The sequence below is a fragment of the Paenibacillus sp. FSL K6-3182 genome (genome assembly GCF_037976325.1).
Classification (GTDB): domain Bacteria; phylum Bacillota; class Bacilli; order Paenibacillales; family Paenibacillaceae; genus Pristimantibacillus.
Window position 1 is genome coordinate 4,316,889 of the sequence record NZ_CP150265.1, and the last position, 57,671, is coordinate 4,374,559.

At 41.3% G+C, this 57,671-nt stretch carries 57 protein-coding genes and 3 pseudogenes (2 of these 60 cut by a window edge); 10 read left to right on the top strand and 50 right to left on the bottom strand.

The window, feature by feature from the left end; genetic code table 11:
- A protein-coding gene (locus tag MHH56_RS18960; protein ID WP_339203172.1) for a hypothetical protein crosses the window boundary here: on the top strand, window positions 1-72 show its final stretch. Its footprint begins 138 nt before the window's first position; only the last 72 of its 210 coding nucleotides appear in the window; its start codon lies beyond the left edge, outside the window; its stop codon occupies window positions 70-72.
- Between the two features lie 245 nt (window positions 73-317).
- Here the strand turns inward: MHH56_RS18960 and MHH56_RS18965 are convergent, their stop codons facing one another.
- From MHH56_RS18965 to MHH56_RS19020, 12 genes are all read right to left on the bottom strand, one after another.
- Window positions 318-923, bottom strand: a complete 606-nt coding sequence (locus MHH56_RS18965) for a DUF1349 domain-containing protein (RefSeq protein WP_339203174.1) — start codon at window positions 921-923, stop codon at window positions 318-320.
- A 503-nt stretch (window positions 924-1,426) separates the two neighbouring features.
- Window positions 1,427-1,783: an MFS transporter gene (locus MHH56_RS18970; protein ID WP_339203175.1), complete on the bottom strand. Its 357-nt coding sequence runs from the start codon at window positions 1,781-1,783 to the stop codon at window positions 1,427-1,429.
- 285 nt (window positions 1,784-2,068) lie between these two features.
- A complete protein-coding gene (locus MHH56_RS18975) occupies window positions 2,069-2,962 on the bottom strand; it encodes a LysR family transcriptional regulator (protein WP_339203176.1) in 894 nt (297 codons plus the stop codon).
- A gap of 171 nt (window positions 2,963-3,133) precedes the next feature.
- Window positions 3,134-3,772: an HD domain-containing protein gene (locus MHH56_RS18980; RefSeq protein ID WP_339203177.1), complete on the bottom strand. Its 639-nt coding sequence runs from the start codon at window positions 3,770-3,772 to the stop codon at window positions 3,134-3,136.
- A gap of 316 nt (window positions 3,773-4,088) precedes the next feature.
- On the bottom strand, window positions 4,089-4,235 hold the full coding sequence (locus MHH56_RS18985; RefSeq protein ID WP_339203179.1) for a hypothetical protein: 147 nt from the start codon (window positions 4,233-4,235) through the stop codon (window positions 4,089-4,091).
- 18 nt (window positions 4,236-4,253) lie between these two features.
- Window positions 4,254-5,252, bottom strand: coding sequence for a phytanoyl-CoA dioxygenase family protein (locus MHH56_RS18990; protein WP_339203181.1), 999 nt, complete (start codon window positions 5,250-5,252; stop codon window positions 4,254-4,256).
- Window positions 5,253-5,345: 93 nt separating this feature from the next.
- A complete protein-coding gene (locus tag MHH56_RS18995) occupies window positions 5,346-6,254 on the bottom strand; it encodes an AraC family transcriptional regulator (RefSeq protein WP_339203182.1) in 909 nt (302 codons plus the stop codon).
- A 606-nt stretch (window positions 6,255-6,860) separates the two neighbouring features.
- Window positions 6,861-7,694 carry a carbohydrate ABC transporter permease gene (locus MHH56_RS19000; protein WP_076265461.1) on the bottom strand — a complete coding sequence of 278 codons (834 nt, stop codon included), beginning with the start codon at window positions 7,692-7,694 and terminating at the stop codon, window positions 6,861-6,863.
- Between the two features lie 24 nt (window positions 7,695-7,718).
- Window positions 7,719-8,597 (bottom strand): sugar ABC transporter permease, encoded by an 879-nt coding sequence (locus MHH56_RS19005; protein WP_076266068.1) that lies wholly within the window; start codon window positions 8,595-8,597, stop codon window positions 7,719-7,721.
- Between the two features lie 166 nt (window positions 8,598-8,763).
- Complete coding sequence (locus MHH56_RS19010) at window positions 8,764-10,104, bottom strand: sugar ABC transporter substrate-binding protein (RefSeq protein ID WP_339203183.1); 1,341 nt, start codon at window positions 10,102-10,104, stop codon at window positions 8,764-8,766.
- 138 nt (window positions 10,105-10,242) lie between these two features.
- Window positions 10,243-11,799, bottom strand: a complete 1,557-nt coding sequence (locus tag MHH56_RS19015; RefSeq protein WP_339203184.1) for a response regulator — start codon at window positions 11,797-11,799, stop codon at window positions 10,243-10,245.
- A complete protein-coding gene (locus MHH56_RS19020; protein WP_339203185.1) occupies window positions 11,777-13,549 on the bottom strand; it encodes a sensor histidine kinase in 1,773 nt (590 codons plus the stop codon). The genes MHH56_RS19015 and MHH56_RS19020 overlap by 23 nt, the downstream gene beginning before the upstream one ends.
- A 252-nt stretch (window positions 13,550-13,801) precedes the next feature.
- Between MHH56_RS19020 and MHH56_RS19025 the strand changes: the two genes are divergently transcribed.
- Window positions 13,802-14,410, top strand: a complete 609-nt coding sequence (locus MHH56_RS19025; protein WP_339203187.1) for a transposase — start codon at window positions 13,802-13,804, stop codon at window positions 14,408-14,410.
- Window positions 14,411-14,774: 364 nt separating this feature from the next.
- Here MHH56_RS19025 and MHH56_RS19030 read toward each other — a convergent pair whose 3' ends face one another.
- The 5 genes from MHH56_RS19030 to MHH56_RS19050 form a co-directional block, all read right to left on the bottom strand.
- Window positions 14,775-16,040, bottom strand: coding sequence for a hypothetical protein (locus tag MHH56_RS19030; RefSeq protein WP_339203189.1), 1,266 nt, complete (start codon window positions 16,038-16,040; stop codon window positions 14,775-14,777).
- A gap of 944 nt (window positions 16,041-16,984) precedes the next feature.
- Window positions 16,985-17,320, bottom strand: a complete 336-nt coding sequence (locus tag MHH56_RS19035) for an SDR family NAD(P)-dependent oxidoreductase (RefSeq protein ID WP_339209670.1) — start codon at window positions 17,318-17,320, stop codon at window positions 16,985-16,987.
- Window positions 17,321-17,409: 89 nt separating this feature from the next.
- Window positions 17,410-18,570 (bottom strand): SMP-30/gluconolactonase/LRE family protein, encoded by a 1,161-nt coding sequence (locus tag MHH56_RS19040; RefSeq protein WP_339203191.1) that lies wholly within the window; start codon window positions 18,568-18,570, stop codon window positions 17,410-17,412.
- 31 nt (window positions 18,571-18,601) lie between these two features.
- Window positions 18,602-19,615 (bottom strand): NAD(P)-dependent alcohol dehydrogenase, encoded by a 1,014-nt coding sequence (locus tag MHH56_RS19045; protein ID WP_339203192.1) that lies wholly within the window; start codon window positions 19,613-19,615, stop codon window positions 18,602-18,604.
- Window positions 19,612-20,454 carry an SDR family oxidoreductase gene (locus MHH56_RS19050; RefSeq protein WP_339203194.1) on the bottom strand — a complete coding sequence of 281 codons (843 nt, stop codon included), beginning with the start codon at window positions 20,452-20,454 and terminating at the stop codon, window positions 19,612-19,614. Before MHH56_RS19050 ends, MHH56_RS19045 begins: the two co-directional genes overlap by 4 nt.
- Before the next feature lie 282 nt (window positions 20,455-20,736).
- On the opposite strand from MHH56_RS19050, the gene MHH56_RS19055 reads away from it, so the two are divergent.
- Window positions 20,737-21,396 (top strand): TetR/AcrR family transcriptional regulator, encoded by a 660-nt coding sequence (locus MHH56_RS19055; protein WP_339203196.1) that lies wholly within the window; start codon window positions 20,737-20,739, stop codon window positions 21,394-21,396.
- A 459-nt stretch (window positions 21,397-21,855) separates the two neighbouring features.
- On the opposite strand, the gene MHH56_RS19060 is transcribed toward MHH56_RS19055, so the two are convergent.
- From MHH56_RS19060 to MHH56_RS19070, 3 genes are all read right to left on the bottom strand, one after another.
- Entirely contained in the window at window positions 21,856-22,155 is a 300-nt protein-coding gene (locus tag MHH56_RS19060; RefSeq protein WP_339203197.1) for a hypothetical protein, read from the bottom strand.
- Between the two features lie 217 nt (window positions 22,156-22,372).
- On the bottom strand, window positions 22,373-22,777 hold the full coding sequence (locus tag MHH56_RS19065; protein ID WP_339203199.1) for a hypothetical protein: 405 nt from the start codon (window positions 22,775-22,777) through the stop codon (window positions 22,373-22,375).
- 196 nt (window positions 22,778-22,973) lie between these two features.
- Window positions 22,974-23,336: a hypothetical protein gene (locus MHH56_RS19070; protein ID WP_339203201.1), complete on the bottom strand. Its 363-nt coding sequence runs from the start codon at window positions 23,334-23,336 to the stop codon at window positions 22,974-22,976.
- Window positions 23,337-23,582: 246 nt separating this feature from the next.
- Here MHH56_RS19070 and MHH56_RS19075 point away from each other — a divergent pair.
- A pseudogene (locus MHH56_RS19075) lies at window positions 23,583-24,482 on the top strand (SpoVR family protein); the annotation flags it as partial.
- A 389-nt stretch (window positions 24,483-24,871) separates the two neighbouring features.
- Here the strand turns inward: MHH56_RS19075 and MHH56_RS19080 are convergent.
- The 9 genes from MHH56_RS19080 to MHH56_RS19120 all read right to left on the bottom strand — a co-directional run bounded on the left by MHH56_RS19080 (window position 24,872) and on the right by MHH56_RS19120 (window position 29,685).
- Entirely contained in the window at window positions 24,872-25,648 is a 777-nt protein-coding gene (locus MHH56_RS19080) for a sulfite exporter TauE/SafE family protein (RefSeq protein ID WP_339203203.1), read from the bottom strand.
- Between the two features lie 65 nt (window positions 25,649-25,713).
- Complete coding sequence (locus tag MHH56_RS19085; RefSeq protein WP_339203205.1) at window positions 25,714-25,941, bottom strand: sulfurtransferase TusA family protein; 228 nt, start codon at window positions 25,939-25,941, stop codon at window positions 25,714-25,716.
- Between the two features lie 42 nt (window positions 25,942-25,983).
- Window positions 25,984-27,117 (bottom strand): MBL fold metallo-hydrolase, encoded by a 1,134-nt coding sequence (locus MHH56_RS19090; RefSeq protein WP_339203207.1) that lies wholly within the window; start codon window positions 27,115-27,117, stop codon window positions 25,984-25,986.
- A 78-nt stretch (window positions 27,118-27,195) separates the two neighbouring features.
- A complete protein-coding gene (locus MHH56_RS19095) occupies window positions 27,196-27,591 on the bottom strand; it encodes a DsrE/DsrF/DrsH-like family protein (protein WP_339203208.1) in 396 nt (131 codons plus the stop codon).
- A 17-nt stretch (window positions 27,592-27,608) separates the two neighbouring features.
- The gene (locus MHH56_RS19100; protein ID WP_339203209.1) at window positions 27,609-28,172 is read right to left on the bottom strand and encodes a sulfurtransferase TusA family protein; all 564 of its coding nucleotides are present in this window, start codon (window positions 28,170-28,172) and stop codon (window positions 27,609-27,611) included.
- 50 nt (window positions 28,173-28,222) lie between these two features.
- A complete protein-coding gene (locus MHH56_RS19105) occupies window positions 28,223-28,519 on the bottom strand; it encodes a rhodanese-like domain-containing protein (RefSeq protein ID WP_339203211.1) in 297 nt (98 codons plus the stop codon).
- 5 nt (window positions 28,520-28,524) lie between these two features.
- The gene (locus MHH56_RS19110; RefSeq protein WP_339203212.1) at window positions 28,525-28,872 is read right to left on the bottom strand and encodes a rhodanese-like domain-containing protein; all 348 of its coding nucleotides are present in this window, start codon (window positions 28,870-28,872) and stop codon (window positions 28,525-28,527) included.
- A gap of 11 nt (window positions 28,873-28,883) precedes the next feature.
- Entirely contained in the window at window positions 28,884-29,363 is a 480-nt protein-coding gene (locus MHH56_RS19115; protein ID WP_339203213.1) for a DsrE/DsrF/DrsH-like family protein, read from the bottom strand.
- A 61-nt stretch (window positions 29,364-29,424) separates the two neighbouring features.
- The gene (locus MHH56_RS19120) at window positions 29,425-29,685 is read right to left on the bottom strand and encodes a metal-sensitive transcriptional regulator (RefSeq protein WP_339203215.1); all 261 of its coding nucleotides are present in this window, start codon (window positions 29,683-29,685) and stop codon (window positions 29,425-29,427) included.
- Window positions 29,686-30,075: 390 nt separating this feature from the next.
- Between MHH56_RS19120 and MHH56_RS19125 the strand changes: the two genes are divergently transcribed.
- On the top strand, window positions 30,076-30,558 hold the full coding sequence (locus MHH56_RS19125) for a ferritin-like domain-containing protein (RefSeq protein ID WP_339203218.1): 483 nt from the start codon (window positions 30,076-30,078) through the stop codon (window positions 30,556-30,558).
- Window positions 30,559-30,586: 28 nt separating this feature from the next.
- On the opposite strand, the gene MHH56_RS19130 is transcribed toward MHH56_RS19125, so the two are convergent.
- Window positions 30,587-31,294 carry a DUF421 domain-containing protein gene (locus tag MHH56_RS19130; RefSeq protein ID WP_339203219.1) on the bottom strand — a complete coding sequence of 236 codons (708 nt, stop codon included), beginning with the start codon at window positions 31,292-31,294 and terminating at the stop codon, window positions 30,587-30,589.
- Window positions 31,295-32,786: 1,492 nt separating this feature from the next.
- On the opposite strand from MHH56_RS19130, the gene MHH56_RS19135 reads away from it, so the two are divergent.
- Entirely contained in the window at window positions 32,787-33,053 is a 267-nt protein-coding gene (locus MHH56_RS19135; protein ID WP_339203220.1) for a hypothetical protein, read from the top strand.
- 277 nt (window positions 33,054-33,330) lie between these two features.
- On the opposite strand, the gene MHH56_RS19140 is transcribed toward MHH56_RS19135, so the two are convergent.
- From MHH56_RS19140 to MHH56_RS19155, 4 genes are all read right to left on the bottom strand, one after another.
- Window positions 33,331-34,875, bottom strand: coding sequence for a right-handed parallel beta-helix repeat-containing protein (locus tag MHH56_RS19140; RefSeq protein WP_339203221.1), 1,545 nt, complete (start codon window positions 34,873-34,875; stop codon window positions 33,331-33,333).
- 1,049 nt (window positions 34,876-35,924) lie between these two features.
- On the bottom strand, window positions 35,925-36,191 hold the full coding sequence (locus tag MHH56_RS19145) for a hypothetical protein (protein WP_339203222.1): 267 nt from the start codon (window positions 36,189-36,191) through the stop codon (window positions 35,925-35,927).
- 143 nt (window positions 36,192-36,334) lie between these two features.
- Complete coding sequence (locus MHH56_RS19150) at window positions 36,335-36,802, bottom strand: hypothetical protein (RefSeq protein WP_339203223.1); 468 nt, start codon at window positions 36,800-36,802, stop codon at window positions 36,335-36,337.
- Between the two features lie 137 nt (window positions 36,803-36,939).
- Window positions 36,940-37,491, bottom strand: coding sequence for a hypothetical protein (locus MHH56_RS19155; protein WP_339203225.1), 552 nt, complete (start codon window positions 37,489-37,491; stop codon window positions 36,940-36,942).
- Between the two features lie 67 nt (window positions 37,492-37,558).
- On the opposite strand from MHH56_RS19155, the pseudogene MHH56_RS19160 reads away from it, so the two are divergent.
- Window positions 37,559-38,469 (top strand): annotated as a pseudogene (locus MHH56_RS19160) (IS110 family transposase); the annotation flags it as partial.
- A 265-nt stretch (window positions 38,470-38,734) separates the two neighbouring features.
- Here MHH56_RS19160 and MHH56_RS19165 read toward each other — a convergent pair.
- Window positions 38,735-39,181: a hypothetical protein gene (locus MHH56_RS19165; RefSeq protein ID WP_339203227.1), complete on the bottom strand. Its 447-nt coding sequence runs from the start codon at window positions 39,179-39,181 to the stop codon at window positions 38,735-38,737.
- Between the two features lie 967 nt (window positions 39,182-40,148).
- Between MHH56_RS19165 and MHH56_RS19170 the strand changes: the two genes are divergently transcribed.
- Window positions 40,149-40,370 (top strand): hypothetical protein, encoded by a 222-nt coding sequence (locus MHH56_RS19170; RefSeq protein WP_339203228.1) that lies wholly within the window; start codon window positions 40,149-40,151, stop codon window positions 40,368-40,370.
- A 263-nt stretch (window positions 40,371-40,633) separates the two neighbouring features.
- Here the strand turns inward: MHH56_RS19170 and MHH56_RS19175 are convergent, their stop codons facing one another.
- The 7 genes from MHH56_RS19175 to MHH56_RS19205 all read right to left on the bottom strand — a co-directional run bounded on the left by MHH56_RS19175 (window position 40,634) and on the right by MHH56_RS19205 (window position 46,997).
- Window positions 40,634-40,837 carry a hypothetical protein gene (locus MHH56_RS19175; protein WP_339203229.1) on the bottom strand — a complete coding sequence of 68 codons (204 nt, stop codon included), beginning with the start codon at window positions 40,835-40,837 and terminating at the stop codon, window positions 40,634-40,636.
- Window positions 40,834-41,940, bottom strand: a complete 1,107-nt coding sequence (locus MHH56_RS19180) for an endospore germination permease (protein WP_339203231.1) — start codon at window positions 41,938-41,940, stop codon at window positions 40,834-40,836. The genes MHH56_RS19175 and MHH56_RS19180 overlap by 4 nt, the downstream gene beginning before the upstream one ends.
- Window positions 41,937-43,094, bottom strand: a complete 1,158-nt coding sequence (locus tag MHH56_RS19185) for a Ger(x)C family spore germination protein (RefSeq protein WP_339203233.1) — start codon at window positions 43,092-43,094, stop codon at window positions 41,937-41,939. Before MHH56_RS19185 ends, MHH56_RS19180 begins: the two co-directional genes overlap by 4 nt.
- Window positions 43,095-43,117: 23 nt before the next feature.
- Window positions 43,118-44,617 carry a spore germination protein gene (locus tag MHH56_RS19190; protein WP_339203235.1) on the bottom strand — a complete coding sequence of 500 codons (1,500 nt, stop codon included), beginning with the start codon at window positions 44,615-44,617 and terminating at the stop codon, window positions 43,118-43,120.
- A 234-nt stretch (window positions 44,618-44,851) separates the two neighbouring features.
- Window positions 44,852-45,124, bottom strand: coding sequence for a site-specific integrase (locus MHH56_RS19195; protein WP_339209672.1), 273 nt, complete (start codon window positions 45,122-45,124; stop codon window positions 44,852-44,854).
- A gap of 393 nt (window positions 45,125-45,517) precedes the next feature.
- Complete coding sequence (locus tag MHH56_RS19200; protein WP_339203237.1) at window positions 45,518-46,186, bottom strand: DNA alkylation repair protein; 669 nt, start codon at window positions 46,184-46,186, stop codon at window positions 45,518-45,520.
- A 262-nt stretch (window positions 46,187-46,448) separates the two neighbouring features.
- Window positions 46,449-46,997, bottom strand: coding sequence for a DUF3221 domain-containing protein (locus tag MHH56_RS19205; protein ID WP_339203238.1), 549 nt, complete (start codon window positions 46,995-46,997; stop codon window positions 46,449-46,451).
- A gap of 101 nt (window positions 46,998-47,098) precedes the next feature.
- Between MHH56_RS19205 and MHH56_RS19210 the strand changes: the two are divergent.
- Window positions 47,099-47,254: pseudogene (locus MHH56_RS19210) on the top strand (transposase); the annotation flags it as partial.
- Window positions 47,255-47,579: 325 nt separating this feature from the next.
- On the opposite strand, the gene MHH56_RS19215 reads toward MHH56_RS19210, so the two are convergent.
- From MHH56_RS19215 to MHH56_RS19240, 6 genes are all read right to left on the bottom strand, one after another.
- Window positions 47,580-47,927, bottom strand: a complete 348-nt coding sequence (locus MHH56_RS19215; RefSeq protein ID WP_339203240.1) for a hypothetical protein — start codon at window positions 47,925-47,927, stop codon at window positions 47,580-47,582.
- 66 nt (window positions 47,928-47,993) lie between these two features.
- The gene (locus MHH56_RS19220; RefSeq protein WP_339203242.1) at window positions 47,994-49,205 is read right to left on the bottom strand and encodes an MFS transporter; all 1,212 of its coding nucleotides are present in this window, start codon (window positions 49,203-49,205) and stop codon (window positions 47,994-47,996) included.
- A gap of 22 nt (window positions 49,206-49,227) precedes the next feature.
- Window positions 49,228-49,671 (bottom strand): MarR family transcriptional regulator, encoded by a 444-nt coding sequence (locus tag MHH56_RS19225; RefSeq protein WP_339203244.1) that lies wholly within the window; start codon window positions 49,669-49,671, stop codon window positions 49,228-49,230.
- A gap of 732 nt (window positions 49,672-50,403) precedes the next feature.
- On the bottom strand, window positions 50,404-50,805 hold the full coding sequence (locus tag MHH56_RS19230; protein WP_339203246.1) for a hypothetical protein: 402 nt from the start codon (window positions 50,803-50,805) through the stop codon (window positions 50,404-50,406).
- Between the two features lie 347 nt (window positions 50,806-51,152).
- Entirely contained in the window at window positions 51,153-51,365 is a 213-nt protein-coding gene (locus MHH56_RS19235) for a DUF3006 domain-containing protein (RefSeq protein ID WP_339203248.1), read from the bottom strand.
- A 21-nt stretch (window positions 51,366-51,386) separates the two neighbouring features.
- Entirely contained in the window at window positions 51,387-51,950 is a 564-nt protein-coding gene (locus MHH56_RS19240) for an excalibur calcium-binding domain-containing protein (protein WP_339203250.1), read from the bottom strand.
- A 178-nt stretch (window positions 51,951-52,128) separates the two neighbouring features.
- Between MHH56_RS19240 and MHH56_RS19245 the strand changes: the two genes are divergently transcribed.
- Window positions 52,129-54,861, top strand: coding sequence for an S-layer homology domain-containing protein (locus MHH56_RS19245; RefSeq protein WP_339203252.1), 2,733 nt, complete (start codon window positions 52,129-52,131; stop codon window positions 54,859-54,861).
- A 1,492-nt stretch (window positions 54,862-56,353) separates the two neighbouring features.
- Here the strand turns inward: MHH56_RS19245 and MHH56_RS19250 are convergent.
- Complete coding sequence (locus tag MHH56_RS19250) at window positions 56,354-57,445, bottom strand: prephenate dehydrogenase (protein ID WP_339203253.1); 1,092 nt, start codon at window positions 57,443-57,445, stop codon at window positions 56,354-56,356.
- A 4-nt stretch (window positions 57,446-57,449) separates the two neighbouring features.
- On the bottom strand, window positions 57,450-57,671 hold the 3' end of the coding sequence (hisC, locus tag MHH56_RS19255; RefSeq protein ID WP_339203255.1) for a histidinol-phosphate transaminase. It continues 876 nt past the right edge of the window; only the last 222 of its 1,098 coding nucleotides appear in the window; its start codon lies beyond the right edge, outside the window — the gene reads right to left on this strand; the stop codon is at window positions 57,450-57,452.

The following is a 57,671-nucleotide window of genomic DNA, read 5'->3' on the forward strand; positions in this document are numbered from 1 at the left end:
GTTCCCGTACTGCTATGTTTCTTTATTGCTGATCGGCTTCAGCCTGTCGAGAAATCGGTAGATTCGCAATAAATTGATTTTATGCGTTCTTCGTTATCAAGTGAGTTTATATTGCACCTCTCTCTTAATACAAATAATGCCAATGAAGATATTAAGAAGTATTCGGGTTCGGGCAGTTCGCTACAGGAATACGGATGTATTATAAATAAAAAAACTGCGATAATCCCACACTTATTTGGGGTTATCGCAGCTTAATCAGTTTCTTATACCTTGGAAAAAACCTCTTTATATTTGTTAACGAACATATTCGAATCCAGTTATACCCCATACCGAATATTGTTAACCTTTGTATTTGTCAATGAAAAGTTTTGAAAGACTCGTTCTCCACCTTTTCCTATTGGCGCTTGCGCTACAAGTCCCACCTTGATTGTCTTATCGACTGGTAAGCTAAAGAATCGCATCATATCAAACTTAACCCCATCCAACGAATAATGGAATGAAAATGAGTTATCAACTCTTGCAACCTGTAACCATACATGATTTCCCTTAATGTTACACCCGTTAGCGTCATCCGAATGATGATTCGTGACAACACTTACTACAGCATGTGTACCAAAATCTGTCTGTTCGAAGCATGCTTTAGCCCACACCTGAAGATCTTGCATAACCATAATGGTCGCCGCATCGTAAGTATCCCTGAAATCATGAGAAACCTGAACACGCATCACAAAATCTCCAGTAACTTCTTTGTAATAAAATGGTGCATTGCAAAGATTTTCCGGTGTAATTCCTGTTTCGGAAACGGGGCCATTATTACAGAAGAAATCACTTTCTGCAGGGGCTTCAATAATCAATTTGTCATTTTCAAAGGTTGCCTTGCTTTCATTAATCCACTTAAAATTGTCAAATATTGAATTTCCCATTTGAGATTCTCCTTTGTTTAGATAAAATATGATGCAAAGTACTAGTTTAAAGTAGCTGATTGCTTAAATACATAGTACCATTTTAAGCTGAGACAACGATATATTAACCTAATCAATCTCATTCAAATTAGAAAACCGACATGTTTGACAGTTAAATTAAACAGTTTTTAATTAACCCAATAATTCACTAGTAAGAGTTAATGATTACATTTGAACATTTTGGAGATGGAAGCAAACGATTCATCGAGGTAGGAAGTCCCAACTGATTTCTGTGTTGATTGTAATAATGAAAATAGCGGCTTATCTCACTTTTTAATTATTTCAAACTCTTACATTTTTATCAATAAAATAATCGTTTATATGCCCGATGATAGACTCCTGAGGAGCTTATATCATTTGAATAGACTGTAGGTGTTTATTTGTATCTGTATACATCAAAGATAAGAGATACTGCTCTTTTGGATCATTCTCTGCACTACCGCTATAAACCAAAACTATACCAGTTACATTAAATTCAATCTTGAGCACCGTTTCCTTATTTTTCGTTTACTTATCTCGTTTAACCACTTTCCGGTTAAAGGTCTTGAAATAACCGCAGTAATAACAAAAAACGCGATAACAAGTCCGATGCCTACCCTACTCCCATGCAGCTCATCGAGGACAAATTGCGGTAAGGTAACGGCTAACATATAAAAGGTCAAGAAGATAAAAAAATGACTTAAACAAATCGTTACAAAATCCCGACTCCATAATCTGCCCACGTTGCCCACTTCTTTCTTTAAAACAAAACAATTCACCTCCCACACTTTGCAGTTTTTCTTAATATAATGATAATCGAGCAACTGCCAAGGCAAAACCACGGTCCAGTTTGCGTTTAATTAGTTCTATTCTAATTGAAAAATAAAACAACAGTTTTATATGCATTGAGCGATCCCCTTCGATTGTTAATTGTTTCAAACTTCTACAAAGGTTGTGTACTGCCATGTGCGGACTTCGCCTCCCTCTGTGATATCCACAATGTCCAACACTCAATGCATTTCTTTGGATACTCAAAATGTGATAGTACTGTTTGCACATTTCAAGAATGGCTAACGGTTGATTCAGCACGCTATCTTTTCATGCCAGGTCAAAATTTTTGGACAGATTTAATTAGATAGTCCAAGTTTTCTTATTTGTTCTTGAAGAAGCTCGGTAAATTTTAGAACTGTTTGCCCCCTATATTTCTCCTTGTGATAAATTAGTCCAACTTGCCGACTAAATGGGGCTTCCTCAATACTCAATGTTCTTATTCCAGGCCTATTCCACTGCTTAATCAAGGTTTCAGAAAGGATGGAGCCCCCTACTCCTGCTTCAATAAGGTTGATAATTGATTCAATAGAATCGGTTTCGATGGCAGGTCGTAAATGAATATTCCTGAGGCTGCAGATGGCATCAATCTGCTGCCGACACTGATAATTCTCCGGAAACAAAACAAGAGAGATGTCCTTAAGATCCTCTAAGCTTACTTGGGTTCTCTCCGCTAGGGGATGTTCAGCATTGACTACTAAATAAAGCATATCGTTGTATAGGGGCTGAGAATCGATTCGTTCATCATGAACAGGAGTAATAGTAAGAGCAAGGTCGATCTCGTTATGAAGCAAGCGTTCCGCAACATTGTCCGCGGTAATGATTCTAACCTGCACTTCTGAATAGGCATCATGAAAATCCGGCAGCAGCCGGCAAACAAGCGAATTTAATTCGCCTGGCAAAACTCCCACGGATAGACGCCCTCGTTTGATTTCTTGCAGTTCCTGAATTTCTTCCCTTACGCTTTCAAGGCTGTGAAATACGGTTTGGCAATGTTTTAGCAAAATAAATCCTGCCCCAGTAATTGCTATCTTCTTTCCTATCCGATCGAATAAAGGTAAACCCAATTCGTCTTCAAGTGCTTTTATCTGGTGGCTAAGTGTAGGCTGCGTGACACCTAACTTCTCGGATGCTCTTGTAAAATGCAGCTCGTGACAAATTTCCATGAAATATTCCAATTGTCGGATTTCCATCCTGTACCCCCAGTTTCCTGAATTCTTTATAAAATCATATTTTAATCAACGATTTAGAGTCATAGTCAGCTTGCATTATAGATAATTTTAGATAAACAAAACAATCCCCGACTGCTGTCCGACGGGGATTGTTAAGAGCAGCCTTTAAAGATTCGCTTTCGCTAAAAAAACTTACTCATGCCATGGCGAATGAAGTACACAATCGCAAAAGTCGATTCGTTTGAATCCCGGAAGCAACCGGGCACATACATCTGCCTTGATATTGCCAAAGGTCGTTTCCGGTTTATGAGCAAACCCCTCAAGAAATGCCGGTAAAATTTTGTTCTTAAATCCATCGCGCGGATAAGCCGATGTTACTTGGTTTCGCATCTCTTCGGTAAGCGCATCAAAGTTTTCTCCCATCACATCATAGCCAACGCCAGAGTAAATCAAAGCGACTTCCGATTCTTTATACTGGGCCACTCCAATGGTTGTATGCAAGGCGATGGCATCCCATACGAGCCGTGCAGATTCTTCCGGTACTCCATAACTTCGTAAAAAGTTACGTGCTGCATTAGCTCCATCGACCTCAAAACGTTTATCTGGACTGCTGTAGTGCTTGGTAAGTCCTAGGTCGTGGAACAAAGCGCTGATATACAGCAGCTCTGAATCATACTTAACTTTATCTCTTTTTCCCATCAGTGCACCAAATAGATACACCCGGTGGGAATGATTCCACAGTAAGTCGTTTCCATACTCTCGAAGTATCTCTGCGGCTGCTTTAGCCAGCGAGCTGTCTGGTATTTGAATATCTGCAACAAAGTTTGACATGAACAGATCCTCCTTATAAGTGAGTTTAATTAGGGTTGTTTACGAAGTTAATTGTATGTTTTCAATAATCATAGATCAATATTATTGTTTCTATCATTATCATAGATATTACGCATGATTTTATCCATAAATACTTGGGGATCGTCATACTCTCAACCCAGATGTGACAACAGGAAAATGGCAGCTATCAGCAGAAAATAAAGTTTTCTTTGAAATAAAAAAAAACATATCCACTTGAAGTGCACTTGATATGTTAGATGTTTACACAAAGCAGTCGCCCCAAGCTATGAACCCGCTTGAGGCGACTGGATTTTATTTATTTGATTAGGGTTGGAACCGCCAAGCTAACAAAATCGGTCAATTCACGGTCAAGCTGATCCAGAACAAACACTTTCACTGGATAGGATATTTGTGCAGAATCTTTGAAATCAAAGAAAGCAGCGAACTCTTTACTAGTATACAATTCATATATCAAAACTGCTTATTCGTCTTTTTCCGTTCCAATTGGCATCATCATACCATTATCCATCCCCATCATTGTAATGCTGCTCGATTCTTCTTCTCCGTCTGCCAAATAAACCTCAGTTCCAAATGCTGGCTCAGCATAAGGGAGGTTTGTGTTTCCGCGGACGAGAATTTGACGGTAATTCCCTGAATGACCTTCGAATCCATCATGGTCCCATGGAACCCAAGAACGTGCATTGCAATAATGGCAAACGAATGAGCGACGGTAGCGATCCTGGGTACGATTCGGATAAGAGCGATGAAGTAGATGCGAATGGAAAAATAAAACATCTCCAGGACTTAGCCGAACGGGTATGGCAGGAGGATAGTATGCGACAACCTTAGATAGCGTATTCACACTATCGTCTAGATGGCTCACATTCTGCACACCATTCAAATCCTCGAATGCATCCACCGCGTGCACATTTCCTCCTCCAACACCATCAGGAGGATATATGGGCTCGTGGTTCGAACCGGGGACAACCCATAAGCAGCCATTTTCTTCATCTGCTTCCTCTAAGGCGATCCACGCTCCGATTAACGTATCCGGATGCGTCTTAATATAGCATGCATCCTGATGCCAGCCTTGACCGCCTTTTCCAGGAGGATTTAAGAAAAGCATGGACTGAAGGGCGTATACATCCGGCCCGACCAATGCCTCTGTAACATCGACTATTCGAGGGTTAAGCATGCCCCTCTCCGCTGCTCCGCTGAAACGAGACATCATGTGAATTCGTGTCGCCTTTGCAAATTCCTCCTTGAGAGGGTCCTTACTATCACGATCTGCCTGATTATCCAGCTGAAGGCTATTAAGCCTTGATTGCTCTGCTAATTCATATAACTCGTCGATGTCTTCTTTTGACAATAAGTTTCTGACAATTAAATAGCCTTCTCTGTGATAGTGGGAATAATCCTTCACGCTTACTAAATAGCGGTTATCCCTCGCACGTGATTTAGGTATATAAAACTTCCCCATAACCAGTTCACTCCCTCGATTTATATGCCTACCCCCTAATTTTAGCGTGATAAGGCAGCACTCTCCATAGTCTAAAACAGGCAAATGATGTGTTTATTTGACCAAGGAATTCACCAAAATATTTCGATTTAAAGGATAAGGCGTGTATGGGTCCAATACGGATACCGTGTGGCGAAATAAGGGATCCTGGCACCTTTTTATGTAATCCGATGCCGTTATTCCACGAACTTTTTTATACATTTTTGAGAAATGGTGTTCATCACCGAAGCCTACCGAATAGGCAATCTGTTTCACTGTGCCGGTGCCCCTCATCATCAATATCTCAGCACGGCGAAACCGTAATTCGAGCAGCATCCGTTTGGGGGACATGCCCGTGGTAGCGACAAACATTCGTGTGAAGTATTCATGTGACCAGCCCGATATCGCTGCGATTTCTTCAATTTTTACGGGATCGCTCAAATGCTCTTCCATATAGGTAATCGCGTGTTGAACAGGAACAGGCAAGGGAATCGCTTCCCCTTCCGCAACTTGTGAGGAAAAGGACGATAGTTCTTCTAGAGAGGCGGAAATCAAAACGGAAAGCCTTCTCCGCCAATATGCAGGCTGCTGATTCGCAATCCAAAGTATTTTCTCCATTAAGCCAGTTACGAGCATATGGCGCCCTGCCAGGAACATATGCCCTTCTCGGAGCAAGGCCACGAATCGTTCGTCCGCATTCCGCAGTGAGGCATAATCAAAATGCACAAACAAATGCCGTACGTTTTTTTCCGGCGCGAACCGGTAGGTATGCCAGTCACCTGGGCGTGTGAATATGAAGCATGGCTCATTAAGAACAAATAAGCTTCCGCCTATCTCATATTCCGTTTGGGTACCATCGGGAAAGTAGACTAATTCAAAATCGTCAATTTGCCTGGGCCCGAGCACAAACCCAGCTTGGATGACAAAGTCTCCTGCGTTATGGACTAACGGCAATTGAAAGGCCTCTTGCTCTTGTTCACTCATATTCATCAACTCCCTCTCTATCTAATATGTACAGTCAAAGGAATTATTTTATTAGTCCCTTCGCTTGAAGATATCATATAAATAGTCTAATGCTAAAAAAGAAAAATACCTACTAGTATACATTCAGTCGATACTCGCTGCTGATCCCCTCCGGACAGTATGTATGGAAAAACGAAGCCATATCTTTCCCTCCACTCAACTTTATCTTCACAAAAAAAATGGACATCTTCGTTCCTAAGAAACGGATGCCCACATATGTTGTGTAACAATATATAAAAATACTAAGAATTATAGGTTCGTCAACGTAATAGATAACGGAGAGAAGAAACTGCATACGGAATACCACAACCTGTATGGCCACGATGAAGCTGAAGCAACTTATAATGCTTATGTGAAGCATAAAAAGCGGACAAGAGGTTTGGCAATTTGTAAAAGAAGTTGAAGATATCAGCCGAAAGTACATTACGATGCGTTATGACGAAGAGCTGAAAAAAGTAAAAGCTGCTAATAACAAATAATTCTATAATACAGGGTTCGCGGACATCGCTGTATGATAAGGAAACGGATGGAGGTCTCTTAGGTCTCAACCCGTTTTTTATGATCGTTTTATCCTTTTATGCCGGACAGTGTTACCCCTTCAATAATATAACGTTGTCCGATCATGTAAACGACCAATACCGGGAGCAGAGCGATTGAAGCACCAGCCATCATCAGCGTCCAGTCCGTCGCATACATGCCGCGGTATAGATTCAGCATCATAGGTACCGTAAATTGCTCCGGGCTGTTGAGAAAGATAAGCGGATAAAAGAAATTGTTCCACATGCCCAGAAAAGTGAATATGCCGAGTGCTGAAAGCGCAGGCTTGACTAGCGGAAGCATGATGCGCGTATAGATCGTAAAGCGATTGGCACCATCCACAATGGCTGCCTCTTCCATTTCCTTCGGGATGCCTCTAAAAAATTGGCGGAGCAGAAAAACGCCAAAGGCATTTAATAAAGCAGCAGGCACGATGATCGACTGATGCGTATCGAGCCAGCCGAAATTTTTCATCATCAAGTACAGCGGGATGATTGTCACTTGTCCGGGCACCATCATCGTTGCCAGAAACAATATGAACAGCGGTTCCCGGAATGGGAACCGGATTTTGGCGAAAGCGTATGCAGCCATTGAGCATGTTATCAGCTGCGCGAATACGACGATGACATTAATATAGAAGCTGTTAAAGTAAGCTCGCCCGAAAGGCAAGGCCGTCAACGAAGTTTTGAAATTGGACCATACGAACGGTTCAGGAATCCATTTAGGCGGAACGACGAATACTTGGGACAAATCTTTTAGCGCACTGAGTATCATCCATAGGAAAGGCAGCCCCATGACGCAGGCCCCAATGATCAGCACGACATGAAGCACCATCGTAGAGGGTTGAAGCTTTTTCGAATTCATGAGTTTTCTCCTTCCCGGTCATCCTTATTCTTCGTAATGAACCCAACGTTTGGATATTTTCATCTGCAGCAAGGTCAGCGTCAAAATCATCGCAAACAGCGTGACAGCGGCCGATGTGCTTGTACCGAAGGTAAAATCAACAAATGCCGAGTCATAAATGTGGTATACAAGTGTATAACTGGCTTTTGCCGGTCCACCCGAGGTCATGACAAAGGATTGATCAAACACCTGGAAAGATCCGATCACGGACATGATGGTGACAAAAAATGTAGTCGATGACAACAAAGGAACCGTAATATGGCGCAGCTGCTGCCATTTGCTGGCGCCGTCAATTTGTGCAGCCTCGTAATATGTCGCGGATATTCCTTGTAATCCGGCAAGGAAAAGCACCATACTGCCTCCAAGTCCCATCCATATGCTAAGCAGCGCAATGGAAGGCATTACGAACCGCGTGTCTGTCAGCCAACGGGGACCTTCAATGCCGAACCAATCTTTTAAGTATAAATTAATCAGCCCGAAATCCGCGTTAAAGAGCCACATGAAAACGACTGCTACCGCTACGGACATCGTAATGTTAGGCATGAAATAAATAAGCCGGTAAAGGATCTTTCCTTTTACTTTATTTAAGCCAATAGCAACAAGCATAGCCAGAATGATGCCGGTCGGTACGGTGAGAACGGTATAATATAGTGTGTTAACAAGCGCGATTCTGAAATCGGGATCTTTAAACTGCCCCACGAAATTGTCTAGTCCGACAAAGGTCCGTTCACCGAAGCCGTCCCAGCTCATTAGACTGATGGCGAAAGCTAATATAAGCGGAATCAACGAAAAGATAACCAAACCGACCATTTGCGGAAAGATGAAAAAATATCCCCAAAGACTGTCCACCGTCTTCGTCCTCATGAAGTGACGTTTCGAATCTGTTTGGTCTATTGACGGAGAGGGCCCATTATTAACGGCCGTTTTCATATCGATGTAAGCCACCTTTCTTCTATTATAGTAAGAAGGAAGGGATTTCCGAATGTTCGAAAGGCCCCTTCCATTTCCTTGTGAAAGGACTGCTGGCTGCTTATTTTTTTCCTTTGTATTCCTCAATCTTCTTGTTCGCCAATTCCTCAATTTCCTTCATTGCTGTATCCAAATCCTCATTTTTCAGCCATAGCGCCTCAAAACGGGAATTAATATCATTACTTAGACCGGGAATACCCGCTTCAAACGGAGTTAATGCATAACCGATTTCCCGAGCATCTAGGAAAAACTGCGCATGCTCGGGAAGGTTCCCTTCAAGCACCACTTCGTCTGCTCCCGATACCGAAGGAACGGCATTGCCGCCTCCTTGAAGACGATAGGTTTGACCTTCCTTATTGACGAATTCCGACAAGAAGGTGTACGCCGCCTCTTTATGCTTGGTAGTCTTGTTCAGTACCATATAGGCTGTAGGAATACCTGCGGGCTCGATTTTATTGCCAGTATTTGTCGGCCAGGTGACGATATCGTACTCGAGGCTATCGTTTTTCTTGAACAGTGGAAGGTACCAGCGCCCTGCGCCGACAAAGCCAACCTGATTGGACATAAACATCGCATCGCCGCCTTGTCCTTTTGGAAGCGTACCGGCAAATGTAATGTTTTTACTCTTGACGTTATCATATAAGAATCGGAAAGCTTCGACCGCTTTCGGATCCGTGTAGCCGATATATTTGCCATTGTCGTCATAAACCTTTCCGCCGTTAGAGGTTACCCAACTGTGTGTGCTGTTCCATGCATTATCAAGTACGTAACCATATTTGCCGCTTTCGCGGATTTTGTCGGTCATTTCCTTAAAAGCGTCCCAGTTCCACTGACCATTTATCTGCAAATCGGCGGGCATTTCAGTAATGCCTGCGTCCTTTAAAACCTTCTTGTTATACCAAAGCACCATCGGGTTATTGTCTACCGTGGCCCCGTATATTTTGCCGTCGCGCTCAGCGGCTCCCCATAGGCCCGGGAAGAAATCCTCTTTCTTAACCGCGCTTCTTGCATCATCCATTAACGGTGTGAGTTCCTCAATGCTGCCGTTTTCAATCAGTTTAACAATAAATGCGTCACCGGCATAAAAAATGTCAGGGGCCGTTCCGCCACTCAATTGCGTTAAGATTTTTTGATCGTACTCCCCCGGGATCGGGATTAACTCCGCTTCAATTTCAGGATGCTTCTTATTAAAATCATTTGTGAAATCTTGAAACCTTGTTAATTCTCCCGGATTTCCCCATGTAGCCCATTTGATTTTTACTTTCCCCTCTTTTGGACTGTTTGTTCCGGCTTCTTCTCCATTAGACACCCCGTTGTTGCCACCACCGCCCGTTCCACAGGCTTGAATCAAAGCAGATACAGCAATAATCATGATGAGTAGAGACCATTTGAGCTTTTTCATTCTCTTTTTCCTCCCTCAAGATATCTAATTTTTATTCAACAATATTTTGTAAGCGCTTTAATTATAGTTTATTGTCAAAGTAGGTTTGAACGGTTTATATTCCGAAAGAGTGTCTTGTTTTCCGCAAATAGCATTATTTTATTTTCGCAACAAACCTTGAAATTCGGCTGGAGATACACCTACGATCTTTTTAAATTGCTTGCTAAAATATTTTACGTCGTTAAAACCAGACTGCTCGGCTACCTCATACACCTTGAGCGATGATCCCTGCAGCAACTCCTTCGCTTTCTTTACACGCAAGGCGATCAGGTGGTCGATGAAGTTCTCTCCTGTCACACGTTTGAACATTTCGCTGAAATAATTCCTGCTTACATTTACCGCATCAGCCACTTCCTGCAAGGAGATCGATTCCCTATAATGACACTTGATATAGTCAGCGGCCTCCATTACGATCCTTTGGTGCAATGTTTTATCCGGCCGCGGAGAGTCTTCACCGCCCACGATTGTTTGGTAGCCATCTTTTACATGTTGAATGACCTCAGTGACATAACACAGCCTGCCGAGCTCCCGGATTTTCCGTATGATGGAAGAATCTGCGTCTTTGAATACGGCAAACAGGCTAAGCAATTCCTCTGCCTCCTGCAGCACTTCCTCTTTCGATCGATATTGCGGTAACCAATGCTTCATGATTTCATTTATCATTTGTTCTGATCTGGAATGAAATCCCATCGTTAACGACACTTTGAGATCGTGTAAGGCTTCCGCAAAAGGATAGGGCCATGCCGAAATGGAATCCGTTTGCTCCTCAGCAGCAAGCAAGCGACACGGTCCGAGGAAGAAACCGACCGCGAGCATTTTCTTCGCCTCCATGGAGGCATTCTGAAGGTCAAGATAATTCTCATAAACGACGCTGAGTCCTATGGATACTTGCAATAGGTGCGACTCGGTATGCTGCGAAAACTGCTCGATAAGCTCATAACACCTGACATGCAGGTTTGGGTGTACAGGAAGAGCAGCCACAAGCAAGTCCGGACGAAGCATGACCGACACAAAGGAACCAAATGTTTGATAGAGTACCTGTTTGAGCACTTCTCCCAGCTCCGTTAGGAGATCATTCCTTTCAGCATCCGTTTTGCCAAATACGTTGATCTCCAAAGCGGCAATACGGTAGCTTTCTTCCGGGCATTCTGTCTTTATTCGTTCGATAGCAGCCAGGTCACCGCACAGCGCCTTGCAGAATGTCTTCTCCAGTTTTTTCAGTTTATTAGCGAGCTGTTGGTCTTCAAACTGCTGAACGATTTGTCTGTTCTCGCTTTCTTCCTGAAGCTTTTTTTTCATTTGATTCAGAACCGTTATGAGTGAATCCGAATTAAGTGTCGGCTTCAAGATGTAATCGCTGGCCCCTAACCGGATTCCTTCCCGTACATATTCGAAATCATTATGACAGCTGAGCAGCAACACCTTGACCCAAGGACATAATTCTTTAGTCTTGCGCGTGAGCTCGAGTCCATCCATCACAGGCATAGCAATGTCGGTGATCAATATATCAATTTCTTGATTCTGAATCCATTTCATTGCGTTTTGCCCGTTTGACGCTTCACCTACCAATGTAAATCCGTGTCTCTCCCAATCAAAAGTGGTACGAAGCCCGATTCGCGCTATCTTCTCGTCATCAACCAATAGCACTCTGTACATAAGTTTCCTCCTTTGAATCAGCAATCGTAATAAGCACCCGGGTCCCTTCGTTTTTGATGCTTGAGATGCTGAGACCGTATGTACTTCCGTAATATAACTGGATGGTCTGATGAACATGATTCAGCCCGATATTGGTCATCCCTTTATTGCTGCGCTCTTTATCGTTCATCTGCAGTTGATGAAGCCTTCCCTCATCTATTCCGATACCGTCGTCGGTTATTTTGACCACGATATTTTTTCCGTTTTGTTCGACTTCGATATCAATTGATCCATCTGCATCCTTTGGAGCGATCCCATGGAAAATGGCGTTCTCGACGATGGGCTGAAGCAGCATTCGGGGAATTTGTATTTTTTTGAGCTCCTCTCGGCAATGGATATTTAAGCTGATTTTGTTATCATAGCGGTATTCCTGAATGATCATATATTTCTGGAGCAGTTCAAGCTCCTCCCCGAGCGGAATAAAAACGCCATTCCGTTCAAGACTGCCTTCTAATATTTGAACCAGCGTAGTGACGGCGTTATCTACATCATTTGTTCGGTTCAATTTAGCCATCCACCTAATTGAGTTCAGCGTATTATAAAGAAAGTGAGGGTTAATTTGATAGCGGAGCGCTCGTACCTCCGCCTTTTTTTTCTCCGATTCCTCCTTGGCGATTCGGGCGATTAACAAATCGATCTGTTTGATCATTTTATTAAAACTGCGGCCCAGCTGCCCAATTTCGTTCCGGCCGACGCTCTTGCTCCGGACGCTCAGGTCGCCGTTCTCCCCTTTACGCATCAATCGGCTCAGATTAACTAACGGATTACCGATTTTACGAGTTACGAAATACCCCATGCCCATTGCAGAAAGGATGCAGCAAAGTGCAATCCACATCGTGAATTTCCGAATACTGGCCGAATCGGCTGTCAGTTCCTCGAGAGGTACGACCCCAACCACATCCCAGCCGTTATATAGGCGTTCAGGAATCACCAGCGTGCTTTTGTTGTCTTTGTTATATTCTGTCGCTTGCGAAGGAAGGATGAGCTTGGACTCTTTTCCATACTGATTGGAATCCGGATGATAGAAATAACGGTTCTCGCTATTGGTGACATAGATGTAACCCGTATCCCCAAATTGAACGCGGTCAAGCTCATCGATCAGAACCTCGCCCATAATTTCAAAGAACATCACGCCGATAATATCGCCGGTTTCCCAGCTTCGTATGGCGCGGCCAAGGCCGAATACAGGAAACCCCATTTCCGTTTTCTTTAAATAAGAGTTTTGAGAGAGTCCGAACCAAACGCTATTACCGTTTGCTTCCAATATCGCTTTATACCAGTCGGAATCCCATTGATCCAGAGACACCAAGGAGTCCGAACTTAATACCGAATTGTTGCGGTTCACATCAAATATATAGATATCGAGGATTTCTGACGAATTGATCATGATGGATGTTAGAATGTCTTGTCCATCTTGAATCTTGAGCGTGGTTTCATACAACTTCTCTTTCGATTGTTCCTTCAAAATATTGTGGATGACCTTACTGTTTAACAGCATCATAGACGAATCATCAAGCTTTTTGAAATAAAGGTTCAGCTTGTCACTCACCTGTGTAATAGTAAGCGAGGCTACCTTACTGACTTGTTCCTCTACGATAGAGGACGATTTATGGTAAGACAAAAAACCCATGACCAGAACGGGAAGCGTCATGCCAATAAAGCAGAACCAAAAGAGTTGGGCTACAATGGAATGAAAATGACGGAAACGCATGGTCGTTCCTCCTTTATATTCAACATTAGTTTGCTGAACTCTATATTACTCAAACTATAACAGCGCTTACAATAGTTCATATTAAAAAAATAGATTATCTTCTACTCTTTCTTTTTTTTTATGAAGGTGCATTTTGCAATAATCAAAGCCCCCGAACCATAAGGTTTTCTGAGCATAATAAAGAGACTTCACCCTGACTTGGAGAAGTTTTCAAGTAACCAACCCGAAAACGAGCCAAGCAAGTGAAGTCACTTGTATATTCTCCAAGAAATCCTATTATTCTTTAACAAACTGCAAGCACCGCTTGAGAACATCGATACATTTACCGGTCTGCATCGCCGTTTGGACGTGGATCTTGGCTCCCGTTACCATTGCAGGCTTCGGCTTGATCGGGAAGCTCCTTCGGTAGCGACGTTAATCCGCATCTTCGCCGAGAAGACAAATCAAGAACTTGCTAAGCGCCTATTTAATGATCTTGTCACACGCTGTATGCAAGAAGCAGTCATCGATGGGAGTCACATGGCTGTCGATAGTACAGCGATTCATAGCTATGAGAAGAAGCAACCGAAACGCAAATTAGAACTGACTGGAAATGCCAACTGGGGTGCGAAGTTCGACTCCTTCCGCAACAAAGCCGAGTGGTTCGGCTACAAGCTTCATCTTGCCGTTGGTACCACAAGAGCGCTACCTATGACGCTATCGATTACACCGGATCATGTTAATGACGGCGATATGGCCCCCGGCTCTGATAAAAGATACCGATACCGAAAACCAATAATAAATATGGCAGTTTTGACGATCTTCTTAACGAACGGGCAATCGCATTTGAAATTGGATTATAACCTCTGGACAAAAGAATAATGACAGAACTCATAATCGAAAAAACTAATTCTCAAAAAAGTTACAGAAATAGATCTCGAATGGGGGGAAATAGCGGTGATTTATTTTATTACGTCCTTGTATAGGAATAATGAGGTTTTTTTCAAAAAAAACGCCCCGAAGGGCGAAGCATGTTCCTCCACTATCGTACCCGTTAGCTTAATAAAATGAGCATGCCAATGTAGTGACTGCTCATACATGTGTGTTTTTCAACTATCGTTACCCGATAATTGAATAGAAACGTGGGTTCAGGCTTAATATCATACGTAATCTGACCCCAGCCATACCAGGTAGATAATGCGAATGTTGCTCTTTCAGAGTCGTTTCAGAGTGTGTACTCCACCACCTACGTCATGGCCTCAAGATGCTGGAAAGCTGAAGGCAGCGACTCTTCTTCGAGGCGCTGGCGGATCAAGGCGGCACACTCTTCGGAACTAAGCACCGAGGTGTCAACCTCCAGATCATAGATTCCAAGCATATGGACAGCCTGCTGCCACAATCTCACCGGCTTTGGCACAGATCCGTCCTCTTCGTAGCCGGAATTCCAAGTAACGATCCTCCGCTGCATAACAACCTCTAATGGGCATCGCACAGCAACAAACAAAACCGGCAGTCCACTTAGAGTCCGGGCACAGCTGGGAAGAATCCCCCGCGGGATCGAATAAGCATCGTGGTGACCGACATCAACTACAACATTCAGTCCCAAGCGGCTGTGCGCAGCAATAGACTCATACATGGCTTGATAAAGGGTCACTATGAGTGGCTCAAGGTCGGGGCGTTCCCCACCTGGCCTAAGCCCAATCCCTGGCCGGTAGCGTTCTGGGGTCATCTGCATGAACCGGTCGACTCCCATGTTCATCCACACACCCTCGAACGTATTCTGAATCACAGTGGCAATACTGGACTTCCCTGACCGCGGAGTCCCGTTTAAAATAATAATCTGTCCGGGCACATCTACCTGTAACATTTGCTTCCCCCTTGATTGTAATGAATAAAAGTTCCTGCTCTCAACCTCAAGACGTTGGAACTCCGGCCACTCTTGGAGGCGCTGGCGGATCAGAGCGGCACACTCTTCAGAACTGAGCACCGAGGTGTCAACCTCCAGGTCATAGTTACCAGGCATATGGACAGCCTGCTGCCATAATCTCACTGGCTTTGGCACAGATCCGTCCTCTTCGTAACCGGAATTCCAGGTAGCGATCCGCCGCTGCATGACAACCTCTAATGGGCATCGTACACCCACAAACAAAACAGGCAATCCACTCAGGATCCGGGCACAGCTCGGAAGAATCCCCCGCGGAATCGAATAAGCATCATGATGCCAGACATCCACCACGACATTCAGTCCCAGACGGCTGTGTGCAGCAATGGCTTCATACATGGCTTGATACAGGATCACAATTAGAGGCTCAAGTTCAGGACGTTCCCCACCTGGCCGAAGCGAGATCCCAGGCTGGTAGCGTTCGGGGGTCATTTTCTTGAACTGACTGCCCCCAACGTTCATCCATACACCCTCAAACATATTCTGGATCGCGGTGGCAATGCTTGACTTCCCAGCCCGCGGATTGCCGTTCAGAATGACTATTTGTCCGAGTTTATCTTCTTGTGACATGCGTTTCCCTCCATACAAAGATTTCGTTCATACTGTGAATGTTTTTTTCATCTTTGGAAGTTACAATATAGATTGTAGCAACTATACGGCTAATGGAATAGTCTGTAATTTTAATATAATAAGGCGTAAAATTGAATTAGAACATAATCTTATCTTGTTGTGCTATTCTGCCCGTTCATATTATGATTCAACTAGATAGATCCTTATGCCGCAGCCATTGTCAGATAGGTCACTTAATAAGCAAAAAAAACCACCCCGAAGGGTGGTCCGTACTCATGATGAGCACTATCGGATTTGGATTGGAGTGGAGAGTCCTGTCCTGAACCTTTAGCTTTTTAGTGTTAAACACATTCATGTCTTTCAACTTCAATAACCGATTAATGAAGGATGTATTCGACACTAGGTTACCCTCCAAAAAAAACGAAACCTGTAAAGACGATGAGTCCAATCAAGGTTTGTTGGTCGCAACTTTGGATCTCCACGACCCCCTATGCCTTTACTCCGAGCACCTCTGATTTTCGTTGAAGCAAATCGTATTGTGTAAGCAGATGCTCTTTTTTGGCTAACTTCGTACCGTGCCTGATGCCAACCGAACAGCTTACAGCGGCTTTCCTTTACGGTTGCGATGTTTTATTATCGTGGAATTTAGGGGGGGATGAATGAATCTTGATTTTTGTAGCTGACGACGCGTATCCGGATGAAGCTTTCAGCGGTAGATTCAAACGCTGTGCTCCTCCACCTTCGGCTACGTCTACGCTTCACTGAACCCCTGACCAATTTTGGTCCAGCGAAGAGCTCTCCATCAGAGCTATGATAAATCCTGATACTGAACTTCAATTCTTTGGGTTAGCGTAACAAATCCCTCCATGCTCCCGTGGTGGTTCGTTGCCATGACCAGAATTGTCAAACTTAAGGCATGTACCTTGACACGGTACATACCACGCTCAGTGGACGCCGCTTTTTTTGAACCGCTGGGATTGCCTTGAAGGCATAATAGTCAGTACCGGAATGTTGACATGCTCAGGCTGCTCCAGTGCATAGAGTGCTGCTTCTGCAACATCATCGGGGTGTAACGGCAAAACTTTCGAAGTAAACGCACGAACTTCAGCCAGTTGTATATCGGCAGGTACCGCCAAAACCTCGTACAATTCCTCTTTATGCAAGTCTTGAACCAGCTCATCCAATCGTTCCCGACGGCGTGCCACTAAGGCTACATATGCGCCACGCTTTGCCAGTTTCCTGGAAATCGATACCCCGATGCCACTGCTGGCGCCAGTCACCAAGGCTACTTTTCCTGCTAGACTCTCCTTAGCATTCTAAGATAGCTCCAAATCATCCAGTTTCATTTCGCATCCTCCCGGATCCAACATTATTTTGTTAAAAGCACGCGATGTAAACCCTGGCTGCCTCCAGGTGCCGTTCCTATATATAAATATCCGTTATGACTTACAGCCGTAGTTACACCATATAGTGAGCCTTCTGGATCATGCCAGCTTTCGATAAGCTCTCCCTGCGGACTGAACACAGCAGCAAGCCCATGCTTCGCCGGTGCGCTTGCACCGCTAAGCAGCGATTCTGGCAATTTGGCCATGGTACCGGCCAACCAAGGGCTGCGATGCATCTGATCTACAAAAGAGATGCGATTCGTGAAGATGCCCACCCAGAATTGACCATGCTCATCACGTGTAATATTGTCTGGGAAGCCTGCGAGATTTTCCGCAAAAATATCAGATGTCCCCTTCTTTGTTCCCTTGAGCCAGTATCTAGTCAACTGGTAATGATATGATTCCGCAACAAGCACAAAATCTTCATCCGCAGACAAGGCAACCCCGTTTGCAAAATAGAGGCCTTCCAACAGGACGGTCGTCTGTTTGGTCATTGGATCGTACTTCAGCAAACGTCCATGCGGCTTATTCTCGGCAATTTCTTTAAATGTCACCTTGCCATAGTTCGAGGTATCGGAAAAATAAATTGAGCCGTCCTGGGCAATATCAAGCTCGTTAGCTAAATAGATCGGCTGGCCGTCCACTTGATCAGCCAATACCTCTATGCTCCCGGAAGGGTTTATAGACAGCAGTCCCTTCTGGATATCAGTAACGATCAAATCGCCATTGGCATCGAATTTAAGCCCATTAGGCGTTCCTTTAGTGTCTGCAAATACTTGGGCTTCTTGCGGATTGCCATCTGCATCGAAACCAACCTTGTAAATTTTCCCGTCAGAATCTCCTGTATATAGCGTACCCTCTTTATCAAACGTAATGAATTCCGGAGATTTAGGGGCATCCGTAACAAGCTCAGCTGAGCTGAGTTTATTGTTCTGTTGCCACGGACCAGGTTCCTTAAAAGAGGGACCTGTCGGCGCGATCCATTTTGCTGGTGTGATAGGTGAAGGTACAAGTGAAAAAATGATTATTCCAAGAAGCATCACCGCAAGCAATGATAATACCACTCTTCGAGCTTTACGACTCGGGCGTTTAGGACTATTCAAGCCTTCATTAGATTTAACGGAACGAACTGGTTTATTGGGCATTATAGCGCCTCCTATGTCATGTCAGTGAGATTTAAATTTGGACTACGATTTTACCGAAATATTGCTTTCCTTCAGCCAAGAGCGCGAATGCTTCTCCAATTCGATCCAGAGGGAATACGTGGTCGATGACAGGATGTAAATGATGATGGGCAATCGCTCGATTCATCTTTTCAAAGTGATCACGGTTGCCGACTTGACTGCCGCGAATAGTTGCGGCTTTCTGCAAGATGCCAGTGACATCGTATTCCGGAATGGTCAAGCCCGTTAAGAACCCGACCATACTCAAGGTCCCTCCAACACGTAGCGCATTGATGGATTTTACCATTGTTGCCGCTCCGCCAATATCCAGAACATGATCGACGCCGCAGCCAGTCACCTCTAACACCGCCTTATCCCAATCGGGAACTTCCGAATAATTGATCGTTTCCCATGCGCCAAGAGCTTTTGCTCGTTCCAGCTTGGCGTTGCTGCTCGATGTGATGATGGCCCGCGCTCCAGCCATAAGAGAGAACTGAAGCCCGAAGATGGAAACACCCCCTGTTCCTTGCAGCAGCACGGTATCACCCGCTTTCAAACCACCGTATTCCATTAGCATGCTCCATGCGGTTAAAGCTGCGATCGGCAAGGTGGAAGCCTCCTCCCACGTGAGGTGATCGGGAATAGGAACGACTCCGTTTTCATTCAGAACGACATACTCGGCCGCCACTCCGTTCAACGGACCTCCCAGACTGTCTCTTAACACCTTTGCTCTTGGGCTGCCGGCAATGAATTGCTGTTGAAAATTACCAGCTACTCGGTCTCCAACCTGAAACTTTGTTACTCCTTGGCCAACGGCTATAACTTCTCCCGCTCCGTCTGATATTGGAATGAAGGGAAATTTGATGTCGATCGGCATTAATCCGCTCAGAATCACTAGATCCCGGTAATTAAGAGAAGCTGCCCTCATGCGGATCAGCACCTCCTGAGGACCCGGCGTTGGTATTTCAAGTTCCACCAGGGTTAATTCCTCAAATCCAAATCCGTTTTTCAGTTGTATAGCTTTCATCGTATTGTCCTCCCTGAAAGATCAGATTGATTACCCGAATTCCTATTATTACTGGATCCATTGCGCGGACGAAGCATGCTTCCAACAAGCCGAAGACCTTGCTTTCGTGTAATGAAACGCCCTAACTGCGCCCCGATATAGTTCTGCATACCAGGAACGACATACATTTTCCCTTCCTTTAATGCACGAAGTGCAACCTCTACGACTCTTTCCGGAGTGTCTTTCTTTCCGACGGAGGCTTCTTCCGCTCCTACGACATTAAAGAAACTGGTATCCGTCGAACCGGGACAAAGTGCGAAGAATTTTATGCCGCGATCGCGGTTTTCCCAATATAACGCTTGAGTAAACGACAAGACAAAAGCTTTCGTCGCCCCATATACGGCCATATAGGGAAGCGGCTGAAATCCGGCGGTTGAAGCAACATTGATAACTGTACCTGAGCTTCTGCGCAACATGTCCGGCAAGAACAAGTGGGTCATATCTACAACAGCGGCGACATTGAGCATAACTTCTTCATGTTGACGCTCACCTGACACTTCTTCAAACAAACCATGTGTAGCAAAGCCAGCATTGTTGATCAGCAGTTCAATATCCACTTTCAAAAATCGACATTGCTGAAATATTTCGCTAGGTGCACCCTCCTTCGCAAGATCCATTGTGATAACCTCTGCTTTGATGCCATACTTCTTTCTGAGCTCTGATGCCAGGCTATCAAGCTTGCTCTTCGACCTTGCCACGAGAACCAAATTACTGCCTTGTTTTGCCAGTTGTCTCGCGAATTGCTCTCCAATACCGGAAGAAGCTCCCGTAATAAGTGACCATTTTCCTTGAATTGTCAAGTGTCAACTCTCCTTTTAAATACAATGTTTTATTATAGAAACAATGTTACCAAAACCCCAAAAGTTATCCCCACTTCCCGAGGGAGTAAGGAATCGTTGTGTTATGTTTGGTAACAGTGTTTCTTATTGGTTTCATTGTAACTGCCCTTTTTTAGAAAGTCAATATGAGATTTGGATATCCAACGTCGCATTGACAATCGTCCAACAACTAAATAAAGTTACTGGTAAGAGAGTCAGACACTTTGTTTCCTGATGAAAACACGATAACTGAAGGTGATGATTATGAGCGACCAAGAGATATCTTCCATTGCGAATACACAAAAGTTAAAAACCTACCAAGAAGCTCGCTTGCAAAATATTGATAATCTCCGTAAACTCGTTGTTGATGCTGCGGCTACGCTCTTGCAAGAAGAAGGGCCGGAAGCCGTTACGGTGCGTAAGATAGCACAGAAAATGGATTGCTCGACAAAAATCATCTATAACTTGTTTGTTAATAAAGAGGGTTTAGTTCAGCAATTGTATCTGGACGGCTGTAAGCTTCTTGCTAACGAATTCGAGGGGACGCCACAGTCTACTAAACCGGCGCAGCAGTTGCTGAATTTAGGCGAAACCTTTTGGCAATTTGGGCAGCGCTACTCCAGCTATTATAAGCTGATGTTTGGAGGAGCCTTCGCAGATTTCAAACCGGACGAGGAAAGCATGCATGGCACCATAACAGCCATGAGGCAATTATTGACAGTGATCAGCAATGCACAAGAGCAAGGTCTGATTCACAGTCAGTATGACACGGAAACCTTTATACTTATATTCTGGGCTTCACTCCACGGCGTTATTCATCTTTACATTGGAGGACACTTGGGAGATGTACAATCGGCCCATTCAGTATACAGGCAAACGTTATCTTTAATTGTCAGCTCGTTGTTTCCAAATCATAACGCCTAAACGGGGATCCTAATTCGGTAAAGGTGGGCATCACAACTGAGCCAAGTGCCATTTCGTGAAGAAAAACTATTTCAAAAAGCCTTCCCATATATGTTTCTTCAACGTTCTAGTATTAATATAGCCTCCAACTTTTAAAAAGATGGGGGCTAATAGACGTTTGCCCATTTGAATAGACTCCCAGTAAATAAAATTTATCCTTTTGGAGTTAACACAATTTATAAACAAAAAAAACACCCCGAAGGGTGGTCCATACTCATGATGAGCACTATAGGATTTGTATAGGAGTGGAGAGTCCTGTCCTGAATCTGTAGCTTTGGACTGATATTTACTCTCATAAAGGATTTCATTTTGTCCACCTATTCGGGACAGGAACATACTCATAATAACAATTAGGGTTTTGGAGAAAAAAAACCACATGCAAGTATTTTTCACTTGCATGTGGTTAGTAATGTTACTGTCTTATTGTTTAGTATATGAAGCCCATATGATCTCAAAATCTTCTCTGCTTAACTGAGTAGCTATTATCTCATTGTCATTATCAATCTCTTCTAAGGTAGGTATCACCTGATCTGCCAACAATGTTTTACCAACTTCATTTTCGCTAGAAGCATAGCCCACACTACCATCAAAATATATTTCAACTTTCCTAACTTCATATTCTACGTCATCTATCTCCGAGTAAATAATCTGAGGTACTCTTTCCTCAGCTGTTGTTAATTCAATGTGCATATACCGCATGACAACTCTCCATTCAAACAATTAAATTATCTGACCATTACCATTGTTAACCCCTGAACTGACAACACGCTTACTAATGTCTAAATACGTTTCCGTTAAACAAAAATATCTTGATAATCTATTTAATTCTGATCTCCTATTTAAATAATTGCTGCCTTATTACCACCTCGCAACTTGTGATACACCTCCAAAAAACCTTGATAGACATAAAATCAATCAAGGTTTTTTACTATATTACTTACTTCATCCCAAAGTATGGATCTTCAACATGCCCATCTAGATCAGCAATTGCTTCTTCTATAACACTTCTTATTTCGTTTCTCAGATTTTCATTTAATAAACTTTTCATGTACTTATATGCTTTTGTTAACCCTAATCGACCGATAATTGATGATATAAATTCAACATCATTTATTGACTCCTTATTCCAATTACTTAAGATCCAATTTTCAATTTCATTTTTCAAGTTATTGTCCAGTAACTCATATGCATGCCACTGTCTGTCTGATAATTCTAACAAAGCCTCTAGAGCCTCTTCTACGCTAAAAGCTTGTAATTTTATTTTGGTGACTAATTCTTCAAATAGCTCCTTCAACCGAGATGTAGAGATATAATCGGGTAAAGATTTATAATATTCCAACAAATTTTATTACCCCCCAAAATCAACAGAAATATGAGTAATATTACTTGGATTTTTATAGAATTTACTATCTTGTCCAAGAAGTTTATTTCCAACTTTGATTTGTGCAGTCCAACCGTTTCCCTAATTACTATCTGGAAATTTTAAAGCTGCATTCGAATCTGGAGCATTCCACGTTCATAGGTAGCATAAGAAGAAATCACTTTCTCTCCATGCCTTTTAGGTCACCATAATAGTAAACAATACCCTTTAACTGATGTAATGTTGTTGCCAAATAACTTTGTTCACTGTCAAACTCAAATTGCAATATATTCTCTTCACTCGCTGATTCTTGAAAATACCCTCGAATATTAATCTGACCTAACCCATTAAAACTAAGGTCAAATTTAAAGTTATTTTCTGATTCTAAAAAGGTTACCCCCCCTTTTAAATCAAAATAACATTTATGTAACTGAACGAAAAACTCATAAACCTGACCCGTTGAAAACCATAGCTCAGCATCTTTGACATAATAATTTCTACTATTAATTTCAACTTTTCCCTTAACTTCAAAGCCTCCCAAATAACATAATTGACTATATCACAGGATATATTATATATTCCTGACTCACCATAAGCATCTCGCGTGACAGTTAACTTATACATATATTACTAAGAGTACTATAAAAATAAAGGTGACCCAAGTGTAGTAATTTTACTAGCATCGCTTTAACTAGATATAAACAATGTTTTTCTTCGTCTACAATTTCAAGATAGACAGCTCGTTCTTGACAAACACCAATAAATATGAAAACTTGGAGGTATCCAGATGATCCCCGAAGAAATTCGATCATTAGAGCGTTCAATTGATGAGATAACAGAAATTGCAAAAGGATTTGGATTAGATTTCTATCAAATGCGCTATGAGATTTGTCCTGCATAGATCATTTATACATTCGGTTCTTATGGTATGCCTACAAGATTTAATCATTGAAGATTTGTAAAAACTTTCCACAAAATGGAGCTCCAACACGACTTCGGCTTGAGTAAGATTTACGTGCTTGTAATTAACTCCAACCCCTGCTACGCATTTCTTCTTGAAGGAAATTCTTTAATTCAGAATAAACTCATCGTCGCTCATGTGCTCGCTCACTGTGATTTTTTCAAAAACAACGCTCGCTTTGGTGTAACCAATCGCAATATGGTCAAGAGCATGTCTGCTACAACTGATCGCATTCATCAATATGAAATGGATCATGGCACGGAGGCGGTCGAAAAGTTTATCAATGCGATCCTTGCTATTCAAGAGCATGTCGATCCGACGCTTATTAAGCCTTATCAATTAGATAAGAAACGTTATATCGAAATGGTGCAAAAGGACAGTGAGCGCTCGGAGTGGAATATCCCTTCCTCCTCTTACGATGACTTGTGGAATCTGGACCCGGATCGGACGGCTGCCGCCGCATCAGCCGCTCAATCGCAGGCTACTGACGCCAAGCGATTTTCGCCACGGCCAGAAAAAGATCTCATCTGGTTCATTGAGGAGTACTCCCCTACTCTTGAGGATTGGCAGCGCTACATTCTATCTATGCTTCGCGATGAGATGCTCTACTTCTGGCCTCAAATCGAGACCAAGATTATGAACGAAGGCTGGGCCTCCTACTGGCATCAGCGGATCATACGCGAGCTTGATCTGACTAGCGATGAAACGATTGAGTTCGATAAGCTGATTTTATATTTCTTGACTACTTTCACCTCCCTCTAAGGTAGGATTCAATAGTTTCCATGCTTTCGCTACAACAATTCAATTTAGTTTTATAATTAGAATATCCCCCCTCTCGTGGTCAACTTACCACGAGAGGGGGGATTTTGAAATTTATCAGATTTATGATTATCATATCGTTGAATTTAATATCCGTAGCATAGACTTTCATAAACCAATTTATTTGAGCAATACTGTCATATCTAATGAATTCTTTCAGTACCATCAATATTAAGCACACCACATGTCTTGTACGCTATAACAGCAAAAAACGGCATCTCTGCCGTTTGTGTTTAATGTGTTTGTGAAAAATAGGGGGATAGAACCCCTGACAAGTACTAAATATTAGACTCACTTTACAATAAATCAATCCATATTTTAACAGCAGTTGCTAAAATTAATACAGCTAAAATGGCTTGTAATGCCTTCGTATTCAATGTTTTGCCCACTTTTGCTCCAAGTGGTGCCGCAATAAGACTAGCAACAATCATGATAATTGCTGGCAAGTAATCGACTTGCCCTGTCATTAATTTACCAATACTTCCTCCTATAGAGGAGATAAATGTAATGGCTAAACTCGTAGCAATCGTCATTCGCGTTGGAATTTTAAGCACGACTAACATAATGGGGACAAGTAAAAATCCACCGGCGGCTCCAACAATGCCAGACCCTACACCAACAATTAACGCTAGAACTACTGCTATTGTTTTATTAAATGTTACTTTATCTAATGGAATATCATCGATATGTTTTTTCGGTACAAACATCATGATTGCCGCTAATGTAGCGAGTATCCCATACACAACATTTACAGACTGCTCAGATAGATGCGACGAGCCAAAGCTACCAATAAAACTTCCGAGTAATATTGAGCCACCCATGTAGATAATTAGTGATTTATTGAGAAAACCACCTTTACGATAAGCCCAAACTCCCGCGATCGATGCAAAAAATACTTGTACCGCGCTAATACCTGAAACCTGATGTGCTGTAAAAGATACTATCCCAAATATTGGCGGTATATATAAAAGCATTGGGTACTTAATAATAGAGCCACCAACACCAAGCATTCCTGATACAAAAGAACCGATAAAACCTATTAAAAATATGACAACAATAAATGTGATATCCATACTTTTCCCTTCTTTCTAATAACATGGCGGGCTTCGATGATCGAAACCCGCCTAAAAGAACTACATTACGCTTTTTTTATATAAAATTTAAATACGTCAGCGTCTTCTGATTGTTCTAAAATGGTATGTCCGCCTGCATTTGCCCAAGCTGGAAAATCTGCAAGCGCACCTTTGTCCGTCACATGAATCTCTACTACTTCACCTGAAGCAACGGAATCCATTGCTTTTTTTGTTCGAACGATTGGCATAGGACATGCTAGTCCTTTTGCGTCTATTATTTTGACTACTTTCATAATTAAATAACCCCATTTCGTTTTTTAATCTATTTGGACCAATTAACGTACTGAACAACGGTTTGGACCAATTTCCATTTCGGTTTGTTCCTCATAATTAGGATTGATTTTCCCCATATTAACCTGGCGAATTTGCTGATATGCATTCGGTTGTGGTGGTAAATGATCGGTTACAATACTGCGGAATTCACCTTCATCCTCAATATTCAAACCGTGATTTTCAACGAGTAAATCACCTAATCGTTTCGCAACAGTACCGTTTTCATTCAATTCATCGATGATCATAAAATGTGCGGGTAGTACAATTAAGTCCTCTGCAAGTTCTCTATAACGACGATATAATGTCTCACGAAGATCTCCTACCCAATTATCCGCAAGACCTGCTAAGTCAGGACGACCAATTGAATCGATGAATAGAATATCACCTGTTAATAGATACTTATCGTCTACTACAAATGAAGTTGATCCAATCGTATGACCCGGTGAGTAAAGTGCACCTACTTCAATGTTAGAAGCACCGATTTGAACCATCAATCCGTCCTCAAGAGGTTTATAATCAAACACAACTTCTTCTGCATCCTTCGAAGGCAAGTAGTACGTTGCACCAGTAGCCTCTGCAATAGAACGCCCTCCTGAAATATGATCAGCATGTAGATGAGTATCAAATACGTGTTTTATTTTCACATTTTTCTCTTCTGCGAAGCTGGTGAATACTTCTGTAAATCTTACAGCATCGATAAGTGCTGCCTCCCCCTCTGAGATTACCATATAAGAAAGACAACCTTTCCCTAAACGAACGAATTGATATAATTCACCGTTGCCAGAAAGATCAGCTACTTTTATTGGCTCTAAATAACTACTCCAAGATTTCATGCCACCTTCTAAATAACTAACAGATAGAGTAGCATCGGCTTCACTCAACATGTCAGCCACCATGATCGAGGATCCTTCTTTAGCACAGACAACTAATATATCTTTGTCCGTTGGAATTTGAGGAATTATGCTCTCAACACCATCTAATAATTCGAAATACGGAATATTTAAATAGTCGAATTGATGTCCTTCAATTTTCCAATCTTCATATGCATCTGCATTACGTACATCCAAAATAAATAATGATTGATTTTCAATGACTTTACGAGCAACATCTGATGCTGTCCATTTTATTACTGACATTTCAAATTACCCCCATAGGTATATTTTTGTTATTTTTTTAGTGAGAGAAGAATCCCCTCACTAATTTATCCTATTACTCTAAAAAGTTAATGATGGAGCGGCATCTTTGGCAAATTCAAGGAATGTAACGGCTCCACCTACTTCAATACCATCTACAAAGTTTTCCTTAGTTAGATTCATAACATCCATCGTCATCTGGCAAGCGATGAATGTCACACCTAACTCTTGTGCCATTTCAACCAATTGAGGAATCGCTGGAACATTTGCTTTAGTAAATCCTTCCGCCATAAATTCTTTACCAGCTGGCAAGGAAAGCCCATGCATACCTTGCTTATGAATTAAATTCAACCCTTCAAATGTGAAAAAAATAGCGACTTCTTTTTCAGAAGCTGCTGCTGCTGTTGCGATGTTAAATACTTTATAAGCGTCGAATAGACCACCATTACTCGCGATAATTGCTACTTTGTTTGACATAGTGAACCCTCCATAAGTTATATTGATGTTGTTAAGTTGCCACTCCAACCTGTCATACCTGGTAAGACGTTATACACTTTTTCAAATCCATGGTTTGCAAGCTTTTGTGCTGCGAGATCACTGCGTTTGCCAGTACGGCAAATCACATAAATTTCTTGATTCTTATCTAGCTCATTCATACGTGAATCAAGTTCACCCATAGGAATTGATTTTGCCCCTTCAATATGACCAAATGCATATTCCGCCTCTTCACGTACATCTAGAATAGATCCACCAGTTGCTACACGGGAAACGATCTCTTCATTAGCAATGGTATGTTCATGTGTGTTTTCTACCATGGCATCATTTGAACATTTACGAATGTAATGATATAACACATCCCCATCTTCTGTTGTGCCAATATATTGGTGACCAACTGTTTCTGACCAGGCTGCAAGATCAGCTTTAGATCCTTTATCTGTTGCTTGCACCTCTAAGATCTGACCTTCTTCTAGATCGTTCATTGCCTTTTTCGTTTTGACAATAGGCATTGGACAAGCTAGCCCTTTTGCATCTAACATAAAATCTGCTTTAACTGCCATTCTTAACCCTCCTAATACCCTGTGGCGTATTTTTTAATCCAAAAAAAATTTTATTTTGATTTATCTTCCCAAGCCAACATTCCACCGACCATATTTGTAGCGTCATAGCCGTGATAAGACAGAAATTCTGTAGCTTGCCCACTACGTCCACCCGAACGACATATCATAATATAGGGTGTATTTTTGTTAAGCTCATGTAAACGAAACTCAAGTAAACCTAAAGGAATATTGATAATTCCAGAAATGTGACCTTCTTGTATTTCAGCCACCTCACGAACATCAATTAGATTCAGCTTTTTACTGTTTTCTAAGCTTTTTTTTACTTCTTGAACGGTAATCTCTTTCATTTTCCTCATCCTTTCCACGCATTCATGCCACCACGAACGTTTGTAACGTTACCATACCCTAATCTCTTTAATTGTTTGCAAGCTCGATTGCTACGCATTCCACTTTGGCAAATGACGACGATTTCCTTCCCTGTAGGTAACTTTGACAAGTCAGAACCTAATGGAAAGTTTTTGAACTGAACAATATGACGACCACTGTATTCACCTGGAGTTCGAACATCGATGAATACTTTATCTTTGTCCGTTAACATCATCTTCAACTGCTCCGTTGTAATCCCAATTACACCTTTGGTTGGTAACTTACGCCATATAATAAACAAGATGAGTAAACCAATAACAATGGCTGCCTCCATAGTTCTCCTCCTTAGCCGATAAATAGATTGACATTACCATTTTCTGCATCAGCAAGATAAGCTGCTACCCCCGCATAATGCACACTATCTAGTAGTTCTTCTTTTTGTAAGCCTAATAAATCCATCGTCATCGTACAAGTTATTAGCTTGATATCTTGCTCCTGAGCCATTTCAATAAGTTGTGTTAATGACAACGCATTATGCTTTTTCATAACATGCTTGATCATCTTCGGACCTATACCAAGCATTTGCATTTTGGAAAGGCCTAGCTTTTCAGCACCACGTGGCATCATCTTACCAAACATTTTTTCTAAGAATCCTTTTTTCACTTCAATGGGTGCTTGTTTACGCAATGCATTAATTCCCCAAAAAGTATGGAAAATTGTTACCTCATGATCATAAGCCGCAGCACCATTTGCAATAATATAGGCAGCCATCGCTTTATCATAGTCCCCACTGAATAACACAATTGTCGTTCTTTTCTTTTCCATTTCGCTCTCCTTTACCCATACTAGTATGGGTATTAATATGTTAAAAATATAAAGCCGAGAATTATCGGCTTTTTACGAGTAAATTGACTGCTTCTTGGATAGACTCATTCAATTTGGATTGAACGCCTTTTGCATTTTGCACGCATTCTACTAGATTCTCACTTACAATGACACCAATTGTATGATCTAATCCAGATCTTACTGCTGAAAGTTGTGTAATGACTTCTTTGCAATTTTTTCCTTCATCCATCATACGTAAAATGCCTCTTAATTGACCTTCCATACGTTTGACACGATTTATGACTTTGCTATTGTATGTCATACACACACACTCCCTTCTTTTTTTATATTCGCTATCCTTCTTACATACTCACAATATACCCATACGGGTATAATGTCAACATCATTTTTTAACAAATACATTCATACTGAATGCCTTACTCGCAATACTCGAGATGTTAACACATAGAACTGGTCCATAAGCATCGCCTATCGTAACGACATTATTTGTATATCCAATACGGAGTTGTGTATCGCGCATACTGGTAAAGCAGAGAGTTGAGTGAGCCGTTACGTGACATAAATTTTGAAAGGAGACTGGAAGCGTGCAGTAGGCAGTCATTTATCCTATTGTTAGGAACCGAAATAGGCAGACGCACATATACTTTTTAGCATATACTTTTTAGCAAACTAACGTCTGGAGGAGACAATCTTGTATCAAAGACCTTCTTACTGGGAAAACTCATACTACATCCGGTTCGATTTTATACCTATCTGGAGCACAGGATTTCCGGAAGCTGTACAAATGATAAAGGAAGCTGTACAAGGGGAGCGGAACGACGAGCTGTTCTACGATGAATTGATCAATTTGGCTCCCTCACAGGAGCAGGTGGCTATAATAGAAAGCATCCGTAACGATGAGCGCGGCCACAATAAAATGTTCAGGGAGATGTATCGGGCGTTGACAGGCCATGAGATTACAGGTATCAGTAGTGAGCAATATGAGAGAGTGCAATCCTATACAGAGGGTCTTCAACGCGCCTTGCAGGGAGAACTGGGTGCGGTGGAACGATACCGCAAAATCTGGTTTGGGATGCCCGTAGGCATCTATAAGGATACAGTGTACGGTATCATATTGGATGAGCTTAAGCACGCTGCCAAATACAATTATTTGATTACGCTAAATCACAGGTAGTTATTGACCAAAAGTCAAAGTATCAATATTATTCTACATCAATTGGATGCTGGATTTTATCCTTATATTCATCCACATAAAGTTGGCCGTTGCTGCTTTTAACAGCATAGAATACGTCCTCTAACTTTTTGCCGCGTGACTTCAGTTGGGACAGTAACCATGTTTCCGGGATATGGTTGGAGTTTAAGTTACCACGCAAAAGTTGTCCGTCAATTATAAGCTCTATTGGAAATTGAACGGCCTTACCGGCATTCAACTGCAGATCCTTTAATGTCACGGTTTGTAGTTCCTTTTTCTTTAGAACAGATAGTTTTCCGTTAATCTCAAGGAGGGCATATTCCACTTCTTCTATATTAAAAATCTCTTTCTGGCGAAGCTGTTGGTTTAAAGAATCCAGTGTCATATTATTTTTCTTTAAGTTATCTTCGAGAATGAACCCTCCTTCTATTAGAACGGTGGGTGTTCCTTCTGTCCACATCTTAAAGTTTCTGAATTTCAAAAAAAGCTTAGATAAAGCAAAAGAAGTAATTGTAAAAACGGACAGGGCTATTAATAGGTGGACAACTTGTATTTTTTCGTTAAATGCAAAGTTGGCAGCCATAGCACCCAATATGACAGCCGTCACGAATTCGTGAAAGTTCATATTGGAAAGGGTTTGCTTTCCCAATATTCTTGCAATTAACATGAGGATAACGAATGCAGAAAAACTTCTGATCAAAATAAAGAGATGATCCATGCAAATAACTCCTTGTTTTAAAATTTATAGGTAACAGTTTTAGATTGTCCACTAAACCGGAGTATATACTAAACGCATAAATGCTTTGGATACCGAGACAAGAAATTAATACGATCAATACACAAAATTAAAAGTGTATGAAACGCCTCCGCTAAGCCTTTCGTACGAGACTGCAAGAAATAAGTAAGCTTGCATATCTTTATTAAATATGAACAATCAACAAACGCAAGGTTTTAACAACTATTCGCATTAATGACTTAGCAATTTGGTGAACTGCACACCTTAATGCAATATTTATTCCATAGCATCAATTTCCGTACTTTTTAATAATCATGAGACACCATCACTGATTGAAAAAAATTAACATTTATAATATTACATCTTGAATCAAATAATGTTTCATTCTCAAAGCAAACAATATATTCGGTACTGTTTTTCATTAATAGACTGATTAATAATTGCCTATTGTCCTTGTCAATGTTTATTATTGTATTTTATTCCCTAAATTTACCGAAGGATTTACTGATCCACTCGCTTCACAAATTTCAAAAGCAAGTTAAAGTAGATATATTTGGATTTGGTTCAGCTCTTCATCGATCCAACCCGAAAATGTGGCATGGCATTAAAGATTGGGATAAAACATTCGAAAATGTGAATATCACACACCAACAGGAAGACTAGTTGCTAATATACTTGTTAATTTTAATGAATATTATAGTGATAATCTTAGTGATGTTACTAGTGATAACAAAAAAACAAATGCAGAAAAAGGACGTTGGAATGGTGGACCTGCCCCATTTGGTTTAATAAAGAAAGAAGGTGTTTTTAAAGCTGATGGATTAGGTGCAGAAGCAGTCATACACTCATTTAAAATGGAAAAAGAGGGAAATGACCTTACATTATCTCAAAATGGCTAAAAAGTGCTTCAGTAACCACAAAAACAAATGTCGAATGGACACCACGAAGAGTACGTTATATGTTAACTAATCCAACCTATGCTGCTATGCAAAATTGTAAGGGAGTTTTATATCCACTAATAGGCTATGATGTTTTAGTAAGCTTGGATGATTGTACATATGTTCAGAGTGCGTTGTTTGGTCGAGAAAACTTTTGGAGAGGTAGAGAGCGACAATTATTATCTTCAATCCTACAGTGTCCAATGTGTAGTGGCAAAATGTATTCAAGACAAACAGGAAGCAAGAAAACACGAAGATATGTATGTAGTAATAAAAATGAACATGGAAATTGTAATAGTCCAGTGATTGACCTCCCTTCACTCAATGATGCAGTTCTAAAAAGAATTGTTGATATCAGTAATGGTAGGTACAGTAAATAACAAATATCGAGCAAATTAGTTGACGATATAGATGAGACAACAAATGTTCTTCAACAATTACAATATGAATATAACAGTTTAGAAAAGGCAATTCAGGATGTTTTTGATGATTTCTATATCCATAAAAAACTCAGTGAGCAACATTATAATGATTTAATGAAGCGGTACGAAAACAGGCAAAAAGAAATTAATAAAAAACTTGAAAAAATGCCTATACCAAAAACCAATAATAAATATGGGAATATTGATGACCTTCTTAGTGAACTTGTAATCGCATTTGAACTCGGACTAGATTCACGTGATAAACGTATCATGACAGAACTTATTATAGAAAAAATAATTCCAAACAGAACCACACAAATTCACTTTAGATGGGGTGAAATACAAGAGATTAACTACACAAAATCATCTTACAAAAAATAATGAGGTTCTATTTTTCTAAAAAAAAACCACCCCGAAGGGTGGTCCGTACTCATGATGAGCACTATAGGATTTGGATAGGAGTGGAGAGTCCTGTCCTGAACCTGTAGCTTTTAGAGTAACGTACTTTCTTACCGTGCCTGATGCCAATCGTGCCGCTTTCAACAGCATTCAAAACCACTATTTCTTCATAATAGGAATGCTGCCCGTTAGCTTAATAAAATGAGCAGGCCACCGCAGCGCCTGCTCATCGATGTGTACTATTGAACTAACGTTTCCTTTACTCATCTGCCCCTATGTTAACTGATGCTCCCCGTAGTCTTGCTTGACCGTCAATGTCCAAGGTTTTGATGATCGAACTGTAAGATCTACCCGCATCGATTGCTGCGGAAGCAGCTTTAAGGTGGAAATTATTTTGGCCTTGATTCATAAACCGGGGATCGGCAAATATAGAGTGTACATCATTTCTAGTACTGGTCTTATAAGCCGAAAAACCGACATATTCCTCGTTTTTCCAAATCCAAGTTGCTTTCGAAACGTCACCGGGGGCGTAATAAAGATTGTAGTCTACCACATTTCCAGAGTTTTTCGTGTGTTCGTTATAGATGAAGACATTCGATGATTCCGCAAAGATGATATTATTTGTGATCATATTATTCTTGGTATCATACTGTAGCAGAATTTGACCACTGCCATCATTCAGCGAATTATTTTGATATAGGGTATTGTTGATGATCTTGCAATTCACAGTTGCGCCTCGTTCACTATCGTAGCCGCCCATCGCTATTCCCGTATACCGATTACTGTAGACAATGTTGCTTCGCACGGTAATTTCGCTTGTGGATTTCCCTGCATGTTCACTGGCAATTTCAATGCCAATATCGTTCTTGTAACTGTAATTTCGTTCAATAACACTGTCTTTCCCCCCATCAATATAAATACCACCGGCCGCGTTGCTATTGTTAGGAAGTGATTTACCGTAAGAAGGGTTAAAGTTGGATGAGATATTATATACTCTATTGCCACTGACTAATCCATTTCTCACTTGATCGTAGGACGGATGCGGCGCTACTCCTTCGAAGCCGATGAGATCGATTCCGATATTGTCATTATCATGAATGAGATTGTTCGTCACGGAAAAAGTATCGACATTTCCGTTTAAAACAAGGGATTCGCTTGAACCCAGTACCAGCTTGTAAAGCTCATTACCTTCTATCGCTACATGATGAATGGAGGCGGGTGCATCAGTACCATACACAGCGATACCGTGAGCATCCCGGCCAAGCAGGTCACTGCCGGTTGGTGCAGCGGTATTTTTGATATCATGCACTTTGTTATTCAGAATCTTAATATAGCTTCCTGAGCCGTGGACATATATACCTATAGGCAATTGATCTTTTTTCGTTGTGATAAAATTACGGATTTCAAACCCCTTTATCGTGATATGGCTGGCGTCTTCAATCTCAATAATGCCTTGTTGTCCTGTGACAGAAAGTCCGCTTCCATCAATGACTGCCCTTTCCTTCGGAAAGTTTACGAACGTGATCGAACCACCCCGGGCTGAGCCGGAGCGGGTAATTTTTAGCTTTTGCTTATAGACGCCCCCTCTAACATACACGGTACTGCCCGGTTTTACGACGTCTGCTGCATGCTGGAGAGTTCTCCAAGGAGATTTTTTGGTGCCCGCGTTATCATCGTTGCCTCTGGAGTCTACATAATAGGTGGGAGTGGCTGCTGAAGTAGAGGTGGCACGCAATTGCCCCATCATAATTATTACAGTTGCAACTACCGTACCAAGAATGAATAATTTACTCTTTGTTTGCATTGAGACGGATCTACCTTTCCTGAATGTTTCTTTTAATTATCCTATAACGAATCTTAAGCACCATCAAGTAAACACTTGAGCAAATGTGATCAAGGAAAAGACTGGCGTACTTTGGACTCAGACGGGAATATCATTATCAGCATTTATTCTCTAGACTTGTTCAACTACCCGCCCGTTAACGTTCCCCGTTAGTGCAATGCCAATGCAAGAAAAAAGAGCCACTATATCAAGTGACTCTTGATCTCTTAAAACCTGAAATGGCTTCTATAATTATGTTTCCTGAGTTCTCGACGAACCACCGGTGCCACTTGCGTTGCTAAAAGTTCAATAGCACTTGCAACCTTGTCTGGCATCTTGATTAGCTTGACGATCTACCAACGGTTTAACTCAGAGTGGGTCGCCCCCAAGAAATCCAAGTGCCATGTCAAGCCAAAGTCTCCCTGCTCTTGCGGAACTCTCAGGTGTTACGCCCACGCCAACCCAAATCGGAAGCGATGGTTGAAAAGGACGAGCAGCAATTTTTAAGCTGGATTAACAAATCTAGGAGCTGCCGCGAGGTAAGCTCCTTCACTATCGTGCCCATTCAACGAACCGTCTTCGGCTTCCTTTTTTTGGCGGTAACAATCGGTTGATAATATCCCGAATCTGCTGGCATGTGCCATTCAATGTTGTCAAAACCAGTGGCACTTAATATCTGACTGAATTCGTCTCTGAGCAGAGCCCTGTAAGTTGTTCGTTGAACACTTGTATTCCATTTCCCCTCACATTCAATCAAGATGAAATGATTTACCATGTAGGTTCTGTCATCATTCGACCAATCCCACACCTGAAAAACGACTTGCTTATAGTGAACACGATTATAAATTCATTTAAACTGCTGTATTATTTCAATTTAACTATTCTACCCATCACCAATAAATTGAAATAACAAATGGAGCCCTCAATCCCAAAGGATACCACTAATTTCCTATTGTTGTATACTGCCCGTTAGCGTAACGACGAAGGGCTGCCAAGTGGCAGCCCTTTTAATCTTCAACTATCGTTCTCAGTTAGTTCAATGATTCCTTTTGCTTCTTCAATAATAAATACATCCAGTAAGATGTAGAGATAATTAAAACTAGACCAACACAGGTAAAAATAACTCCAGTTGTGTGTAGGTGATAATCGGTTGCAGGGATAAAATAGCCAAACTTATATACTCCCATACTGCCGTCATAACTCCGTGCACTAAATGTGTAAGTTGAATACCCTTGAAAGGCTACATATAGTCCAATAATAAACAAAAGAAAACCACTACCGATTTTCAGTTTCTTCATCCAATCCCTCCCAAAAATAAGCTTGTATAAATCAGACGAATTTACATAGTAAAATTTGCATTAGTCTGCCCTTTAGCTTAATAAAATAGGAGCAGCTGCCGTTGCGTCATACTGCTACATGATGGTTGAACTAACGTTCACCGTTAGTTCAATGATTTGGTCGAAATTATCAATTGATTATGCTGGTCTAAGTCGTTTAATGCATCATTGACTGATTCATATGAAAAACTCCTCACAATTATTTGATTCTCAATTAAATATACATTACCATCCATATTTCGCTCTAAATAATCCATTAGCCCCGATTTCGTACAGATTGAACACCATCTCGTCTGACCATCATTAAATAAAATAGAGATCTCGATGTGTTCTAATGAATTCGCACTTGAATCCTCAACTGAATCGTCAAATTTCCAACTAACTATAACGGGTACACTAATTCCAGAACTTACGAAATAATACTTCTTAAACCACCTGGATCGGTTGTTGTCACCTTTTATTTTAAACTGTTCTTTTTCTTCATCCTCAGCTATCACTTCATATTCATTACCACGAGTCAATGCTTCTAAATAAGGACCAATGTCATTACAAACTACAATTTTACTAGTCATTTTTCACACCCTCATCGTCCTAGAACATTTATTAGTGCTCGATAATAAGTATAACTCTGAAGTCGCATGCTGCGTTAAACTGCCTGTTAGCTCAACAAGCCGCCGAACGCCGACTGCCTGTTGTTTGTAATTCTGCATTAAAAAAAACACTTCGGACATTTTAACACTTTCCTATTAATCGGTTGCCACGCTTCAAAACAGTTTGAACATAGTACCCAACCATCCTCTAATTTCTCTACTGGGAAAGAATTGTTCACTATAATTTCATCACCAAATCGACTTTCTCTTCCCATCCATTCGGAGACTTCGCGATATAACATTTTACGACAGACAAATACATTGCCATCGAGATTTATCGTTATTTCAGGAGTTTCATTGGCTTTAGAAATATGAAGTGTACCAAAAGAATTATATATTTCGTAATTCAATTTAGGTAAGTTCATTTCGACAACATCACCTAGAAGGAGTTCGACAGCGGATGGTTTTTCCCATTGACGTTGAATAAGGATTCTCATATTGTACTTAAAGCCGCAAACCATTGATAAATGTTTATCAATATATGCGTCATTTATTAAGTGGAATTCCTTAATTAAACCATCATGAAATCCATTGACAGAATCAAAAAAACAATCCATCTCTTCTTGTGTTTTTATTTCAATATAACTTTCAACGGAATCCTGGATTGCCATGTTTCCACCTCTTTTTTTGGAGAGTAACGCTTATCACTGTCTTCTTTCTATACAATTATTGAACAAAACCAGCTTACGCAAAGTGAAAACAGATATCGCGGACGCCTATCATCTAGGGGAATTGTTCTACAAGGAAGAATTAGAACCGTACAAAAAACGAGGACAATTTATGATGAATCTACGCTATCTGACAAGGCAGTTTGATTCTCTAACTGATATGTATGTGCAAGTGAAGCTGCAGTTTCAAGCTGTCCTTGACCAAGTCTTTCCGGAATACCGTGGCGTGTTTGGTGACCTGTACTCGAAGGTATCCCTTCGTTTTATGGCTCTTCATCCTACCTCTTCCGCGGTGCTGACTAAGTCTCTGAATGACATAACAGCGACGATCCAGTCTCTTACTGGACGGTCGAATTCCGCATGGGCGCTTGATCGCGCGCTGAAACTAACAGCTGCCGCGGAGCGAAACCCTTTCAAGGAAACTGCTTTTTCAAGCCATCTCATCTCGCTGGAGCTGCTCATTAATCTGCTTCTACAGTACCAAGAGCACCTAGTAAACCTCGACTAGTCCATAGATGCTCTGGCTGCAGAATTACATGAGTATGGGTTGATCCAATCGATACCCGGCATTGGCACCAGAATTGCTGCAACAATACTTGCAGAAGTCGGAGAAATCGATCGATTTGATCATGCAAAAAAGCTCGTTGCATTTGCCGGTGTCGACCCAAGCGTCTTCTCTTCCGGCAAGTTTACAGCAACCCGAAATAGGATTACCAAACGCGGTTCCAGAAGGCTTCGAACAACCTTGTATCTGTCCGTACGATGCGGTCTGCGCAGCTCGCGCAACCAAAAACTCCGAGCCTTTTACGATAAAAAGCGTGCCGAGGGCAAGCCGTTTAAAGTGGCTATATTGCCTGTGTAAAAAAGCTATTTCACTGGATTTTCGCGATTCTTACCCATAAGGAAGCATTTCGATTGATCAAATCAGGAAAAAATATCCTGCTTAGGAAAACCTCCCCATCCGCCAATGAATGGTTTTTTGGCATGCTCTTTTTTCAGTATAACATCATGGACTTTATCCATTAAGTTTTAAATATTGACAAGCTATTAGCTAGAATAGTTCAATAATTGAGATGAACGGTATGTCCTATGCTTATATATCCATAAACATTGGCATTTACAAAGACAAATAGATAATACTGTGCAATAAAAAAGCGCCCAATTATGGGCGCATTTTTATAACATGTTATAACGTAATTGAAATAAGGTCACGATCCAGAACGATGTTACCATCTTGTGGTACATCCCCAGCTACTCCGAAATGGTTAACAATAACATTTGAAGTAGCTGAAAGGATGATAACTACTTCATAGTGATCGTTGACACCAGCGAGATTTGTATTGAAAAATCTAAGGGAATTGGCTGGTATGGTAACGGTGTTGTTACCAATTCTTACTGGTGAATTAGTATCCCAATTAAAGACCATAACGGTTGCGGTTATCGGTGAAGATCTCCGATTCATGACTTCGGTATGGGCAAATGTTGTACTTGGATTTTTTTTGAGAACACCTGTGCTTCTAACAGTACCCGAAGTGGTGTTTTTCACCCGAACTTGCTTTTTTAACTGAGTGTTCAATTTTTTCTTCATCGCGCTGGTCTTTACTACTCTCTTAGCTGATGTTTTAATTTTCACTATATCATCTCCTATATTGGGAATAATATAGTATACATAAAATTGATAGATTTGTTTGTGCGGTATTACTAGTAGATAAGCCCTTTTAATAGAATTGAAAAACGTACTTTTCATTGTACATGAGTGGATATCAATACACACTAATAGACAGTATGGTCCGAATACGACGGCAGCCATGGTTCGTATTATGGTTCAACTAGATTGATCCTTATACCGTAACCTTTAGAGATAGTTCACTTAATGAGCAATAAAAAATAGCCACCTGGAAGGGTGGCTCGCACTCAAAAAGAGTGCAAAAGTATAGATAGGAGTGGAGAGTCCTGTCCTGAACCTGTAGCTTTTTAGTGTTACACACATTCATATCTTTCTACTTCATTCAAGCAAGTTAACGGCGATGATGCCAATCCATTTACATTTGCGAGAAGTTAATTATTTCATTCCAATTCATGACCAGAAATGCATTGTCTATCTGGAGTACGACTCGTAGTCGGAAGCCCCTAATAGCTCCGTCGCTTGTGCCTTTAATGCATGGTTCAAAACGGTCTCGAGCAAGGCAAAAAAAAGCACAATGCCGAAAAAAAGGGTAATTTTTCGGACTGTGCTTCCGCCATTCATGTTAATATATTCCTTTCACATTATCAGACTTCAATAAAGTTAGCTAGTGTAGCAGTATTTCATGATTAATTGGTTTGATTTTAGATTTATTCAACTTTAGTTAGCCTCACGCATCAAGTCAAAATTAAAAGGCATGAGCCCGGTACAATACCGAGCCCATACCCATCAGGTTGCCTAAAAAACATGTCTAACTTTATGGGTCACTTCATATGTTGGCTGCCGTTTCTAATTTTCAATGAGCAATCGTTCTCCATTATTAATAAACGCTGCTTAGTGGTGCTGTAACAGAGAAATATAGTTTAAAAAAGCTGGGTTATGTGGGCTGCACCTTACACTACCTTAATCAAATGAATTGCCGGAACTGGAAGAACGATACCATCTTCTTACCGACCATAGCGTCTTCCATTTGGAGCAATTGTTTGAAGAGGGCATACAAGCCTGGTCGATCCGCAGGGATGTGGACGCTCCTCTATTGGCTTCCACCATCACTCATGTTATGACAGGAACACTTAAGCGGCTGACCATACGAAGTGATATTTATCAACAGGAAAGCAAGTTCGTCGAGTCCGATTAGGTTGTGAAATACTTATTCAGTTTCCTGAATGATTACTTAGCTTATCCCTGTAAGAAAAGCGACTATGTCCGAACAAAAATAATCTCGAATCACCTTGAAATAATCAAGGGGTACGAGATTGTTTAGTCGGTTTGTATTCTATACACTAGTTTGATGTGCTAATCGAGTCTGCTACTTTGAATGGAGCGAGCACCGAACAAAAAGCGGAATTCCGTAAGCTAAGCCATACCATTACCTCTGATGACAGCTACGCTTTTACTACTCTATACACCCATCCAATCAATGAGTTTGGCGATCCACTGATACGGGTTGAATTGTCGCTCTAAGAATATGCTTATCCAGTCTGCAAAACCCAGCAAAACGATCGTCACAAACAACCCAATTTCTCTCGCGTTTTTTTTCTTTTGAACCATAACAGAGATGCAAATACCCAAAGCTATAGCAACGGAAAGAATGAACCAGATCACGATGAAGAACCTGCCTTTTCTTTTCCCAGGCTTTGTTTCATCCAAGTTAAAAAAAGAAGCAACGAAGGGAAAATAATGCCGAAAAGTGACATATATTCAAAAGCATATCGTTTGTCAATTTCTATATTTTCCAGAACGTTGTCGAATCCCAACGCGAGTCCGGAAATTAACAAAATAAGCGAAATCGCAAGCCATGATCTATCGTTCACGCGAAATAATTGGCATAGTCCCAGCACAGCGCCATAATAAGCAACGGACAGTTTAATAAAAATAGCAACCAATAAAATAAGCGCAATGGTCGATTCCAGATTTTCGAAAAACGATCCGATATGAAGCTCTTGCACAATCACAAACAAAGGGTATGTATCATGAGAAGAACGAGTAACTCCAAGCACTCCTATCGTAAAAAAAACAATTAAACTGAGCAACAATGTAGCAACCACAACTCCTAGTAAAAAGCTAACATTCCTTCTGCTTCGGACATATGGTAACAGCATCATAAAGACGATAGATTCCATAAAAGGAAAACCGAGTATGGACCGGGTCTCTTTCATCGTCGTCCATACGTTCATTCGAAACATACCTTGAAAACGATCCCAATTCCATTCGGAAAGCGCAACAAAGAATATAAATAAAAATACCAGAGTAATGAGAGGTAACAATAATTCTGTTGCTCTTGCAATCGTCTCTACCCCCTTGATAACAGCATAACAAATAATGAGGAGAAACATGACATGGAATACGGTTATAGGTGTTAGGGGAAATAGGGTTTGCTTCATAAAATCGCCAAGATTTCTAGTGATTAAAGCGGAAACATGCACAAAGTACCCTATATATAGTAGCGCGATCAGCCCGCCGATTACCTTTCCGGCTGCATGGGTACAAATCTGGACGATTGTAAGTCCGGGGTAATGATTAGCTAGCTTTATCCAGATAAAGGACATAACCACACCAGCAGTTCCTGCCCATATCGGAACGATCCAAGCGTCTTGCTTTGCCATGGCGATTAGTCCAGCGGGGCGAAAAAAAAATGAAGTCCCGAGCAAATAACCGATTACCAAAATAAAAAATTGCCAAGCGCTTATTTGACCTTTCTCCATCATTTAACCCCCTTATACGGATTTATGATTTCGCCAATATCGGTAATCTTGCTCTTTACGGAAAACTGAAACTTCGTTTGATTCCAAGCATTTTTCTGCTTTTGTACGGCCTTCCACTCTTTGCCACGTTTATACTTGATTTTGTCCTCCAAGCCAAACAAGTCCCATTCTTTTCTTATCGTATCCTGATAAAAATCGGTTGTTTTTTCTTGAACCTGCCTGTTAAAAGCTTCTATGATTTCGGTTAGATTTTCTAAGGTTAAGTCCTTCTTTTGTTCATTGTTTATAATGACGAGACGGGTACTTATATCGACTTTCCAAACTGGCACCCCAGAAACGATGTACAGGTGATTGTGGACTTTCAGTTTGGTTGCTTGAAGATCAACCTTGCGACCATTTACCGTCAACGACTCAAAAAATAAATTGCTTTCCCCTTTCAATAAAATGTAATAAGCCATTTGCTTCAATTTCAATTTCCCAATCATTCGGTCATGCTTAAAAACAGCGCCGCCGCTCAATATGAGGTTCCCCTGGTTTGCATTGATCTGTTCATATCGGTCTGTCGTGGACAACAGCTTTGATCCGCTAATGCTCAGCATAGGCATCACAGTTAGTATCGAAGATTCCATATTTTCCACCAGATCTTTGACACGTGACTTCTTGCTCACTCTCCCAGTTGATTCGGACTGGATCTCAATCAGAGAACGGAGGTAACGTCCCGGCAGTCTCTCTAACGAGGTATATGTCATCATCACATCTGAAAGCGGCGAATCCGTAATGAATAAGTAGAGATTGGAGCGCCTATTATACATCCTCTCATAAAAGTTGAGAAATGGATTCAAGCCCTGTCTGGCATATCGTTCGGTAATAATTTCCGACTGGTACTGATCGGGAAACAGCTTCCGCGGTAAGATATCGGCCGTTTTAATCCCTAACTCTGCTATGCTGGACGCCTGAACTCTATACGTATAAACTGGGGACTTGATACCTCCCCCCTTCTGGGTAGCAATCGCCTCTGGATTAGCAATTTGATAATAGACAATCTGTTTATGGGTGTTCGGGTCCATATCTGCTCCTACCAGCTCTCCGATAGCCAATTGATTAATTTCAACCTTATCCCAACATCCAGTTAAGCAGCATAAACAGACTCCGATCATAATGTTCTTCCTTGTGAACCATTTCATGAGCTTCCCCTTTGCTTTCTCCTTGTTTGATTTATTTGAGGATAAGTTTTCATCCATGGCCGAGGTACTCTAATAAGGAGATCTTTCCAGTCAGATAAGGAGGTCGGAGCAACTGGAGAAAGATAAGGGACCCCGAACGATTTAATCGAAGCTAAATGCACCACGGTAAAGAGCACGCCGCATAATAAACCGAAAAATCCCATAAAACCTGCGAGCGCCATGTAGAAAAATTGAAGCAGCCGTTGTGTTATACCGAAACTATAGGATGGTGCAACAAAATTGGAGATCGCCGTAACCGCTACAACAATAACCATTGCGGCCGAAACGAGCCCTGCTGAAACAGCCGCTTCTCCCAATACCAACGCGCCAACAATGGAAATGGCCTGTCCAGCGATCCTAGGCATTCGAAGACCTGCTTCGCGTAACACTTCAAACATGACCATCATGATGATCGCTTCAACAAAAGCGGGAAAAGGGACCCCTACCCTCTGTGCTGAGAGGTTGATTAATAGAGAATGTGGAAGGAACTCCTGATGAAAGGATACGACGGCAATGTAGAGAGAAGGAACGAATACGGACAGCATAAAAGAAAGCATTCGCAGCCAGCGCAGGAGAGTGGCGATATTAGCTCTTTGATAATAATCTTCCGGTGCAATAAAGAATTGAAAGAAAGTGACCGGACCGACCAACGCGTCTGGAGTTCCATCCACGAGCACACCAACCCGTCCTTCCAACAGGTGAGACGCCATAACATCAGGCCGTTCTGTTTTCAACAGAGTAGAAAAAGGGGAAATGGTTTTATCCTGAATCCACTCTTCTACATAAGTGCTGTCCAAAATACTATCGATCTGGATCGAACGGACGCGTTTTCGGAATTCGTCTACTACTGCTACAGGGGCAAGACTCCCCAGGTAGAGTAAACTGACTTTCGTTTCCGTTTCCGTACCGATTATGAACTGCTCAATCCGAAAATGAATGTTTTTGATTCGTTTGCGTAGGAGAGATAAGTTGACAGCAATATCTTCTGTAAACCCTTCCTGCGGTCCTTGAACAGTAGATTCTATCAAGGGCTCCGTTACGTTTCGGTGAGGTGTCATGGACGCATCAAGCAACAGCACATGGCGTGACTTAGAGATAACTAACAAACATTTTCCCTTCAGCAAACTTTGAACACAGCGGTGAAAATCTGTGGTAAATGAAATAGAACTAAAGGGAATTCGGCTTTGTAACGTGTTGATGATGTTCTCCGATGAATCCAACTCGCTGTAGATGGGCTCTTCGGATAAGAAGTGAAGTAATTCATGTTCAATTTTATTTTTATCGACTAATGTTTCAATAAAAACACAAAAACCGTGAAGATTTTTTGATAAAGTAAAAGTGTGTATCACTAGATCAGGCGGATTGTGTAGGATGTCCTTTATTTGGTTAACAAATGTTTTTGGATTGTTACCATCAAAGATAGGATAATCGGTCTGATTCAAATCGTTTTTTAGCATCCGCAAACTCCTCATTTTTACATTGCATTATCCCAGTATTACCATTAGGTTATTGAATATGCACCCCTAAGGAACGGGTGATTTGTATTTCGATGAATCCATAACGTACTTCAAAGGGTTTCAATGTAATTTACGAGTTTGAAAATAAGAGAGAGCTTCCTCCTCTTCCTCGAAACATCAAATCCTATGAATGCATGACAAAGGAATGAAGCGAAGTGATGATTTATTTATTGTTCATGTACAGAAAAGTATCCGGATTTCAACAATGCGACATATGATATCAGAATGCGGTAGATATGTTTCTTCATATGCAAAACGAAAGAGGGAACGAACAAAACGAATGCGGTGCCCTAGACTGCTTGGCTTCAATCGATCGGACTGCTGAGCTAGGTTTTCCTTAAGCAGAATCAAAGTTATTTCAGAGATATCTAAATCCCCGAGTTCCGTAACCAGCATCTTGAGCTGCAGGGCATAGGCTTTCAATGTATTTGGACTAAACCCTTGGATTCGCTTATCCGTTTCATATTGACGTCATAGTTCGCTTAATATCATAATAAAACCTCCTATTAGAGCAATTAATACTAGTTTGCTTCTAATAGAAGGTTTTAGACTAATTTATTCAATTAGCGTTACCCGATTGTTGAACATCACATTAGTCTTTTGAATAGTATTATTGTACTGCGCAGCTGGAAAGTGTTCTTCTTAAAGATAAGTGCCCCTACTGATCAAAAAGAGATAGTGAGCTAATCATTTACATCTTCCTTGCATATTTCACCAACTAGCTGCCATAACGCGTTGTTTTCTTTATTTTTTCGGTCCAAGCCTATTACAATTTTTATAATTAAGGATTTGAATTCCTTTATTTTTTACATTAATCCTTAACAAATTTTTCAAAGGTAACTAATTATTTTGTCGTTTGTTAACTTCAATCGTAATGAACTCCGGTAAATAGCTGGGAGTACATCCTTTTGCTACTATTTCATCCTTGTAAAGACCCGCTTTCTCACCAAGTTTAATACAACGTGCACGATTCTTTTCATCATAAACGCCTATCCAACCTGCGGTGAAATTCATAGCCCATTGAACTTCTGGTTCTTCCTGCGTAATATTAGCTTCTAATGTAGATAGTAAGTCTGCGGTGTCATCAGGCGGTGTTTGTCCAGTCCATCTCAATCGCGCTTGATAATACCAGAAAGCTCGCCTTTGAAGAGCAGAAGGGCTATTTTCCCATGACTCCATCAATGCAATTGTCTTCTTGTCTTTGGTGAGCTGATTAGCCATTAACCAATCCATTAAGTTATTTCGCTCATCAAAAGTGTGAGTCTGCATATCCTTATCAAGCTTATTTAGCACTTCTTGTGAAAGAAGTTTTTTATCCATAATTAAGATTGCTAATAGTCTGGGCAAAAACTCTTCGGTTGACCAAAGTTCCATAGCTAGTTCGTGATCTTTTTTAATGACCTTTGCGATTTTTCGTAAGTCGCCTAGCTTAGTTTTACTATTGATCTGAGGTAGAATGTTTTCTGTTTTTGAAGAACGTTTTATTTCTGCACCTTTATTTTCATTCATTTTATACAACTCCTTTATTAAAGCACTGTTTCATAATATGTCCTTGATGGGATATATCAAGAACTTAATTTCGTTATAAGTCTTATTGCAGTGGTGTGCCTCCAAAGTTTACCTTTTTAATATTCTAACATTATTAAAGCTTTCTCCAACTGCCGCCAGTCTAATACTATTTTTTCTCTGGATAGCGACAGCCAAGGACGAGAAAATAGAATCCTAGACTGTCGCTGTTCCATTGAACTAACGTTACCCGTTAGTTTAACGATTATCTATCAGGTACTTGTATAGTAAGCTCTTCTAATGAGCCATCTGTAATCATTGCACTTTTGTATCTTAGAGTCCATACCGCTGATTTTTCATCATAATTCACTTCTTTGACAACAAGGATGTTAACATTTGAAATGTCTTTATTTGTAAGTGCTTTACGTATTATTTCGTCAGGAGAAAGTATTGCTTTTTCAGGTTTTTTTATTTCGGCAATCTTGACCTTCGCCGCCTTTCCCTGACCAGGGTAAGAAGTAGCCAATTCACCCTCAAACCATACATGAACGATTTCTCCTACTTTCACATCTGAAGGGATGTTTGAAACCCATACTGCGTCGTAGAACTCTTTCCTTGTTTGGTTTATTTCTTTACTGAAGGAACTAACTACTAATGCTCTTTGATTTTCAATCTTCGTAACATAGCCAATAAATTCAGGTGAATTGGATTGATTAGTTTCGGATAAAGAGGATTGCTTTGATTCAATTTTGGCGTTACAAGCACTAAGAAAAAGTGATGTAAACAAAAGGAATAACATAAAAATCTGTTTCATTTGGCAACCTCCTTGCTTTTTTACACAATCGACGTTGTAATCATTTGATATGTTGCTATTGATTAGCACTATCCTGCCCGTTCGTATTATGAGGTCACCAGAAGCTCGTTGTATTTGCCGGTGTCGACCCTAGCGTCTTCTCTTCCGGCAAGTTTACAGCAACCCGAAATAGGATTACCAAACGCGGTTCCAGAAGACTTCGAACAACCTTATATCTAGCTGTTCGATGCGGCCTGCGCAGCTCACGCAACCAAAAAGGCATGCTCTTTTTTCAGTATAACATCATAGGCTTATCCATTAAGTTTTAAATATTGACAAGCTATTAGCTGGAATAGCTTAACGCCTGCCAGTACAGATGTACAAAATTTCTTATTTTGTGAAGATGTAAAAGGAAAAAGGAGCTGCCACGGCAGCTCCTTCATCGGTTATGGATGTCGAAAGTACTAAAGTGTATTGTTACACATTATCCTTGAGACGTTTTATGCTTGATCAAGTACTCCCAATGTCTCTAGAGATGCCATTTGTTTTTGCGCTTTAGTTACTTGATTGCGTTCGTGGTTGAATTCGTTTGATTCACTGTATTTAGCAGGAACTTCTTTGGTCTGATCTGCTTTTCCTATGGCCGTCCTCCTGCGTATGATGACTAACTGCAAGATGGGAATTATCAGGTGAAAGAACATGATCGTTGTTGCACTGTGTGGCATAACCCGACTCGACGACAGTGCTTGTACGAGAAACGATATCAAAGGCAAATATTCTTCCCAAACTGTTATAAATGAGCGTCTTGCCGTCGCGGGTCCAGTTGGGCGCTTCAATCAGATCGTCGAAATGGGATAATACCATGCGCTCCCCAGTCTGAACATTCACGGTCTCCAGCATGCTGACGACATGGCGTCCGATTATTTTCTGCGGCTGCTTTAGCGTATTCATGAATTGTCCCCTTTTCTTTCCCTGGTAAATCACCTATTATATGCGATTTACCATCCCTGCAGGAAGTTATGTTGTTTGCCCGGCGCTTTGCTTGAATTTGTATCTGACGGCTGATAACAGCCGAACGACTATATAAAGTATCAGAAACAGGACCATGAATCCGGCCGAGATCCGGTACATGAAAGCATAATCGGACATGGATGAAACTACACCCAAAATCAAGGCTCCGACCGCTATACCCAGATCAGTCGTATTATAGAACATGCTGTTGGCCATGCCGTACTGCTGCGGCGTGCCGGAACGAAGCATCCATGCCTGCAGCGTGGGCTGAATGGACCCAAAGCCGAGTCCATATAACAGGGCGGACAAAATCAGCATCGGCATCGTTGTTGTGTAGGATAGAACCATTAGCGCAGACACAACGCTGATCGCGGCAGGGATGAGAACAGCAGGATGTCCGAAACGATCGAATATTTTGCCTGAAACGGGCCGGATAATGATCACTGCAATCGCATTGAACAAAAAGAACAGGCCGACCTGCTCCAAATGAACAGATTCCCCGAACAAGGCGATAAAGCTGAGCAGACCGCCATAGGTCACAGCCAAAATTACATTAAGCAGTCCGGGGATTAATAATTTGGCATGGAATAATTGCTTGGAAGCGGAGCCTGCTGCTGGCGCTGTTTTCTTGCTGGTATCAGGCGGAATCGCCCGCGATAGCAGCAGAATGGGAAAAATAAGCAGGATGGTTGCCGTGCCAAGCATGGCAAGTGTCGTGAATCCTGCATGCTTCATCACGCTTAATCCGATAATCGGTCCAACAGACATAGCCAGACTGGTTGAAAGGCCGAAATAACCGATGCCTTCCCCCATCCTTTTGCCTGGAATAATTTGAGATACCAGCGTTGGAATAATCGTACTCGCCATTCCGAACCCGATCCCAAAACCAACCCGCATGACAAGCAGCATACCGACTGAACCCGCGGCAACAGACATTACGGTGAACAGACATGCGGCAGCAAGTCCCGCATACAAAATTACATTGCGACGCACTTTACGCATAAGTTGGGCGGTTAATAACCGGGTAATAATTGTTGAACCGGCAAACACGCTAATTATTAGACTTACGGTCATATCGTCAGCCTGAAAAGCGGATTTCACATAGGCCGGGAAAGCGGCAAGCAGCATCTGCAAATTCAAAAACAACAGCAGGGTGCTAAGAGTCAGAATCAGAAACGGTTTGGTCCATAGCCTGGAACTGCTTTCTTGGGACTGCATATTTTTATGCTCCTTCCGGACATTATGATAATTGGCTCACATGATGATTAATCCGCAGAAGAAGCTTCATGATCATTTCATGCTCCTCAACCGTCATGCATTGTTTGATTTCCTGGTTTACCTGCATTTCAACCGGGAGGGTCTCCATGATCAGCGAAGCGCCTTTCTCTGTGCTGTGTACTTGAAAGGAACGTCTGTCGTTCTCCGCCATCTTGCGGCAGATCAGCCCCTTTTCTTCCAAATGGTCGAGAATCCGGGTCGTCGTCGGCTTATCCTTACCCGCCAACTCAGCAATTTCCTTCTGGATCAAACCCTCTGTCTGATCGACCTGGAACAGCACCGACCACTGCTCCGTTGTAATCTCATAATCCTTAAGGCGGGCCTGAAGGACATTCGTCATCTTGCGGTACGTGATGCCCATCAAAGCACCAAGCGATCGTTCAAGCACATTTTCATTTGCCGTCATAACCATCCTCCTTCTTAATTAGTTGTTTTAACAACTATATATAGAACAACTGTTTTTGTCAACAGAAGAAGAACCGGCTAACGTCCTCCTTATCGGAGACAGGACGAAGCTTTAACCTTTCCGATAATTAAGAAAAACCGTCAGGGTAGATCTCCCTGACGGTCCTTTAGGTTCTGCGCACATCGTAAATGTTGTACTCATACCCGTGAATTCCTTTGTAATACTCCGCGTACATCTCTCCTCCACAATCCTCGCATGAGAATTGAGGGAGCACAAGGGGATCGCCTCCGTCCATACGGTCAAAGTCCCGTACCATCTGAAGGGGAATGCGTTCTTCTCCGTTGCAGTTGAGGCATATGTACTTAACCTCCCTCTATGGAGAATCACTTTTCTCTCAGCTTTGCTTCAACCGTTCTGCTTGTTTTGCTAAGTATTCCTTCAACATGGTTAACGTTACATCCGTTATACTCAGGTCGCCTAGCCCCAACATCAACATTTTGTGCTGAAGCGAATATGCTTTTAGTGTTTTTGAACTGAATCCTTGAATCCGTTTATCAGCTTCATACAACCTTCATAACTCACTTAAGTTCATAAATAAAACCTCCCTTTAGAAGCTATTAAATCTAGTTTGCTTCTAAGGAGAGGTTTTAATCTGTATCTTGTATTGAAATGGCGTTTCCCGTTAGCGCAAGAGCATAATGAATTTTTTCGTCCTGACTGAACTTTCAATTGTCACCAAATTCTCCACCAAGGTTTGTTTAATTTCTTAATTTCATTAATATCTAATTCAAAACCATCGAACTTTGTATTCGTATCAACTGCGGAAATCATCAATATATCAGCTAGTTCTTCTAATACTTCATTACTCATTCTGCAAACTGGAGTTATTAGTTCTATTATGTACTTTGAGCCCTCATCTTGTTTGATTATGGTTAACTCAAAATCAGTTTTAAATTGTGCCTCCAACCCTTTTGCTTGTTCATACAAATTAGAAACTAAATACGCCCTAATACGTCCTTTATCTCCTTTTCTTACTCCCTTATCACAAAGAGTCTGCCAAAGTTTTTTTGTAATTTCATGCTGTTTTCGTCTTTCAAGCGGGTCAATTTTCTCGATTCCAACGTAAACACTCACTAAGAATTCCCCCCGAGTCTTTAATTATTATAGAACTAAATCCGAACTTAATGATATTCGCGATAAGACTCAGCTATCCTGCCCGTTCGTATTATGGTATTATGGTTCAAATAGATGGATCCTTATCATAGCCTTTAGCAGATAGGTCAATTAATGAGCAATAAAAAAAGCCACCTGGAAAGGTGGCTTGCACTCAAACAGAGTGCAAAAGTATATATAGGAGTGGAGAGTCCTGTTCTAAACCTGTAGCTTTAAATGTCTATCACAAACACACAACATCCTCTAGTACTTTCTATCTGAGCCTGTAATTAATCACTGTTTTGTTTAGATTTAAATAGTTAACACTATTAATCCTCCCAAACATCTTCCATTAACTTTTTAATCTCATTTTCTCTTTGTTTAGTTGCCTTTATATCTAAAATCCATAAACCGTCCATCAGGATTACTACATCACCAGCTTTAGCATTTGAAAAAACTGTGCTTTTATTAAAATCTCTTGTTTGTCCTCCAATTTCTATGACAACACAATCACCTTCAAAACGATCAATAAATCCCTTCACCTGTAACCACTCCTTTTTTTATTATTCACATGCGACTCCATCTCCATCACGATCAAGCTTAGAGCTGTAACCTGGGTCACCTTTTTGTAAAGTTGATTTTCCAGCTTCTCTGACTGCCGCACAGTTTGCATACGATACAGATTCTTGTTTCGGTTTCTCTGAAGGTTTCGGTGTTGATTTAGGTGTTTGTGTAGCTATTGGTTTAGATGTTGCTGAATCCATCTTCCATTCATCTTGAGATGTTATTATTTTCTTACCATCAGTTGTGAAAACAATCGTGCCTTGCTTATCATTTCGATAAATCTTGATCTTCTTATCATTGATTCGTTTTAAAATCTCATTGGTTGGATGACCATAACTGTTTTTCCCTACTTGTATAACTGCATACTTAGGATTAACAGCATTCAAAAACGTTTGAGTTGTGGATGAGTTAGAACCATGATGCTCTAAAAATAGTACATCGGATTTGATGTTTTCTTTTGATTTAATTATGTCATTCTCACTCTTGGTTTCAGCATCACCCATCATCAAAAAGGATGTACTGCCGTGTGTGAGTTTAATTACCGCGTTTAAATCATCATTCATTTTATTAAAACTTCCTCAAAGCGATAATATTATTTATTTAAATATTATTTTTTCAACAATTTTTAGTGTTACTCAGCAGTTTTTTTACAAACCACTGCAATTCTGTAACATGTAAATTTACAATGTACCTCTATAATGAAATCTATAACTTACTTCAACATAAGGAGATTACAATAACATGAACAGCAAGTTTAAGTCTTTAATTTTCACCTCAGCTGCCTTTTTAGTGCTCACACAGGGTGTGGCAACGGTATCTGCAGCAGAGATTACTACTTCCGCTAATACTACTGGAAAGTGGATGTCAGGGGAGTTACACGTGCATACCGTACAATCGGCTGATGCATCGGAGCAATATGTGGAAATGAAAAATATACTCGACGCAGCATTTCGAGAAAATCTTAACGATTTTCCTTCCGCAGCAGGTATTTCACTGAAGTACGGAAATCCTTTTGATTTCGTAATGCTATCGGATCATCTTCGCGATTCACCGCGAGACCCAGAAGGCAAGGCTAAATTAACTGCTCGTTGGGAAGCGATTAAAGATCAGCAGGACAAGATTACACAGCTCAAAAATGCTGGAAAATATAAAGATAAATTGATTTACTCTGGTTTTGAGTGGGACATGATGGGTTTGGATCATGGTTCTGTAGGTATTATTGATTCTAAAAGTAATGAAGTGCCGATTGAGGGTATTCACGAATTCGAGTGGCTGTACAGCTACGATACAGCTCCAGCTAGGTTTAATTTAGATGAAGCTGCAAAGTGGGGACCAAGACCTGCTAAGAATGATTTGAAGCCTGATAAAAGTAAAACTGTCGAAGCCATTGAGTGGCTGAAAAAGAATTACCCAGAGAGCTATGTGATGTTTAATCATCCTTCTAGACATAATGGCGACTCGACAGGTGTTGTCACGATCGAGGACCTTCGCAAGCTGAATGATGTTGCTCCTGAAATCGTGTTTAGTATGGAAGGGATGCCGGGTAACCAGATGGCAGCCGGTAAGAACAGAGCCGAATTAGATGACATCTACGGTGGAGCTGACGTTATGGTCGCAAAAGTCGGCGGCATGTGGGATGCTATGCTTGGTGAAGGTCGCCATTTCTGGAATTTTACGAATTCAGACTTCCATTTTAAGGTGAGCAGCAATCGAAAGTATTCAAGTGGTTACTGGCCTAGTGAATACTCAAGAAACTATACTTGGGTCGAGGGTAATACCTTTAAGGATGTTGTAAATGGTATGCGTTCCGGTAAATCCTACTCTGTTTATGGCGATCTCATCAATGATCTTGACTTTAAAGTAACTGGAAATGGCAACCAAGCTGAGATGGGTGAGAATCTTCAAGTAACAGAAGGGGATCTTACGACAATATCGATTCGCTTCAAGAGTCCAGACCATAATAACTATGAACAAATTACTGCGCATGAATCGACTGTTACTAATAATGTAAATGTCGATCATGTTGATCTAATCTCTGGAGAAGTGACTGGCAAAATAGACAAAAGTGAATATGCTAGTAATACAACAAATAAAACGACGAAAGTGATTAAACGTTTTACGAAAGAAGATTGGGGACAACCAGATGCTGAGGGCTATTATACGGTCTCCTATAAAGTGCCCGCAGATAAAAACCGCTATTATCGTTTGCGCGGTACGAACCTGGGTACAGATGTTGAAGGCTTCACAACTAACGGCGAGCCTTTAAAAGATAAATCGTATGACTATTCAAATACTCCAACTGAGCAGGAGAACGAAGAACGTTTCAATAATATTAACGACCGTAGCTATACAGGCTTGTGGTTTTACTCCAACCCGATCTTTGTTAATGTAGCGGCATTCAGTGACGAGCAGGCAATTACCGATACGATTGCTAATGTAACGTCAACACTTGGTAATACAAGTGCGATTACTAGTAATGTTGCTCTTCCTGCTGAAGGCGTGCACGGAACAGGAATTGTATGGAAGAGCAGTAATGTGAATGTCATTCGCATCGATAACAATAATGCGGTAGTTACACGTCCATCCGCTGGCATGGGTGATATGACTGTCACGTTGACTGCAACGATAACTCGCGGTGAGAAAAGTGAAGATAAACAGTATACCTTTATTGTGAAGGCATACCCTATTATCAGCGTGCCGGATAATGGATCTAATAAGCCGAATGCTTCCGTTTCAGGTAGCGGAGGAACTGTTGCGGCATCTTCAAACGGAACGGTTACAATAACTCCAGATAAAGGCTATCAAGTGAAAGATGTAACAATCAATGGAGTATCTAAAGGAGCACTCACTGTATTGACTGGTCTGAAATCTTCTGATCAGGTTGTTGTGACCTTTGAGATCATACCAACTGAGCCTACTAAACCTGCTGTTACGTTTAATGATGTTACAAACCACTGGGCGTCTTCATCCATCAACTATGTTGTAAAACGTGAACTGTTCACGGGTACCGCGGCAAATACGTTTAGCCCAGACGGAACCATGACTCGTGGTATGCTGGTTACGGTTATGCACCGCTTAGCTGGTAAGCCTAATGCAGGGTCAACTCACTTCAAAGATGTGATTAAGAATGCATATTACAGTGATGCAATAGCTTGGGCAAGTCAAAATCACATCGTAAATGGGGTTGATAGTACTCATTTTGCTCCAGATCAGGCAATCACTCGTGAACAGCTTGCACAGTTGTTCTTCAATTATGCAAAAGCTAACAAATTTAATGTTAACGCTAGTCAGTCCTTATCCGCATTCACAGATGCAAACCAAATCTCTACTTGGGCAACTGATGCGATGAAGTGGTCCGTTAACAACCATTTACTTTACGGTAAAGGGAAAGGGCTACTTGATCCGAAGGGTATCGTGACGCGTGCTGAAGTTGCAGCGATTATAAATCGTTTTATGATTAACTTCAACATGTAATTACCATTTTTGAAACCTAGTGCACCCCTTAGAATATTCATGTGGCAAAAGCCCAGCAGGCTTAACTGATGAATGCTAAGGGGTGCATTTTTTGTGACTTGATTTTCAAGCCTATTTTATAACTGATAGGGGAAGATCCAACATTTTGAAGGTTTTATACGCTAAGCATTAGCGGACGCTCCAAGCAGCTTTGCGAGCCTCATGGACCTGCTTAAAATGCACTCTGCGATTGTAATCAGACATGTCTTACACCCTGCTTTCCTTTGATACGCTCCAAACGTCCAAAAACGATGTTGCCTTTCCTGATCGTCTCATAGATGCTGGTCAGACAATCAAGGTTCTTTTAGTTTTTCTCCGCAATTTTCATCGCGGCCATAATGTTTTGCGACTTCTATCATTTTTGAGGTGGATTGAATATGAATATCATACTTAGGAAAGTCCATGTCAAAGAGACCTACAGCTAAGTCTTTACATGGGCTGCCGCCGTTACAGGTTAAACAGAGAGGTTCTTCTGCGTATGGGCAATTACATTTTCATGTGCCCTATAGGAGCCATAGGGATTATCGATCACATTTAGCTTTTGATCACGCTAGTGCGTTTCCAGAATATCGTATGGAATTTCTTCATCCATATGAATCTCATGGATTTCCCCATTCATATCAAAGCTAAATACACCTTGTTCGACCACCGTTTCAAATGCGCTGGGCAAAGGATTATCTTCGTATCCCAGTCACACACCTCCCCCATACGATAGGACTTTTTTTCCACAGATAACCATCTATGACAACGTTAGATTACAGCATCAGCTGATGACCGAAAAATTCGGAATTCAAAAGATTGCTCCTATAATCCTAGACCAATTACGAAGCGGAAATGAGCTCAAGCTTTATAGTCAATTATAGAAATAAAAAAAGCCACCCGGAAGAGTGGCCTGCACTCAAGAAGAGTGCAAAAGTATAGATAGGAGTGGAGAGTCCCGTCCTGAAAATGTAACTTTTTGGTGTTACATACGTTTTTATCTTTCTACATCATTCTAGCCAACGGTTAATAATGAATTTATTCGACAGAAAGTATTCTTACCCATAAGGAAGCATTTCGATTGATCTAAGAAGAAAAAAATATCCAACTTAGGAAAACCTCCCCATCCTCCAATGGATGGTTTTGGCATGCTCTTTTTTCAGTATAACATCATGGACTTTATCCATTAAGTTTTAAATATTGACAAGCTATTAGCTAGAATCATATTATGGTTCAACTAGATATATCCTTATACCGCAGACATTGTCAGATAGGTCACCTTATAAACAAAAAAAAACCACCCCGAAGGGTGGTCCGTACTCATGATGAGCACTATAGGATTTGGATAGGAGTGGAGAGAAACCATACTGTACCTTTATTATATGTATACGCTTCCATTTTGTCAATAAGCGTTTTCATTTTGTTCGAAATAAATTGTAAACGCTTTTTTTAATCAAAAATGACGAACACCCGATTAAAGGTGTACGTCATAGCCTTTAGCAGTAAGTACGATAACAGCCTGATCCAGATACTCTTGACTCCGGAATGAAAGTCTCAGAACGCCTGGCACGTCTTCTCTGCTCTCAATAATATGAATGTTGCTCAGGTTGATAAGGCTGTTCCCAAGCTCACTTGTGATCTTACCGATAATACCTGGATGATCTGGAATATCGACATAACAGTCAAATGCAGAATGGATCATGCCTTTGCGGCGCTCAGGCATTTTGCTGCGGAATTGACCTGCTGTTTCAAAAGCTTCAGCAATCGCATCCCCATCTGAACTCTCCAGCATAGACACAAATTTATCCGTTTCCTTGCTCCAATCGCGCAGCAGCTCAAGCAAAACCTTGCGATTATTAATTAATATATCACGCCAAATAATCGAATCGCTTGATGCTATCCGTGTAATATCGCGGAAGCCTCCTGCTGCTAACGATTCATAGAGCATATTATTTTCGTTATATCCGCGAACCTGATTCACAAGCGATACGGCAATGATATGCGGCAAATGGCTTATCGCGCCTGCTATCTCATCATGCTCTTTCGCATCAACTTTTACGATATTCGCTTTCGTATGGCTGAGTAGATCAACTAGACGCTTCACTGCTGCCTCAGGCGTATTCTCATCAGGTGTCAGCACATAGAAGGCGTTCTCGTATAGATGCGATGAAGCCGCTTCAACTCCTGTACGCTCAGAGCCAGCCATCGGATGCCCGCCAATAAAAGTAGCTTGTCCAAAATCAAGTGATTTTGCACATGCCATAACAGAAGCCTTCGTGCTCCCAGCATCTGTAATGATACAGCCGGGTTTTAATTTAAACGCACTGAGCTTCTCGATATACTCCTCAATGTTGCCGACCGGTACACAAACGAATATAAAATCTGCTTGCTCGGCCGCTTCTTGCATTGAAGTCGTTGCAAAATCAACCACACCTCGCTGCATGTACTTCTCTACCTGCGAGGGGCGGTTTGAATGTCCGATTACTGTAATATTGGGTTTTCCTTTAAAACAAAGGGCGATCGAACCACCGATCAGCCCTACTCCAAAAATCGCTACAGTCGTCATAACTTTATCCTTGCACCGCCGATTCCTGCAAAACCTGTTCTAATGCTGTAATGAATTTTTCATTTTGCTCACTTGTACCAACTGTAATCCGAATATGATTCGGGTAGTAAGTCCAGCGCGGTCTTGAAATAATTCCTCTGCGCAGCAATCCGTCGAATACTTCAGGTGATGGACGCTTCACATCTACCATTACGAAGTTGCCGTATGCAGGGAAGTAAGATAAGCC

Excerpts from the sequence above, each read along its gene's own strand:
- MHH56_RS19110 (WP_339203212.1), bottom strand. The coding sequence starts at position 28,872 with ATGGAGGCAGCCATTGTTATTGGTTTACTCATCTTGTTTATTATATGG.
- MHH56_RS19085 (WP_339203205.1), bottom strand. The coding sequence starts at position 25,941 with ATGAAAGTAGTCAAAATAATAGACGCAAAAGGACTAGCATGTCCTATG.
- MHH56_RS19245 (WP_339203252.1), top strand. The coding sequence starts at position 52,129 with ATGAACAGCAAGTTTAAGTCTTTAATTTTCACCTCAGCTGCCTTTTTA.
- MHH56_RS19140 (WP_339203221.1), bottom strand. The coding sequence starts at position 34,875 with ATGCAAACAAAGAGTAAATTATTCATTCTTGGTACGGTAGTTGCAACT.
- MHH56_RS19100 (WP_339203209.1), bottom strand. The coding sequence starts at position 28,172 with ATGGCAGTTAAAGCAGATTTTATGTTAGATGCAAAAGGGCTAGCTTGT.
- MHH56_RS19055 (WP_339203196.1), top strand. The coding sequence starts at position 20,737 with ATGAGCGACCAAGAGATATCTTCCATTGCGAATACACAAAAGTTAAAA.
- MHH56_RS19215 (WP_339203240.1), bottom strand. The coding sequence starts at position 47,927 with ATGAATACGCTAAAGCAGCCGCAGAAAATAATCGGACGCCATGTCGTC.
- MHH56_RS19130 (WP_339203219.1), bottom strand. The coding sequence starts at position 31,294 with ATGGATCATCTCTTTATTTTGATCAGAAGTTTTTCTGCATTCGTTATC.
- MHH56_RS19155 (WP_339203225.1), bottom strand. The coding sequence starts at position 37,491 with ATGGCAATCCAGGATTCCGTTGAAAGTTATATTGAAATAAAAACACAA.
- MHH56_RS19000 (WP_076265461.1), bottom strand. The coding sequence starts at position 7,694 with ATGAATTCGAAAAAGCTTCAACCCTCTACGATGGTGCTTCATGTCGTG.
- MHH56_RS19015 (WP_339203184.1), bottom strand. The coding sequence starts at position 11,799 with ATGTACAGAGTGCTATTGGTTGATGACGAGAAGATAGCGCGAATCGGG.
- MHH56_RS19220 (WP_339203242.1), bottom strand. The coding sequence starts at position 49,205 with ATGCAGTCCCAAGAAAGCAGTTCCAGGCTATGGACCAAACCGTTTCTG.
- MHH56_RS19250 (WP_339203253.1), bottom strand. The coding sequence starts at position 57,445 with ATGACGACTGTAGCGATTTTTGGAGTAGGGCTGATCGGTGGTTCGATC.
- MHH56_RS19020 (WP_339203185.1), bottom strand. The coding sequence starts at position 13,549 with ATGCGTTTCCGTCATTTTCATTCCATTGTAGCCCAACTCTTTTGGTTC.
- MHH56_RS19080 (WP_339203203.1), bottom strand. The coding sequence starts at position 25,648 with ATGGATATCACATTTATTGTTGTCATATTTTTAATAGGTTTTATCGGT.
- MHH56_RS19105 (WP_339203211.1), bottom strand. The coding sequence starts at position 28,519 with ATGAAAGAGATTACCGTTCAAGAAGTAAAAAAAAGCTTAGAAAACAGT.
- MHH56_RS19135 (WP_339203220.1), top strand. The coding sequence starts at position 32,787 with ATGAAGCGGTACGAAAACAGGCAAAAAGAAATTAATAAAAAACTTGAA.
- MHH56_RS19005 (WP_076266068.1), bottom strand. The coding sequence starts at position 8,597 with ATGAGGACGAAGACGGTGGACAGTCTTTGGGGATATTTTTTCATCTTT.
- MHH56_RS18980 (WP_339203177.1), bottom strand. The coding sequence starts at position 3,772 with ATGTCAAACTTTGTTGCAGATATTCAAATACCAGACAGCTCGCTGGCT.
- MHH56_RS19180 (WP_339203231.1), bottom strand. The coding sequence starts at position 41,940 with ATGATGGAGAAAGGTCAAATAAGCGCTTGGCAATTTTTTATTTTGGTA.
- MHH56_RS19010 (WP_339203183.1), bottom strand. The coding sequence starts at position 10,104 with ATGAAAAAGCTCAAATGGTCTCTACTCATCATGATTATTGCTGTATCT.
- MHH56_RS19190 (WP_339203235.1), bottom strand. The coding sequence starts at position 44,617 with ATGCTAAAAAACGATTTGAATCAGACCGATTATCCTATCTTTGATGGT.
- MHH56_RS19045 (WP_339203192.1), bottom strand. The coding sequence starts at position 19,615 with ATGAAAGCTATACAACTGAAAAACGGATTTGGATTTGAGGAATTAACC.
- MHH56_RS19185 (WP_339203233.1), bottom strand. The coding sequence starts at position 43,094 with ATGATCGGAGTCTGTTTATGCTGCTTAACTGGATGTTGGGATAAGGTT.
- MHH56_RS19120 (WP_339203215.1), bottom strand. The coding sequence starts at position 29,685 with ATGACATACAATAGCAAAGTCATAAATCGTGTCAAACGTATGGAAGGT.
- MHH56_RS19240 (WP_339203250.1), bottom strand. The coding sequence starts at position 51,950 with ATGAATGATGATTTAAACGCGGTAATTAAACTCACACACGGCAGTACA.
- MHH56_RS19095 (WP_339203208.1), bottom strand. The coding sequence starts at position 27,591 with ATGTCAAACAAAGTAGCAATTATCGCGAGTAATGGTGGTCTATTCGAC.
- MHH56_RS18965 (WP_339203174.1), bottom strand. The coding sequence starts at position 923 with ATGGGAAATTCAATATTTGACAATTTTAAGTGGATTAATGAAAGCAAG.
- MHH56_RS19145 (WP_339203222.1), bottom strand. The coding sequence starts at position 36,191 with ATGAAGAAACTGAAAATCGGTAGTGGTTTTCTTTTGTTTATTATTGGA.
- MHH56_RS19225 (WP_339203244.1), bottom strand. The coding sequence starts at position 49,671 with ATGACGGCAAATGAAAATGTGCTTGAACGATCGCTTGGTGCTTTGATG.
- MHH56_RS19205 (WP_339203238.1), bottom strand. The coding sequence starts at position 46,997 with ATGAAACAGATTTTTATGTTATTCCTTTTGTTTACATCACTTTTTCTT.
- MHH56_RS18975 (WP_339203176.1), bottom strand. The coding sequence starts at position 2,962 with ATGGAAATCCGACAATTGGAATATTTCATGGAAATTTGTCACGAGCTG.
- MHH56_RS19200 (WP_339203237.1), bottom strand. The coding sequence starts at position 46,186 with ATGAATGAAAATAAAGGTGCAGAAATAAAACGTTCTTCAAAAACAGAA.
- MHH56_RS19040 (WP_339203191.1), bottom strand. The coding sequence starts at position 18,570 with ATGCCCAATAAACCAGTTCGTTCCGTTAAATCTAATGAAGGCTTGAAT.
- MHH56_RS18990 (WP_339203181.1), bottom strand. The coding sequence starts at position 5,252 with ATGGGGAAGTTTTATATACCTAAATCACGTGCGAGGGATAACCGCTAT.
- MHH56_RS18995 (WP_339203182.1), bottom strand. The coding sequence starts at position 6,254 with ATGAGTGAACAAGAGCAAGAGGCCTTTCAATTGCCGTTAGTCCATAAC.
- MHH56_RS19030 (WP_339203189.1), bottom strand. The coding sequence starts at position 16,040 with ATGTCACAAGAAGATAAACTCGGACAAATAGTCATTCTGAACGGCAAT.
- MHH56_RS19090 (WP_339203207.1), bottom strand. The coding sequence starts at position 27,117 with ATGTCAGTAATAAAATGGACAGCATCAGATGTTGCTCGTAAAGTCATT.
- MHH56_RS19115 (WP_339203213.1), bottom strand. The coding sequence starts at position 29,363 with ATGGAAAAGAAAAGAACGACAATTGTGTTATTCAGTGGGGACTATGAT.
- MHH56_RS19150 (WP_339203223.1), bottom strand. The coding sequence starts at position 36,802 with ATGACTAGTAAAATTGTAGTTTGTAATGACATTGGTCCTTATTTAGAA.